The following is a 57,671-nucleotide window of genomic DNA, read 5'->3' as shown; positions in this document are numbered from 1 at the left end:
ATGATCATGGATACTTTTTTTGCATTCTTTTGTTCCATGACCTTAAGCGCCGCCTGCTCCGCATATTTTTGAATATTCACATCCAGGCTCAGGTAAAGGCTGCACCCGTCTACCGGCTCGATCCGGTTTTCAGCTGCCGTGTCGATTTCCACACCTCTGGCATCGGTCTGTGTCAGAATGGTCCCATTTTCCCCCTTCAGATAATCCTCATACATGACCTCCAGCCCGATGATTCCCTGATTATCTCCCCCGGTAAATCCAAGAACCTTGGAAGCCAGGCTTCCAAAGGGATAATAACGCTTGTAATCCTCGTCCACCTTGACCCCGTCGAGATCGCACGCCCGCACGGCGTCTCCAATGGATTTATCCACATTGGATTTGATGATCTCCCTGGAACTGTATTTTTCCACCTTTTCCCGCACCGTATCCGCGGAAACCTCCAGTTTTTCAGAAAGTACCGCTATCACTTCCTCAGCGTCTGTTATCTGGTTATGGATCACCGATACGGTACATACGGTCTTGTTGTCGGCGATGATGGTGCCGTTGGCATCATAGATCCGCCCTCTGGCCGCCTTGATGGAGCGTTCCCGTTCATGAAGTTCCTGAGCCAAAGCCGTATAATGAGCAGACTGAAATAGCATCAGATATCCCAGCCTGCCCATTAATATTCCAAAACCTGCCAAACATGTGACAAACATGATCAAGATTTTTCTGCGGTGAAAGGTATAGTTTGGAACCATGAGGTTCCCTCCCAGGCTTTTATTACAGCCTATTCGATTCCACCCTGAAACATTCCTGCCTCATATCCGTTCTCGTCTCCCCGCGGCTCCTCCTGGGGCGCCTCTCCTTCCGGATTCTCTCCTTGTGTTTCTGCTTCGTTCGGCTCCTGAAGAGGGGATTCCGTAGTCGTTTCTTCTTCCTCTCCTGTGCTCCGTGTGGGGAACAGATTCAGATAGGGGAGGATGTCCACCCACAGATCATGAGTCAGCGTCGTGGCATGACCGCCCGCCGACTGATTCTCCACATTCGGCTCATCGATCACCACCATCATAAAATATTCCGGATTGCTGGCCGGAACAAAGCTGCAGAAAGAAACCGCATACTTTTTTTCACTACGGGGCTGCTTTTCTGCCGTACCTGTTTTTCCGCCTATTTCGTATCCAGGCACTACCGTAGAATACGTGGTCTGTTCATCCACCATGGCCAGCATCGCTGTCTTCAGAAAATCGGAAGTGCTCTCGCTGACCGTCTCACGGACCAGCGTCTTTTCTTTACTTTCCACGACTGAGCCTTCCGGACTCAGTATCTCCCTGACTACATGAGGGGTATAATAGCTCCCTCCATTGATCACGGAACAATATGCAGCGGCCATCTGAATCACTGTCACGTTGAAGTTCTGACCGAAAGAGTTGGTCGCCAAGTCGATATCCGACATGTCTTCCTTGTTTTTCAGAATACCGTATTCTTCTCCCGGAAGATCGATTCCTGTCCGGTCGCCCAGTCCGAATATCGGCTGATATTTGCAGAAGGTATCCTTCCCAATCTGCCATCCGATATGCATCAGCGCATCATTGCAGGATTCCACAATAGCCCCTTTTACGTCGAGCTGACCATGACCGGATAATTTATGGCAGTTGATCCTGCCGCCTCCGGCGATATCCTCCCCGCCGTCACACATATAAGTATCCGTCGTCTTCAGGCTGCCCTCTTCCAGTCCCGCCGCGATCGTCAATGGCTTCGCTGTGGAGCCGGGCTCATAGGTGGTCTGAGTGATGAAATTCTTCCATATCTCATTTTGGGCGTCAGTCCGCTCGTCCTCACTCATGGCGTCGATCTGCTCCTGAGTATAATAGCCGCTCACGGTCATATCAGACGGATTGTTCAGATCAAAATACGGATAGGAAGCCATGGCCAGGACCTCACCGTTATTGGGATTCATCACGATCACCGCCGTATTTTTGGAACCGATTTTTTCATTAAACAGCTTGATCTGATTTTCTACGATGGACTGGAGATTCACATCGATGGTCGACACCACCGTATTGCCGTCCACCGCATCCCGCGTCACCTGTTCCGCGTCGGAGTCCTCGTTAATGGATCCATATCTCCTTCCGGGTACTCCCGCCAGCGTATCATTATAATACTGTTCCATACCATAGCTTCCAAGGGAACCGTCTTCTGACGCGAAGCCGATCAGATCGCAGGCCAGAGACGAATATGGATAGATCCGCTTGTATTCCGTTTCAAACCAGACACCGTCTATCTTATCCTTGATCTTTAGATTTTCATTGATCTCCGTTTCCTTCGCAAGGAATTTGTCCCGTTTTTCCTCGCTCATCCGCTTCTCATACCGGATATACCGCTTATTGGGATTTTCATTTATCAGCTTTTCCAATTCTGCCCTGTCATACCCATAACATTCTGCCAGGGCGTCAAGGGTAGGGCCGGTAATGTTCTCATCCGCCGTGATCACAGAGGGATCCAGGATCAAGTTGTATACCGCCTCATTGGCGGCCAGTACCGTACCGTTCCTGTCCGTGATCTCTCCTCTTTTGAACGGAATCGTATCCGCCGTATAGGTCTGCTGTGCCAAAACGGTCCTGCCGTAATCTCCGCCCTTCTGTTTGCCGATAATGCCGACGGCAATGGCCAGCCCAAATAAAACCAGCGCCACCAGGATAAAGGTGAGCGCCAGCTTTTGTTTCATATATTTTTGGAAAACCTTAGGAGTCCTTTTGGGACGGCCCGACCGGCCGCGTCTATTCTCTGGGGATGTCTTCATATTGCTGTACGTACTCACTTTCTGTTCTGTCGTAATAGATCACCTGGCTGTCATCCGGATATACCATACCCAGTTCTTCCGTAGCTGTTTTATATATCTGATGGATATCGGAAGCTACCGCTATCCTGGACTGTGTGGCCTCATTAATATCCCTAAGTTCCTCCAGGTTCGCCTCCATCTCCTCGATATTGGTGATCCTGGTTCTGATGGAAGCCTGCACTTTCAGATAATTCACACAAACTGCAAGTACCGCCACACAAGCCATGGTAAGAAACATGACATATGCAGGACTCATCTGCAGCGCTTTCTCCCTGTTTCTTCTGGATCTTCGGACTTCCTCCGCCCGTCTGTCATCGGGAACGTAAAATTCCTGCTCCTCCAGCTGTCTTGCTGTATTTCCGTCAATCTCCGTATACAAATACGGTTTTCTGTCATACTGTCTGCCCAAGCGTCCTCTGTATGAGTCCGCGTTCTTCCTTTTCTGTCTGCCATTTGCCGCCATTTTTTAATTCCTCCCCGGGGCATGTCCGCTCCATATGGAACCTATGCCCTCTCAAAAACCCGAAGCTTGGCGCTTTTCGCCCGCCTGTTATCTAAAAGCTCCTCCTCACAGGGAAGAACCGGTTTCTTCGTGATCACTTTTCCTTTGCTTTTGTTTCCACACACACATATGGGAAAATTCGGAGGACAGGTACAAGGATTTTCATTTTTCCGAAATCCGTTTTTTACAATCCTGTCTTCCAGGGAATGAAATGTGATGATACAAAATCTTCCGCCAGGCTTTAAAAGTGAAATCATCCGGTCGATGGACCGGCTCAATACATCCAGCTCATGATTGAGCTCGATCCGGATGGCCTGAAATGTCTTCTTGGCCGGATGGCCGCCTGCCATTCTCACCTTTGCCGGTATCGCTGCTTTGATGATCTCCACCAGCTGTCCGGTGGTGCGGATTTCTTCTTTTTGCCTCGCCGCCACGATATGCTTGGCAATATTCTGCGCGAATTTATCTTCTCCGTAATCCCGGATAATCCGGTACAGATCGGATTCACTGTAATCGTTCACGATATCCTTTGCCGTAACCGCCTGACGCTGGTCCATCCGCATGTCCAGCACGGTATCCTCTTTATAGGAAAATCCCCGTTCCAGAGTATCCAGCTGATAGGAAGAAACCCCCAAATCCAGCAAAATCCCGTCCACACATCCGGTTCCCAGCTCTTTGAGTACCGCATCCATATTCTCGTAATTGTTCCGTACGATGGTCACTTGTTCTTCAAAAGGCCTAAGCCGCTCTGAGGCCGCTTCTATGGCGGCCGCATCCTGATCGATTCCTATGTACCTGCCGGCAGGTCCCAGCCTCCTGCACACCTCGAAGGCATGTCCGCCTCCGCCCAGTGTGCCGTCCACATAGATTCCGTCCGGCCTGATGTTCAGATATTTTATCGTTTCGTCCAACAACACTGATCTGTGTTCAAATCCCATGGTTAAAACCTCAGTTCTTCCAAATCTTCCGCGATTTCCTCAATCTCATCGTATACGTTGGCCTCTTCCCATGTATCACGGTTCCAGATCTCTACCCGGCTTCCAACGCCCACTAAGACTACATCCTTTTCCAGATGTGCATAAGCTCTCAGGTTATTGGGAATCAATATCCTCCCCTGCTTATCCACCTCGCACTCACCGGCGCCGCCCATGAGGAACCTGGCGAATTTTCTGGCTTTTCCCTGGGTAACCGGCAGATTTTCCATGCTGGAGACAACAGAATCCCATTTTTCTTCTGTGAATACAAACAGGCACCCATCCAGACCTTTGGTCACGATGAACTTGTCCCCACCGGCTTCTCGAAACCTGGCGGGAACGATCAGACGCCCTTTTGCGTCCATCGTATGATTGTATTCACCCATAAACTGATTCATCATCTGTGCCACCTAATCCAAACAAATCTACCACTTTCCACCATTTTAACCCACTTTTTAACCACTTGATATTATTTTAAGCCATTTAAGGGGAAATAGCAAGAGGGATTATGATTTTTTTCAGGCGTATATTCCTATTGAAATAAAAAAAGACTTGTTTCCAAGTCTTCTTCCTCTTTCGTATATGTTTCACATAATACATTACTTTTTTGCAGAATACTCCAGGTACCGTTCGATAAGCAAATCAAGCTTCCTACTCAGGTGCAGAATTCTGTCAGGCGCATCCTTCCGCTCAATAGCCTCCCCCAGCTCACTTCTGATTCGCTCTATTTTTTCTTTTAAATCCATAACCCCTCTGATTCCTCTATTTCATTCCTGGCCTCCTTCGCTTCTATTAGCCATTTTAATCTTTTTTTCGCCAAAAATCAAATGGATTAAGACGCCTTTTTCTGCCTTTTTCGACAGCCTCCACCTGCTTTCCTTTTTTCTCAAAGTGTGATACACTTATACGAGTTTGACGTTAAAATTGCCGTATTATTAGGAGGTTTTCCATGAAATTAGGTATCGTAGGCTTGCCCAATGTCGGGAAAAGCACATTATTCAATTCACTGACGAAAGCAGGCGCCGAATCCGCCAACTATCCGTTCTGCACCATAGACCCCAATGTCGGCGTAGTAGCCGTTCCGGACTTCCGTCTCGGGCTTCTGGCCGATATGTACACCTCCAGGAAGATAACTCCCGCCGTCATTGAGTTTGTGGACATCGCCGGCCTGGTAAAGGGCGCGTCCAAAGGAGAGGGACTTGGCAACCAGTTTTTAGCCAACATCCGCGAGGTGGATGCCATCGTCCATGTGGTCCGCTGCTTTCAGAACGACAATATCGTCCATGTGGACGGAAGCATAGATCCCCTCAGGGACATTGAAACCATAAACCTGGAGCTCATCTTCTCTGACCTGGAGATTCTGGAACGCCGGATCGCCAAGACTTCCAAGGGAGCGTTTAACGACAAAACCCTGGCAAAGGAGCTGACCGCCCTTAAGTCCATGAAAGCTTACCTGGAAGACGGAAATCTGGCCATCACCTATGAAACAGATGATGAGGATGAGGAGGCTTTTTTACACTCCCTGAACCTTCTGACCGCAAAACCGGTCATCTTTGCCGCAAATGTAGCCGAGGACGATCTGGCAGATGACGGTGAGAACAATCCTTATGTAAGAGAAGTCCGCCAGTTCGCCGCAGGACAGGGCAGCGAGGTTTTTGTGATCTGCGCCCAGATAGAACAGGAGATTGCCGAACTGGAAGACGATGAAAAGAAGATGTTCCTGGAGGATTTAGGCTTAAAAGAGTCCGGTCTGGACAAGCTCATAAAGGCCAGCTATAAGCTGCTCGGCCTGATCAGCTATCTGACTGCCGGGGAACAGGAGACCAGAGCCTGGACTATTAAGAAAGGGACCAAGGCTCCTGCTGCCGCAGGAAAGATCCATACGGATTTCGAGCGCGGTTTCATACGTGCGGAGGTCGTCAACTATCAGGACCTTCTGGACGCAGGAAGCTACGCCGCTGCAAAAGAAAAGGGACTTGTGGGACTGGAAGGGAAAGAATACGTGGTAAAAGACGGCGACGTGATCTTGTTCCGTTTCAACGTCTGATCAGGCAAAAATCGAGACCAAAAAACCGGCGGAACACATTCCGCCGGTTTTATTTATGGGCAATGCACAATGATCATTCTTCTTCATCCATCTCGTCAAATTCAGCGGAATCCAGAATTTCATCAAATGCTTCAGCCACCGCTTCGTACTCTTCATCATCCTCAATATTCTGAAGATCGGGCTCGCCATTTTCTCCCGTTACAAAACGGTATAAATAAACTTCGCCCTCTTCTCCTTCCGGCGGATTCGTAGGAAGCAGCGCGATGTAATCCTTTCCGGCAGCCTCAAAGGTCGTCAAAACGATACATTCCAGCTGAGAATCGTCTTCCAGTGTCAGGGTGACGGTCATCTGTCCATCCTCACCCTCATGAATATGGTCATGACCGCAGTCACAGCCGCAGGTACCGCAATCCTCCGCACAGCCGCCTTCAAACTCTTTTGCCATAGTTAATAGTCCTCTCTTTTCTCAAAAATTGCAGGCCTCCGGGCCCAATAATAATTGCATACACACACTGTAACAAAAAACTCCTGAAAAAGCAAGGCCTAAGTCATGGTTTAAGGCGGGGCAGCGTGACAAAAAAAGTGGTGCCTTCCTCCTTCCCGCTCTGTACCGATATCCTTCCAGCGTGACTCTCCGCGATATTGCTGGCTATGGACAGACCGAGCCCATATCCTCCGGCGTCTCTCGACCTGGATTTTTCCCCCCGGTAAAAGCGTTCAAACACATGGGGCAGCTGTTCTTTTTCTATATAACTGCCGGTATTGTGAACTGACAGCTTCCCTTTGTCTTTGCTTCCCAAAAGAGATAAGGTAACCACTCCCTTTTCCTCCGCATACTTGCAGGCGTTATCCAGCAGAATCGCCAGCAGCTGTCTAAGCCGCCCTTCGTCTCCTGACACATAAATCTCCGGTTCAACGGCTGTATCAAGCTTTTTTCCCTGTTCAAACATCACGGATTCAAAAGGCAGCGCGGCACTCCATACAAGATCACTCAAATTTAATCTGGAAAGGACCGGTCTGTCCGTTCCCGCGTCTGCCTTTGCCAGCTCCAGCAGATCATTGACCAGATCCTTCATCCGGACTGCTTCGGTCCTGGTATTCTCCACCCATTTTACCTGATCTGCTATGGAATCCTCTTTGTGGCTCAGCAAGATCCCCGTATTGGCCAAAATGACTGTCAGCGGTGTTTTAAGTTCATGGGAAGCATCCGCCACAAACTGCCGTTCCCGGTCCCAGGAATCTTTGACCGGCCCCACTACCCAGCCGGCCAGGCAAACACTGATGACCAAAAAAACGGCCAGGCTTCCTATTCCAACCAGTAAAGATATGAAAATAAGACTCTTCATGGAAGACACCTCATCGCTCCTGTCCATAAAGACGATCTGTGTGCCGTTTATATCCGAATATTTCAGATAGCGCAGCCCCATTCCCTTCACAGTTCCCCGCTCTTTGTCCTGCGAAAGGCAAAGCGCCACGATATCCTCCAGGACTTCATCTTCGATCACCAGATTTTCACCGATTACTTCTTTCACTGAGCCATCCTGTTCCAGCTTCACCACAAAGGTCGCGCCTTCCTTTGCATCTGTCATCAGAAAAGGCCGGTCCGGCCCCGGCTGCATACTTTTCTTTCCATACCGGTCTTCCGCGTTTTCCGGAAGCCCGGGAAGCTCCCTCATCACCCTGCGCTCCATGACGTCATAGCTCTCTCTGCAAAGACGATTATAGGTCACAGCGCACACCACCGCAAAGGTAATGACCAGCACAATACTGATCAATATCATATTGATCAGTATGAATTTCCGCTTCAGCTTTTTTATCATGGCATGCGTTCCTCCATTCGGTATCCGATCTTGCGTACCGTCCCGATACTCGCCCTGGAGCCCAGGAAAGCGAACTTTTTTCTCAAGAAAGAAATATACACTTCTACATTATTGTCTTCTGCGTCCGTCTCACTCCCCCATATCTTCAAAAGGATGGTTTCCTTTGGAAGTACAGATTTGGGATTGGACAGAAGAAGCCTCAGCACCTCAAATTCTTTCATCCCTAAATGTACGCTCTTTTCTCCACATTCCAGCATATAAGTATCCAGGTTCAACGATATATCCCCATAGGAAAGATACTCCACCACAACCTCCCCCTTCCTCCTGGAAAGGGCCCGGACTCTGGCCAGGAGCTCCTCCGTCTCAAAAGGCTTCGTGAGATAGTCATCTGCCCCGCAGTCCAGCCCCTTTACTTTGTCGCTTGTCTCAAACCTGGCAGTCAGCATCAGGACAGGCGTCTGATTCTTTTCCTTCCGCATGGCCCGCACCACGTCAAAACCATTCATCTTCGGCAGCATCACATCCAGAATCACCACATCGTAGATGCCGCTCATCGCATAGTCCAGCCCGTCCTCTCCATTATATACCATGTCCGCCGTATATTTATGCTCTGACATGATCTGTCCCAGAGCTTCGGCCAGCCTGATCTCGTCTTCCACAATCAAAATCCGCATATCTTCCTCCCGTTTCTTATACCGGCTCTTCATACCTTCCGCTTTTATTTATACCACAGTTCTTACTCCTCTTTCCATCAGAATAAAAGCAAACACTTTAATTAGTCTGAAACCCCGAGTAAAATTCCGGTCTGGTTTCAGACAAATTTAAGGTTGCCTTTTTATAATGGCTCCAGAAAAGGAAGCTGCAGAAAGGATGAGATCCATGAGTATTAAAACGTTCAAACGAATGGAAAAAAAGTCCCTCCTGACGGACCGCCAGTACGAGGAACTTACGAAGAGGATGGAACCTTATATGGAATACGACCAGTATTGTCCGGACGGTTCCTCCTATTCCATCTATAATATTTACTATGACACAGACGATTACCGGCTCATCAGGACCTCTCTCACAAAGCCCTACTATAAAGAAAAGCTGAGGCTGAGAAGCTATGAACTCCCTGATTCTCCGGAATCCCCTGTATTTCTGGAAATGAAAAAAAAGGTGGGCGGAGTTGTGACAAAGCGGCGCGCATCCCTGTCCCTGGCAGAAGCAGACGTCTTTCTGAGTCATCATGAATCTCCCAAGGACACGGCATATCTGGACGGGCAGGTGCTTCATGAGATTTCATACTTCATGGAACGTCATCCCCTGTCGCCGGCGGCGTCCATTTCTTATGAAAGGGTCGCTTATTTTGGAAAAACCGATCCGGACCTTAGAATCACCTTTGATTTCCATATCCTTTCTCTGGACCTGAGAGCGGATTCCGACATTCCCCGGGAACTTCTTGCCCCCGGTACCTGCCTGATGGAAATCAAGCTAGTCGGCACTGCCCCCCTCTGGCTGGCGGAAGCTTTTTCTTCCCTTCATATTCGCTCCGCCAGCTTTTCCAAATATGGCGCCATGTACAAACAATCTCTTTTAGACAAAAGGCAGCCGATCACCGCATAAATGTAACAAAGGAAAGGAGTTCCTATGAATTACATATTTTCTTCTGTAGCCGGAGACAGTCTGACTCTGTCGTCCACGGCGGCCATCCTGGCCTGCGCCCTGCTGACCGGATTCTTCATCAGCTGTATTTATATCTTCACCCATAAAGAAAGCGGATATGTCCCGTCCTTCGCGATCACTCTGATCATGCTTCCCGCCATCATCGCTACCATAATCCTGCTGGTCGGCAGCAACGTGGCAAGGGCCTTTTCCCTGGCCGGCGCCTTTTCCCTGGTGCGTTTCCGGAGCGCTCCCGGCGACCCGAAGGACATCGCCTATGTATTTTTTACCGTAGCCGTAGGGCTGGCCTCCGGCATGGGGTTTCTCACTTACTCTCTGCTGTTCGCCTTCGTCCTGTGCCTGGCCATGGTGATCCTCGAAAAATCTCATTTCGGGATTCCGAAAAGCGAGGCCATGACGCTTAAAATCGCCATCCCCGAGGATCTGAACTACGAAGGGCTTTTTGACAAGATTTTAAAGGAATATACGGATTCCTGGAAAATACGCCGTATCCGCACCACAGAATTTGGAACCTTATTCGAGCTGGTCTACCGCATTCAAATGAAACAAAACATCAGCCAAAAGGCTTTTTTAGACAGCATCCGGTGCAGAAATGGGAATATGAACGTCACCCTGGTCCTGAACGAATATGAGGACCGAATCTATGAATAACGCTCTGTGTTCTATTCTGCTTCTCCCTGTACGTTTATAAAATCTTTCCTGCCGATCCCCAGGAAGATGGACACAAACATGACCGCCGTCATAACAAATGTGAAGAAACAGTACGGCGTGATCTGTATCCCGCTCAGCGGAGCGCTCGTATCCACCGTAAAGCTTAAAATATACATCATAGTGCAGGTCCACGGCAGGCTGTAACACCATGTACAGGACTGGGCGTCCATCAGGTTTGCCATCCGGTAGCGGCTGATTCCGTGCTTGTCGGCAAGGGGCCTCGCGAAGGACGGCCCGACTGTCAGGATAGCCGGGGCGTTTAATCCCATGATCGACGACAATGCGATGACCATGAAAGAGATCACGACCTCTGCGCCTACCGCACGCCTGGTCACATGGCTGAGAGCGTTCAGAATCTTCATATCTCCATGTCCGCACTTCATGATATGAATCGCGCTGAACAGCATCAGACATAGGACAACCATCTGAGTCATACTGGACAGACCGGTGAACACAGCGCCTCCGACCGCACGGTCAAGCCCCGAACCGCTGACGGAAAACAAGGCTTCTCTCACTGGATTCACCGCATCGATCTGAACAAAATCCATCAGTCCGAATATCACAGCCGCCGCTCCCGACAATACGGAGCCAATGATCGTGGCAATGATCAGGTCGCCGGATTTTATGGCAATGATCAGCGTAATGATCACCGGAACAATCATGATCAAAGTCATTTGATCATAGGAGACCGCTTCTTTTATGTTGGCAGACTGGCCCAGTATATTTCCCACGATGATCGTGATGATCAGAGTAATTGCAGCAGCCGTCAGAGAATACTTCAGACGGCTTCTCACACACTTGGGAACATCCACGTCCATGGCAGTTGCCGAGGCGATCGTGGAATCGGAAACCGGCGCCAGGTTGTCTCCGAACGCTGCTCCTCCCAATATCGCCCCTGCCAAAAAGGCGGGATTCACTCCCAGCTCCACTCCGGCCGGATACAATACTCCCATACAGGCTGCAATCGTTCCGAATCCGGTTCCGGTAGCCGTGGAAAACAAAGTAGCCGCCAAAAAGGAAATCACCGTAAAGAGCACGGGGCCCACGCCAAAGGATCCGGCCAGGCCCGCAAGACCCGTGGCAAAACCGGACATCCTCAGAATTCTGGAAAATACGCCGGCAAACAGCCACGTGGCAATGGGAAAAGCCGTATCCTTACTGGCCATTCCCATGATCAGCGTATTGCTGTAGTGCTTTTTATCCTTTGCCAGGAAAAACGGAATCACCAGCCCCAGGAAAATCGGCACCCAGAGAGCCCCGTCGGATATAGAGCCCCAGAAAAAAGTGGTGACAATGATCAGCACGATGAAAAGGAGCAGCGGCGCCAGGGAAACCCATTCCCCTCCGTAAAATTCTAATTTTCTATTTTCTTTTTCCATATCATCTTACCCCTTCAGTATAATTGAAATATGTTCTGCAGCTCATCTCTGCCGCTGGTCCTCAAAAGTGCCAGAGACAGCAGGATTCTGGCTTTCACGGGAATCAATGTCTGGCCAGGTATGGTCTTCAGCTCTTCATCGCAGTGATCCCAGCTGACCATACCGTTTCCAACCCGGGTTGTCCTCACGATGGGGATTCTTTCCGAAAGCTTCCGGATCTCCTGCTTCCAGCTTTTGCTCATGAGCCCGCTTCCTGCTCCCGCCAGGATAAGCCCCTGTGCCCGGGACGAAAGAAATTCCAGGATATCAGGATCAGCGTCGGCATAAAAATATGCAATTTCTACCTTTGGAAGCACGTCAACTCCTTCTACGGTAAATTCCGTATCCACCGTATGTTTTTTGGCCGGAAGCTGTAAAAAGCGCGGAACGGAATCCTGCATATACCCGATACATCCAAAGTCCTTTCCGTCAAATGCCGCCGGACGGAAACAGTTGACCTTCTGTACCCGGTCAGCGCTGAAAATCCCGTCGGCAAATACCACCAGTACTCCTTTTCCTTCCGCCTCTTTACTGGCCGCCAGAGAAACCGCCTCGTAGAGATTCTGCGGACCGTCCGCGCTGTTGGCCGTGGCCGGGCGCATCGATCCGGTCAGAACCACCGGTTTTCTCGTCTTGACTGTCAAGTTCAGGAAATATGCCGTTTCTTCCATGGTATTGGTTCCGTGTGTGATGACAACCCCATCTATGGAAGGGTCCTCCGCCAGCCGGTTGATCCGCTTCGCAAGAGCGATCCAATCCCCGCATGTGATATCATCACTGGAGATGTTTAATATCTGTTCTCCCTCCAGAGCCGCGATTTCTCCCACCCCTTTTATGCTCTCCAGAAGCTCATGGACGTCAAATTTCCCGTCATGGTAGCCGGAGGTCTTTCCTTCTTCTCCCGCGGCAGAGATCGTCCCTCCTGTTGCCAGAATGTATACCTTTTTCATCTGTACCTCCTCCCTCTTCGCAGTAAGCTTCCGGGTCTTGATAGAGAAAAAGGACCTGAGCCTTCTTTCTCAAATCCTTTTTATATCCGCTTCCGCTTTGTGTCTCCACTGAATCTCCCATCGCTTCCGCTCTTTATTCTATTTTCCCATCTATCCTGTGATATATCTATGAACTATTCTCCAGTTTTTTTCTACTTTTCCGCACAAACAGCCGAAAATGCCTCAGCTTGTCGTGTCGCTTCCCCTGTGGTCCTCCCATATCTGTGAATCCAGATATCTCCCTTCCAAGCTTCTGACCATTTCCACATAGCGCTTTTCACATGCTTCCGCCCTTCCGGCCGCAATATCCTGGAGACACGGCTCCAGATATGTGTTCCAGACAGATCTATAGACGCCGGCACGTTCCTCATCCATATCCATACAGGTGACAATGGCGGGCGCAATCTCATAGTATTCTTCTACCAGGGCACGGCCGTCTTCACTCTTCATCATGTATGTATCCCGGAATTTCCGAAGGCTCTGAAGCTCCTGACAGTCGTCAGGCTTCCCGAAGGATTCGCAGACTGCCGTAGTTATGAAGCACATCTTGCCCTTTCGGAAACCGGTCACCATATCACCGTAGGTGCCCTTCCTCAGAATGGACTTCGGATGCAGGCGCATCCATTCCTCCACCATGACATCCGTCAGCCTTTCACTGACGCCAAGCTTAAGCTCCAGAATCATCGGAATCGTATAGACTGCCAGAATCATCTTATACTGGTCGCATTTCAATGCCCTAGCATTCTTGGAGCGCAGAGACTGGTCCGACTCCACCTCTTTATCAATGGCTTTCATAAGATCAGAGGCCAAAAGACGCATAAACTCCTCTCCATGATCTTCTGACTCCAGCGCATAGCGGTCCACCGCTTCCACTGCCGGACGGCATTTTATCTTATAGGCGTCAAAGTAATCCGGGTATTCCGAACGCTTGAAATGTTCCATCGCATTCTTAAACCGGAACAAAATATCAGGAAAATGCATCCGCGCATATACCTGATTGGCTTTCATATTATATTCATCCAATTCCAGAATCCGGCCGGTCAGTTCCTCAGCTTTTGAATCTCCGTTTTCCCAGAGTTTTTGCAGCACCTCTTCCAGCGCCGCCGCCTGGTTCTTCTCCTCACCCTCATGGGGAACCACCAGCTCTTCCTGGCTGAGCACCGCGCCGCAGTACATACAAGAAAATGTTGCAAGCTCTTCCGGAATGCACAGAGCACCTCCGCATTTCGGGCATTTACCTTCTCTGTTCGCCATATTTCATCCCACTTTCTTTACTGATCCGTCTCTTTATCCCCGGTTCCAAAATTACCGCGGTCTTTCCCGGTCATCATACCATATTTTACAGCCGTTTACAATATTTCCGCGCTGCTTCCCATAAGACTAAGAAGCCCGGAAACCAGCAGTCTCCTGCCGATTTCCGGGCTTTTCTTATTTCATAGGAAAGTACATGGCCGATTATTCATCCCAATTGTGGTATACTTCCTGGACATCGTCATCCTCGTCCAAAAGATCCAGTATCCGGTTCATCATCTTAATATCCTGCTCGTCTTTGAGGCTCACCCAAGTCTGAGGAATCATCGTCACCTGAGCATCCGCCATGGGAATCCCCTCTTTTTCCAGGGCTTCGCGGACGGAACTGAAGTCCCCCGGATCCGTTGTGATCTCAAAGCTGTCCTCTTCCTCTGCAAAATCCTCAGCTCCCGCATCCAAAGCGAACATCATCAGATCGTCGGCTTCCATTTCACATTCTTCCTTATCCACGATAATCTGTCCTTTTTTATCAAACATGAAAGACACGCATCCGGGAGTTCCTACGTTGCCATTTCCTTTGGTAAACGCATTGCGGACATTGGAAGCCGTCCTGTTTTTGTTGTCCGTCAAGGTGTCTACGATAATGGCAATGCCATTCGGTCCATAGCCTTCATAGGTAATCGTCTCATAATTCACGGAATTGGCATCACCGGCAGCCTTTTTTATGCCTCTGTCAATGGTATCATTGGGCATATTATTGGCCTTCGCTTTAGCAATGACATCTCTCAGCTTACTGTTGTTGGCCGGATCGGCTCCGCCTTCTTTTACCGCCACAGCAATCTCCCGTCCGATCACCGTAAAAATCTTGCCTTTGACAGCATCATTTTTTTCTTTCTTATGCTTGATATTCGCAAATTTGGAATGTCCTGACATTTGAACCTCTCCTTTTTCTATCCTTTAGTTTCGCTTATTATCTTATCCGACTTTTTATTTTATCATCTTTTCCGTATCCTGACAAGGCTTAAGACACGCCTGCCGCAAGATTTTTCAGCCATCTCTTCTTCTTATAGCGCCGGTATCCAATGAAAAACTTCGCAAACTCCTCCGTGAGCGTCATGGCGAACACCAGATGTATCGGAAGCCGGAATACCAGCGCGCCCAAAAATGACATGGGAACGCCGATAAGCCAGACGCTTCCGCTGTCCAGCATCAGACAGAACCTGGTATCTCCTCCGCTTCGCAGGACCCCCACCACATTCACGATATTGAACATTTTAAATGGAAGGAACAGCCCATAAACCAGCATACAGTAGGCGGCTTCCTTCAGCACTGTTTCAGATACGTCATAAAAGCCTACCAGCAGATTCCGTGTAACAATGCAGAACACGGCCAGCAGTATCGACGCCGTAAATTGAAGCCATAATAGCTTAGACGCGTCTTTTTCCGCGTCCTTGATCCGTCCGGCCCCCAGTTCATTTCCGAGAATTACAGTGGAAGCGGCAGATATTCCCTGGAAAAATACCAGAATCATATCCTGAATGGTCTGAGCGATAGTCACCGCCGCCACAGAGGTATCTCCCATTCTTCCATAAGCCAGGGAATACATGGTCACTCCCAGCCCCCACATGAATTCGTTTCCGATTATGGGCAGCACCGTCCGTATGTACTCTTTTATCAGTGTCTTTGGATAGCCGATAAGGTCAGAAACCTTCGCCGCCAGCTCTGTTTTCCACCCGTAAACATATAGAAAAATACAGGTCACTTCCACCACTCTGGCTGTGAGCGTTGCGACAGCCGCGCCGCTGACTCCCATGGCCGGCGCACCGAAATGTCCGAAGATCAGAGCATAGTTTAACGTAATATTGACCATGATCGCGATCAGGCTTGTCACCACCGGCGTCCTGACTCTTCCAACAGACCGCATTGCCGCCACGTATATATTCGTGACCGCTGTAAACGGATAGCTGATGCAGGCCAGCCTCAGATAAGCGGCTCCCGTCTCCACAGAGGTGGGACTGTTGGTGAAGATCCCCATGACAGCCTCCGGGGCAAGAAAACTGGGCAGAGTAAAAAGAAGAGAACCGATGATCCCCAGGATCAGGGAAATGCCCAACACCTTTCGAATATTCTTCCCATCGTGATTTCCCCAGAAATGGGCGCTCAGCACGGAGGCGCCGCTGGCGATTCCGAATATCAGAAGATTAAACACAAAAAACACCTTGTTGGCCAGCCCCACTCCGGCAATAGCTGTTTCACCCAAGGTGCCGATCATCATAGTATCCACCATGTTCGTAACGGTATTGAGAAGTGCCTGTGCTGCCACAGGCACTGCGATCATGACCGTCTTTCTCAGAAACACCGCATCCGAAAATACAGCGCGAACCGATTTAATCATCTTCATGTATTTCTTCCTCAGCCGCTTCCTCCTCCGGAAGCTTTTCCACCCTCACCGTATCTATCATCTTATTTTCCACATTCAGTATGGAAAAACGATATCCTCCAAATCGAATCTCCGGCTTCTCGTCCTCGGACGGTATCCGGTCCAGCTTGGATATCAGGAACCCATTGACCGTGTCATAGTCCTCTTCGTCAAAATCCAGCCCCAAGAGCTCTCCCGCATCCGGAAGAGGCGTCATTCCCTTCATCACATATCCGCTTCCGGAAGGAATGATGAACTTTTCTTCCTCATCATATTCATCCAGGATATTTCCTACGATTTCCTCCAGGATGTCTTCCATTGTGATCAGCCCTTCCACCTGCCCATATTCATCTATCACGATGACCATGTGAATCTTCCTGGACTGCATGACCTTGAATAATTTATTGATGTTCCTGGTGACTGGGATAAAATGAGGCTTCCTCAGCAGTCCCTCGATATCCACAAGCTTTTTGCCCCGGAGAGACTCGTTTTTCTGCAGAAGCGCCGCATCCTTTAAATGCAGGATGCCGATGATATCATCCAGACTCTCCCGGTAGACTGGATATCTGGAATTGCTTCCGGACAGCATCACCTCCAGAGCCTCGTCCAGGGTCATATCGCTGTCCAGTGCGGTGATATTAGTCCTATGGGTCATAATATCTCCGGCCTCTTTATCATCAAACTCGAAGATATTTGTGATCATCTCCGCCTCACTCGCCTTAATGACCCCCTGTTCATGGCCCTCGTTGACCATGGACATGATTTCTTCTTCCGTAACGTTGTCGATGTCCTTTCCCGGTTTCACTCCGAATAACCGGGCCGCCAGACCGGACAAGCCGCTTACCAGCCAGGCAGCCGGATAAACCGGTATGGACAGTACCCGGACTGCCGGAAGCAAGGCATATGCCCACCGTTCCGGGTACCGTTTCGCGATCCGTTTTGGCGCTAATACTCCGATACAGAGAAGAACAATCACCAGGACGACTGCTGATACGGCCATCATAGGCAGATATCCCTTTCCAGACTCCGCACTGTTTCTAAAAAAACTATGTAACAGGAACCTCTGTCCCTGTTTCAATAGATAAGCTCCGCATATCAGGCCGTTCACTGTGGATATTACCTGAACCACATTGGCATACGCGAAAGAGCGGTTTGATATCTTTAAGATCCCGGCCGCTTTCCGGTCCCCGTCTTCCTTTCGCTTTAAAAGCTCTGCACTGTTCAGTTCCTGTATGGCGGCGCCAAATCCATAAAATATAACCTCGATCACTATAATTCCCAACAACAGCAGCAAACTCCAGGGCGAATACCCGTCGTCCATGATTATCTCCGGCTCCTTTTCCGTTTCCTGCCATCCGATTCAGCCTATGTATATAAATCCAGGCTGATCAGCAGCGCTGTGTTTACCTTTTGCAGCAGTCCATCATCTAAATGGCAGATTTTTTCCTTTAATCTCTGTTTATCTATTGTGCGGAGCTGCTCTAAGAGAATGACGGAATCTTTCACCATCTGGCAGTGTTCCGCCTTCAGCTCCACATGAGTGGGCAGCTTCGCCTTATTCATCCTTGAAGTGATAGCGGCACAGATGACCGTGGGACTGTGCCGGTTCCCGGTATCATTCTGGATGATCAGCACCGGTCTGACTCCGCCTTGCTCCGACCCGATCACTGGCCGTAAATCCGCATAATAAATGTCGCCTCTTTTAATCATTCTACATTTCACGCTCCGATATCTGCATTGGCTGTACTTCTTTCCTTCCTAGTATTTCCAATGTTTCTTCGGTTCATACGGGAAATGTCCTACAAAACGATTTCATAAGGATCCGTAAAGTAATCCTTTTTTCCCACTATCTTTCCGCCGTCCAGGTAGATCCTCGGGATCCTCTTGCCCAGATCGCACACAAATTCATAATTAAAGGTTCCGGCCAGCTCCGCCAGCTCCTCCACCGAAATCATCTGCTCTCCGTCCCTGCCCACCAAAACAGCCTCGTCTCCCTGCCTCACCTCCGGAACGTCCGTCACATCGACCATCAGCTGATCCATGCAGACACGGCCGGTTATCGGCGCTTTTTTTCCATCCAGGAGCACGTATCCCCGATTGGACAGATTCCTGGGATATCCGTCCCCGTATCCTATGGGGATCGTGGCGATCTTCATTCGTCTCTGGGCCGTGTAGGTCCCGCCGTAGCCCACCGTTTCGCCTGGCTCGATCTCCTTTATAAAAATCACGCGGGCAGTCAGCCGGAGGGCAGGCGTAAGCCCAACCCGTCTCCTGTCGACTTCATTCGAAGGATACATCCCGTACAGTGCGATGCCCGCACGCACCATATCCACATCAAACTGAGGGAGGTCTATGATCGCAGCGCTGTTTCCCATATGCTTCAGCGGAATCTCCACTCCCCTCTTTTTAAGAGCGCTCACAAATCCGTCAAAAATCCGGTACTGTCTTTCCGCATATGATTTATCCTTTTCATCCGCTCTTGCAAAGTGGCTGAATATCCCTTCCAGCATGATCCCCGGCAGCCTGCTCATGGCTTCCGCCTGTGAAAGGGCTTCTTCTCCCGGCCTAAATCCGATCCGATTCATTCCTGTTTCCAATTTTATATGGATAAATGCCTGTTTTCCGCACCTCTTAGCCGCTTCTGAAAGACGCTCCGCCATCTCATAAGTATACACCGTCAGACGTATCTCCTCCATGACTGCTCTTTCGTAAGCGTCTTCCGGAACGTATCCCAGGACCAGAATGGGTTCCTCAATCTGGTGATATCGCAGATTGAACGCCTCCTCGGCCGTCGCCACCGCAAAATAATCTGCCAGGCCCTTAAGCTTTCTCGCAATGGGGACCGCCCCATGTCCATAGCCGTCTGCCTTGATGACCGCACAGATTCTGGTCCCTTTCCGCGTGTTTTCCTTCAGAGCTTTTACGTTGCCATATATGGCATCCAGATCTATCCAAGCCGCTGTGCGGCTATATTCCTTCATCTTTATCCTCCGCTTGTTCTTCCATCCGTTTTATGTCCATTCCTTAAGCACAGCCCCGAGACATGAGATGATATCTGTCGCCATCATCGCATGCATTCCGCATCTCTCTGCCGCCGCATCTCCGGCCAGCCCATGGAGACAGACTCCCATCTCCGCCGCGTCTCCCACATTCATGCCTGCTGCCAATAGTCCTCCCAGAATGCCGCTTAAGACATCCCCGGAACCGCCCGTGGCCATACCGCTGTTCCCTGAGCTGCTGATATAAATGCCGTTTTCCGAAACCACTGCCGTTCTCGCGTCCTTCAGTACACAGACCGCCCCATGCTGTTCCCGGAATTCCAGGGCAGCCGCTATCGGAGCTTTTTTAATCTCATCCACTGTTTTGCCTGTGAGTCTGGACATCTCTCCGATGTGGGGAGTGATGACCGCGCTGCCGTCCAGATATCCGGCCAATTCACAGTGGCGGGCGATCAGATTTAAAGCATCCGCATCCAGTACCTTGGGCAAAGTTACATTTTTTAACAGCCAGTGAAGAATCTGCTCTGCATAGGATTCTGTGGAGAACCCTGGTCCGGCCACCAGCGCATCGGCCCATCTGCAAAGGTCCGCAAGCTCCTCCATATCCGGATGTTCCCGGTCGAAGCCAGTCACGATCGCTTCCGGAAGCATAGTCTTCAGTACCTGCACATTTTCTTTTACCGTATAGATCTGCACGAGTCCCGCTCCTGACCGGTATGACGCCAATGCGCTCATATATGCGGCTCCGCTCATGCGCTTGCTTCCCGCCGCCAGCAGCACCTTTCCAAAGGTACCTTTATTTCCGTCAGCCGGACGCTTCGGCAGCCGCCTCAGATCCTCCGGGCCAAACGTATAAGCCATTCGGCTTTCCATTCCGTTCGGCAGGGAAAATCCAATGTCCGCCACCTTCTTTTTTCCACAGTAAAAAGCGCCCGGATAAAGCACCAATCCAAGCTTCTCAAATCCAAATGTCACCGTCGCGTCCGCCTTCACGGCTGCTCCGAGGATCTGGCCGTCTGATGCGCTGACTCCAGAGGGGATATCCACTGCCAGCACTTTGGCTCCGGATATCCTAGCTCTTTCTATGGCATCCGTCAGTTCTATAAAGGTTTTATTGAGCGGACGGCTTAAGCCTACGCCGAAAAGAGCGTCGATGATCAGTTCAAACCCATTTTCTATACTGTATTCTTGCCTGCTGTCCGCTGTTACTGCCGGAATTCCCAGCTTCTCTGTTATGGCAAGCTGGATGGAATGCTCTTTTGTCGAATGAGATGCCTTTCCGCACAGAAGCACCTTCACCTTCCTTCCATGCAGCTTGAGCATCCTGGCCGCAGCCAGACCGTCGGCCCCGTTGTTCCCCATGCCGCAGATCACCAAAACAGATCCATTCTGACTGCTCATCTGCTCCGCCTCGGCGGACACTGCATACGCCGCCCTTTCCATTAGGACCAGAGAAGGTATGCCCAATTCCTCAATATTATAGCTGTCGATCGCTTTCATTTGACTGCTGTCCGTCAAATACCGCATATCCCACTCCTTTATTGCTTCTGCGAAATAGCAAAATTCCCCGTCAATATGACAGGGGAATCCGCTTCCTTTTTTCTCTTCCACATGGACGCATTTTTAAGAATTCTGGCCGCTTCCTTCCTTATCTCTCTTCTCCGAGATCCGATAAGACAGCTGCATCAGGCTCTCCGACAAATGTACGTTTTCCACCACCACGTCATCCGGAACCTTAAGATCCAGGTGGGCAAAATTCCAGATAGCCTTAATGCCGCATGCGATCAGCCTGTCCGCCACCTCCTGCGCTGTGCTTTTGGGGACTGTGAGCACCGCAATATCAATGTGATGCCCGGATAAAAACTCCTCCAGATTCTTCATATCCAAAGTCTTGATCCCGCGAACACTCTTTCCGATCCGGTCGGGGCTCACATCAAACAAGGCCTGGATCATGAATCCCCGCCGTTCAAAGTTTGAATAATTGGTCAGCGCCTGTCCAAAATTGCCGCCGCCTATGATGATCATGTTATTCTGTCTGTCAATCCCCAGGATCTTCGCAATTTCATTGTAGAGATATTCCACATTGTAACCGTATCCCTGCTGGCCAAAACCGCCGAAATTGTTCAGGTCCTGCCGGATCTGGGATGCTGTCACATTCATTTTTTCGCTGAGGTCATTGGAGGAGATGCGCTCAACTCCACTTTCCATCAGTTCCCCCAAATATCTGTGGTACCGGGGCAGCCGCTTAATGACCGCATTGGAAATTTCCTTTCGTTCCACTCTTACCACCCAATTTCTTATAAGATTATGCTTCCTTTTTATATGCTTATACTTCTTTTTTATTATAGTATCCCTATAGTTGCTTGTCAAATAACTTTGATAATTATTTTACAAAACTGGAAAATGCCTCCCCCCGTCTTATTTTCTCCGCTCCCTTTGTTGACGCTCTCCTCAAAAACAGTTACAATATACCCCAGAAGAAAAAATAGGGGGAATCCGCCATGATACTTTCCTGCCATCAGGTAAGCAAGTCCTTTGGGGACGCCGTTATCATCCAGAACGGCTCCTTTCATATAGAAGACAGAGAGAAAGCAGCCATCGTCGGCATCAACGGCGCCGGCAAATCCACTCTTTTAAAAATCATCACCGGAGAACTTCCGCCCGACAGCGGAACCGTCGTTCTCGGCAAGGACAAGACTCTGGGATATCTGGCCCAGCATCAGGACTGTTCTTCGGATCAAACGGTCTATGATACGCTTCTGGAAGTAAAAAAAGAAGTACTCGCCCTGGAAGAACGCCTGCGGGAATTGGAAATCTCCATGAAACTGACAGAGGGCGAAGAATTGTCACGGCTCATGGACAGTTACGCCAGAACCAGCCACGAATTTGAGCTCCGGAATGGATATGCTTACAAAAGTGAGATCACCGGTGTTCTGAAGGGCCTTGGTTTTACTGAGGAAGATTTCGCAAAACAAGTCCGTGCCTTGTCGGGAGGCCAGAAAACCCGTGTGTTTCTCGGCCGTCTTCTCCTTTCAAAACCTGATATCATCCTCTTGGATGAGCCGACCAATCATCTGGATATGGAATCCATCGCATGGCTGGAAACATATCTGCTCAATTATCCCGGAAGTGTCCTGATCGTCGCCCACGACCGCTATTTTCTGGACCGGGTGGTGACAAAAATCATAGAGATCGACCAGGGGCAGGTATCGGTGTTTTCCGGGAACTATTCTTCCTATGCAGAAAAGCGGTCCATGCTCCGGGATGCAAAGATGAAAGAATATCTGAACCAACAGGCAGAGATCAAGCACCAGGAAGCCGTCATTCAGAAGCTCCGTTCTTTCAACCGGGAAAAATCCATCCGCCGGGCAGAAAGCAGAGAAAAGCTTCTTTCTAAGATCGAGCGGGTGGACAAACCGACGGAAGCTTCTTCTGCCATGCACATCCGGCTGGAGCCCAGGATAATGAGCGGAAATGATGTGCTGACTGTCCGGGAGCTGTCAAAATCCTTTGGGGACAACTGTCTGTTTTCCAATGTTTCCTTTGAAATCAAGCGGGGAGAACGAGTGGCCGTGATCGGCAGCAACGGCACCGGGAAGACCACACTTTTGAAGATCATAAACGGCCTTCTTCCCGCTGATTCCGGAGACATACGCCTTGGCTCCCGAGTCAGAATCGGTTATTATGACCAGGAGCAGCAGGTGCTCCACATGGAAAAAACGCTGTTCGACGAACTTCAGGACGCTTATCCGGATATGGACAACACCCAGGTCCGCAGCGTTTTGGCCGCTTTTCTGTTTACCGGAGACGATGTATTTAAGCTGGTGGGGGATTTGAGCGGCGGTGAGCGGGGGAGAGTCTCCCTGGCTAAGCTCATGCTCTCGGAAAGCAATCTGCTGATTTTGGATGAACCGACGAACCATCTGGACATCGTCTCCAAGGAGATCCTGGAAAACGCGCTGAACGGGTATACCGGTACTGTGCTGTATGTTTCCCACGACCGGTATTTCATCAATAAGACCGCCACCAGGATTCTTGACTTGACCAGCCAGACCTTTGTCAACTACATCGGAAACTACGACTACTATCTGGAAAAACGGGATCAGCTGACAGCCGCTTATACCGCTTCCGCCGAGGCTTCTTCCGACGGTTCCCCTTCCGGCTCGGCCTCTGCGGAAGGAGCCGATACCAAAGCAGACTGGAAAGCGCAAAAGGAAGCTCAGGCCAGAGAGAGAAAACGTCTGAATGACCTGGCCAGAACAGAAGAAGAGATCACCCTACTGGAAAACCGCAATGATGAAATCGATGTTCTGTCCGCCAGACCGGATATCTGTACGAATATGAGCGAGCTTCTAAAGCTCACAGAAGAAAAAAACCAGAATGATTCCCGCCTCTCCGAACTGTATGAACTATGGGAGAGCCTCGCGGAATAAACATCTTATAAAAATCAAAAATCCCCCGCGCCATTTCCGGCATATACCGAAAAAGGCGCGGGGCGTTTACATACTCCTAACTTATAACTACATCTATATTCTTCACAAGTTCATCTCTGTCTCCGCGGCATCCATATCGACTGCCCCGGATTTCACATCGTCCGGCACGAGAATCTCGCTCACAGTATTCAAGGTATAATCCGTCATCGTCACCTTGAAGGCTGTCACCGTCACTTCATCAAAGCCCTGCGCTTCCTTTTGTGACTGCATCGCTGCATTATAGCTGTCCGTAAGGTCAATGGCCAACTCCAGCAACGCTCCGTTCTCACTGTCTATCCTGGCGGTGATCTTCGTATCCAGATCCGCATTGGCATCTGTATCCTTTTCCAGAAGATTTCCTACAGAAGCCATTATCTCCGCTGCCAGCCCCTCGCCATGGACTACGGCGTCCACCTGATAGACTTGTTTTTTATCGGAGTTCTCAGGTCCGGTGAACTTCAGAGTTTCCGTATCCTTTTTCATAAGCTCCAAGGTTTTCGATACATCGGCTGGGGCAGGCATGGCCTCAGATGCCTGCTTAACCCATTGGCCCCCTGCCTTCGTATACATCATATATTTATCACCGTCTTTTACCGCATAGACTTCCGTATCCATCGTGATTCCGGAAAGATCGATATCCAGGGTGCCGGTAATATGGACAGCCTCCGGATCCTTTGTCAGTTCCATATCCTGATTCATTATCAATTCCAGAGTCGCATCCACTCCTCCGGCACTGTAATCCATAGATATCTCCACGGCCATCTTTCCGGTCATGGAAGCGGCTCCCTTAATCGCCTCTTCCGCCTTTTCAATCAGCCTCTCCGCTGTCACTGTCTCCGCCTGGGTCTTCTTGTTTCCGCAACCCGTATACATTCCTAAAATCGTGGAAAATATTAAGATCAATGCCAGATATATTCTGCCTTTTTTCATTTAGAGTCCTCTTTTTCTTTGTCGCGTCATAATTCAGCGAACACATGCTGCATCAGTTTGCAAGCTCTTGTTCGTTTTTATCATATCATTCATCCAGCAATCTGGCAATATGAATCATTCCCCAGCCCTGCTGGTTTCTGGGAAGCCCCAGATCTATGGTACTCTTCATCAGTTTAAGTTTCACGTCTTGAGGCGTCATCTCCGGGTGCTTCTCCAAAAGAAGCGCAATAGCGCCTGACACTACCGGCGTCGCCATGGACGTACCGCTTTTCACTCCATACGGCTTGTTGTTTTTTCGACCCACGGCGTTGCAGGATACAATGGATGCCCCCGGCGCTACCACATCCGGTTTACAGATACACCGGGACGTGGGGCCTCTGCCGGAATAGTCTACCATCGGCGCCCCGCAGACCTCCACCGCATGATGATCATCGGATGATCCGACCGTTATCACTTTCCTGCTGATACCCGGTGTCGTCACCGACATGGCAGAAGGACCTTCATTTCCCGCCGCCACCACCACGACCAGTCCATCCGCCCAGGCTTCTTCTACCCCGCGGATCAGCGCGGACTCCTCTCCCGTCTCCCTTTTGGGAATGGAGCCCACCGATATATTGACAATGCGGATGCCATACTCTTCTTTGTACTCCCGCAGCCATTTAAGGCCCCGCAGCAGATTTGCCACAGAGCCGTTTCCCTTGTAGTCAAGTACTTTAATGCCTATCAGACTGCATCCGGGAGCCATACCTTCATAGAGGCCTCCGGACGCTTCTCCGCTGCCTCCCAGCACCCCCATCACATGGGTCCCGTGGGAATTATCATCATATGGAAACCTTCTTCCATTTAACATATCCTGAAAGCCATACAGCCGATGAGCGAAATCCTGGTGAGGATATACCCCCGTATCCAGGACGGCTATGCCGACGCCCTTTCCTGTCAGCCCTTGTTTTCTGGCCCATTCGGTGCCAATCATTTTGTGTACGTGATTCATCTGACCCTCCCCGCCCTGGTTTCATACCTTTATCATATTCCTGAAAATCCGGAAGGGTCCGTAATAATATCCTTTTGAATACTTTTAATGAAACTCATCCTAATTAATCAGAAGGAGCAGGAGGAAATCCGCTTCCATCCAAGCGGCTCGCTGGCAGCCGTAACCAGAATCTTTACGGCCTCCAGTCGGTCCTTTCCAACTGACATGGATAAATCGATATTTTTCCATGTCAGATTCCAATAAAAACCTGCATGAGATTCGGTTTTTACCTCCCTGCGGCCGGGAAAATCCTGCTAACGCCTTTGCGGCGCTCGCCTTACGATGGAATCGGATCCTTCCTCTTGCTCTTCTTCCCGCACCGAAATAAGCTCTCATTCGTTTTAAAAGCCATGGGCGGTCCACCGCGGCCCGCTGCCGTAAGGCGCGCGGGCCGTGTGGATATCCGATTCTTTTCTGGAATCAAGGGAACGGAAGTCGTCTGAAATGGTGCGACAGAAAGAATACCGGCAGAAAGATTCCGGGCCGGCCTAAAGGTGAGCGCCGCAGGGCAGCGGCCGGTGTTTCCCAGGCGGAGGGAGGCAGAAACGAAAAATACCGATTCCGTTTCTGAGCGAACCGGAGGCGGGAAATCATAAAGATTTCCCGCTGACATGTGAGCAGTACTCCTGGAGCGGGGATAAAGCGGCCCCTGAATCGCCAGCGAACCGAAATCGTGACGGTCTGGAACTTCTGCCGGTGTCTTGGTATAGACTTTACAGGAATGATTGCAAAAAATATTTGGTTGTATTAAAACAAAAACAGAGGGTCCGGAATCACCAGACCCTCTGCTCCTTTTGTCTCAATCAGATTTAACAGCCAAGTTTTCTTTCCAGGCGTTCCCGGATGGCTTTAATGAACTCACTGCTCTCCGCCACATGAGGATCCGGAATCGTCGTCATAAGCGCCAGATCCTTTGTCATGATACCGTCCTCAATGGTCTGAATGGTCGCGCTCTCCAGGAAATCAGCAAATTCCTGCAGTCTCTTGCTGCCGTCCAGTTCCCCTCTCTTTCTCAGGGCCCCGCTCCAGGCAAAAATCGTTGCGACGGAATTCGTCGACGTACTCTCGCCTTTCAGATACTTATAATAATGCCGCTGCACCGTCCCATGGGCCGCTTCATATTCATAATTTCCGTCTGGTGACACCAGGACAGAAGTCATCATGGCAAGAGAACCGAATGCAGTAGCGACCATATCGCTCATCACATCTCCGTCATAGTTTTTGCACGCCCAGATATATCCGCCTTCTGATTTGATGACACGGGCCACTGCGTCATCAATCAAGGTATAGAAATAAGTGATGCCTGCCTTTGAAAATTTTCCGGCATATTCTTTATCGTAAATCTCCTGGAAAATATCCTTAAATGTATGATCATATTTTTTAGATATGGTATCCTTTGTGGCAAACCACAAATCCTGCCTGGTATCCAACGCATAGCTGAAGCAGCAGCGGGCAAAGCTTTCAATGGATCGGTTCAGATTATGCATGCCCTGCAGTACACCGGGGCCCTTGAACTCGTGGATTGGTTCCCGTGTTTCCACACCATTTGCATCCGTATACACCAATTCACAGATACCCGGGCCGGGAATTTTCATTTCTGCAGCTTTATACACATCTCCATACGCGTGTCTCGCGATGGTTATGGGCTTGGTCCAGGTCTTTACGTATGGCTCGATTCCTTTTACAATGATCGGCGCCCGGAAAACAGTTCCGTCCAGGATTGCACGGATCGTGCCGTTGGGGCTCTTCCACATTTCTTTCAGGCCATATTCCTTAACCCTGGCCGCATTGGGAGTAATGGTAGCACATTTCACAGCCACGCCATATTTTTTAGTCGCCTCCGCCGCCTCTGTGGTCACCTTGTCATTTGTAGCGTCTCTGTGCTCCAGTCCCAGGTCATAGTATTCCGTATTGAGATCAATAAACGGAAGCAACAGCTCTTCCTTTATGATTTTCCACAATATACGAGTCATCTCGTCCCCATCCATCTCTACGATGGGAGCCTGCATTTTGATCTTATCCATGCTTGTCCTCCTTCAGCCTGCCGCCTGCCGTCTCTCCCCGGCATTTTCTCCCTTATTATAGGCATATTTCATATAACTGTCAACAAAGGCTCCGCGTGTTTTTTGTGTTTTCCCCCGCAAGCCCTTGTCAAAATTGTCTTTTTGTTATAGAATTATGCTAATTTGGCTAATATATCGGCCATATTCGCAGCATTTACGCTGCGGAAGACCCAACAGAAAAAAAGGAGAGATCACACATGAGCAAAAAAAATGTCATTGTCGGACAGTCCGGCGGCCCTACTTCCGTAATCAACAGCAGCCTTTACGGCGTGGTTACCGGATTCCTGGGCTCTGAGAAGATTGACAAGATTTACGGTATGGTAAATGGCATCGAGGGTTTCCTGGCTGGAAAGACTACGGTCCTTTCCGACCTTTCAAAGGACGAGCTGGAGATTTTACAGACGACTCCCGCTTCTTATCTGAAATCCTGCCGTTTTAAGCTGCCGGAAGATTTAAACGACCCGGTATATCCTACTCTTCTGAAAAAATTTGAAGAAATGAACATTGGTTACTTTTTCTATATCGGCGGCAACGATTCCATGGACACCGTGTCCAAACTCTCCCGTTATGGCGAGAAGGCCGGCACTGATATCATCTTCATGGGTGTTCCCAAGACCATTGACAACGACCTGATCGTGACGGACCATACGCCCGGATACGGCAGCGCCGCAAAATATGTGGCAACCACAGTCCGTGAATGTGCATTGGATGCCGGCGTTTATGCCGCTCCCTGTGTAACTGTCGTTGAAATCATGGGCAGGCATGCCGGCTGGCTGACCGCCGCATCTGTCCTGGCAAGGAAATTTGAGGGAGACGCCCCTCATCTGATCTATCTGCCGGAAACCGCATTTGATATGGACCAGTGCCTGGCTGACGTGAAAAAGTGCCTGGAGAAAACAAGCAATGTTGTCGTCTGCATTTCAGAAGGCATTGCCGACAAAGACGGCAAATTCATCTGTGAATACGCCGGCGCCGACGGCGCTGTAGACAGCTTCGGTCATAAGAAGCTGACCGGCAGCGGCAAATATTTATCCGAAGTCATCAATGAAAAGCTCGGCGTAAAGGTTCGTTCCCTGGAATTTGGCATCATCCAAAGATGCGGCGCTTCTTTGGCTTCTGCCACAGATATCGAAGAAGCCGCCATGGCCGGTTCCGTAGCCGCAAAGGCCGCACTGGAAGGAAAGACCGGTATGATGGTCGCTTTCATCAGAGAACCTGGGGAAGAATATAAGATCACTTATCAGCTGACAGACGTCAACGAAGTGTGCAACAAAGAAAAGCCCTTCCCGGCTGAATGGATCACCGACAACGGCACCAACATCGGAGAAGGCTATGTAAAATATGCACTTCCCCTGATTCAGGGCGCATCTCCTGTGAAGCTGGTAAATGGCCTTCCTGCATTTTTAGATCTTGCCACCACCCTGAAATAATCAAGACTAATCAAAACACATCGTTTTACCATAAAAGCCCTGAAGGCGGCCGTTTCCGGTCCTCCTTTCAGGGCCTTTTCATTTTCTCCGCCTATCTACTGCTGTGGAAGGCTGCTTTTTCCCGGTACATGTTCTCATCCGCTTTTTTCCACAGTCCGTCTATACCGCAATCCGGATATTCTTTTTCGGATGCTGTCCCCCGCGCGATGGACAAACAGAATGGATCCTCCGAGTGCCGTCTGTTATACTCGGCAATCCTTTCGTCCATATAGCTCAGCCGTTCTTCCACATTTACATCCTCTCGGGTGACCGCCACAAAAAACTCGTCGCCTCCAATACGATATATGGTCCCCGCTTCTCCAAAGGCTGATTTTATGCAATCCGCCGCGCTCTGAAGGAGCCGGTCTCCCGCCTTATGCCCATATTTGTCATTGGTCTGCTTCAATCCGTTCAGATCCAGCATGATAAAGGTCAGGTTCTTCTCTGATCTCACTTCCGCATTTAACCCGTCTATAAATTCTTCAAAAGAGCTGCGGTTATTCACCTGAGTCATCAGATCAGTATACGCCAGTTTTTGATATACGGCCGCCTGCGTCCTGACCTCCTGATAAGACAGCAGCATTTTTACCGACATGTAGCCTAGTATCAAGATGAACAACAGAAAACCCATTCGGAAAAACAGACTGTTATCCAGTCGTCTGCTGATATAAAAGTTCAACAAAGCAGCAAAGGAGAATAAGGTCAGCGCCCCAATGGCCACGAGCATACCCTTGGCATAATAAGAAGCGTGATTCCGAACATCATAGATCAGATAACAGATTATAAAAATAATCACCGCTGCCAATAACAGATGCGTCACCGGAAGCATTTGAGGATAATCCGCTATTCCTGCCGCGTAAAAAATACTCTGCACGGCACAATTGAGCAGGCACATCAGCTGGAAGCTTCTGAACATACGCGTCTTTCCCGCGCAGATTTTCTCCACAAAGCCTATCATCGGCACAGGAAGAAGCATAAAGCTGAAAAACGAAGTCACGCACAAAGCGATGCCGCTCTTAAACACAAGCTGAGGCAGAGACGAATCCGTCCAGATCCAAACGGCAGACAAGAACACAAACAAGCCAAGATTCAAAAAAACCCCGCTCTCTTCCGTAATCTTCTTATATCTTGCCCAGACAAAGCAGGCGAACAGCGCTACACAAAATAGGAGCATCAGGATAAGACACAGCACGAGACCGGCCTGGGATTTCAGCATTTGGAAGATCAGATCGCTGGTATTATCAAGGTATACGGACTTAATTGCGGCTTTCTCTTCCCAATAATTCATTTTCAGATGGATGGAAATCTCTTCTCCGCTGTATTCTTCTTTCATGGGTACAAAACATTTGATATTGCCGAGCAGATTACCCAGAGGAGGAAGATTTTCATAGCCGTAGTCATAAATACACGTCTCTCCCACATACACCTGAACGCTCTGATAATCATTGGAAAACATCAGGCTCTGTCCCTCTCCCGTCTCTGGAAGCACATTATAAAACACTCCCTCTCCGCCTTCATAAGAAACCTGTGCCGGGAACGCTTCTACCGCATGTTTTTCTCCTCCGCTCAGATAATACCATCCCTGCTGAAATTGATTCGCCGAAACCTCCGGCGAAACCGACGGAAGTCCTGATGTCTGGCTGATCACGGCTGTCAGCCATATGAATATCACAATTACAGCTATGATCAAAACGAAATATATCTGTTTTATGCCATTCCGGCGCTGGTCACTGGGGGCTGTTTTTCCCATATCGTCATACCCTTCCCGAAAAAAGTCTTTCCATACCTTCTCCCTATTATATCTTTCAGGAACAGCAGATACAAGCGTTTTCTCATCTCTTCCTTAATACTCCTGAAATATTTCAGTTCCAGGATAAAAATACTGAAGAATCTCCACGCAGGATTTTCCCTGGCCTGCAAGTGTACTGGCCGCGGTTTGGCTCATTCCCACTCCATGTCCGTATCCCCCTCCTCTGAGCTTCCAGCCGCTCAAGGCTTCTCCGTCTTTGATTTCTTCCATCCATACGCTGGCGCTTGGAAGGATGGTCTTGCCGGTGGAGGTGCTGCCGTCCAGTCTTGTATAGACATGCTCCGTGTCTCCCAGAAGAGCTCTGACTGTTCCCGGCCGTTCGATCCGGACAGCTCCTTCCGTCCCTTCGATCAGCAGCCGGTTGACAAATCCGCTCTGATTTCTTTCCTCCACTTTCATTCCGGTGACATTCCCTATACTGTCCGGCCCATTTCCTCCGTCCGCCGCCGCAAAGCTTCCGTCTCCCTGCCGGAAAAGCACAAGCTCCTCGTGGCTTTTCGCATAGTCTTTCAGAAACTTATCCATTCGCGCCGTCATTTTCTCAGTGGATATCGTCGTTTCCCACCGGTACCACGGCGCGCCGCTCTCCAGGTTTCCCCCTTCTCTGTTCTCCAGATAAGCCCGGAAAGCTTCTTCCGATGATAAGTCCGGCGCTGCTCCATCCGCCATATAAATACTCTTCAAATATGGATATTTCGTCTGGTCGCTGCCCCACACCTGCATGTCATTTCCAAAGCCGCAGGACGTGGCATAATAATAAGTGGTCACCAGGCTTCCCCCATAGGTGAGGACTTCTCCATAGGTCTCCTCCACCGCCTGTCTCGTAAGATCGTCGGTCTCGGTGTTGTTATACACCTGAAAGGTCGTACTGTCGTCCACATGGGCGCCGTAAGTACTGTACGCGCTGCCTTCAATCTGTCTGCAGGCATAGCTCCTGGCACAGACAGCCTGTGCTTTCAGAGCCTCCAGCCCATAGCTCTCCGGCATTTCGCTGGGTACCACGTAGCAGAGATACGTTTCCAGATCCACTTCATTGATGATGAGTATCCCTTCCTCGGATACGGCCAGTTCTATGGTCCCTTCATACCAAGGCGCGCCATATTTTCTGGAAAAAGAGGTAAATCCAATCTTTCCGCCATCATCCGGAGTAATATGGACTCTTCCCTTGGAAAAATATGGGCTGTCCTTGTTTATTTCCACACTTTCCCCCGCTTCATGGCGTTCCGAAGCTTCTCCTTCATTGTAAGTTACTGTAAATGCTTTATCAGAAGTGAACGCCGCTGTCTCATGAAATATGGATCCAATCTTAGCGTCGGTCAGGAGTACCCGTATGTTCTCCGCCGTAACGCTCTTTCCTATCAGAGCCGCGCATATCTTTCCTTCCGCCACCACGAATTCCGCCTGGTCATATCCGATCATCAGATCCCCTGCCGACAGCTCCGCAAATCCCCCATAAGTCCGATAAGCATGAAAGGTATCTGCCAAAGGAACCTTGCCGTATCCCTCGATTTCCATCTCACCGTCTCCTGCCGCTAAAAGCTTGCCTCTTATGGTTTCCTTTTTCAGGGCCACTTCTGTTACTTTTCCTTTTTTCAGCATGATGTCCCCCGTCATCCCGCTGCATTCCTTCTCTATGCTTCCCACCTGGAACTTTCTCCAGGTCCCGTACAAATAGACTTTAAGTTCTCCGGATCCGTAGGAGTCCAGCCATACGTTTTCATATGTAATCTCTTCCGATACCACTTCCTCCACCTGCAGCAGTTCTGCTCCTTTCGTCCTCACTTTTAGGCGCATATCCACCATCGAGTCCAAAGACAGCCCCTGAAAATTTAATACCCCTTTATCGGTTCGGGCTTCCCAGGAACCGGCGTCCTCCAGATTATTCGGCGTCCCGATCAATAATATCTCCTGTTCGATTACAGCCCCTGCCGTATCGTATTTTCCCAGTAGAAGCTCATAGAAATGTGACCAGTCCTCTTTCGATACCGGATCTTTTCCGGAAGCGCCGTTAGAAAATGTAATTTTTTCTGGAAGCTGCAGCCATTCTGCCATATAAAGAAGCTCCTGGCAGTTTAAAGCTCCTCCCATGGCTTTTCTGTCCGCCGGAATCTGTTCGGCATCCCATATCCCCTGTCCGTACAGATATTCTGCGTAAGGCACATACCAGTTTTCAGCGTCATCCTGAGAAAAATTCTGAATCCCGGCCGCATTTATTTCCTCTCCGTCTGCGATCGCCAGCGCAGTCTGTCTGGCAGCCAATGCCCGCGTGACACAGTCTGTCCCATTTCTTCCCTTAAAAAAAAGCCAGGCTGCCAATCCTCCCAGACAAATCAGCATCAGGGCAGTCAGCCATAACAGCCCTCTTTTTCCTTTTTTTCGATCGGTCATATTTCTCCTCCCTCATCCGCTTTTTTTGATGCCGGCTAACGCTCTTTTTTAACGGCATAACAAAAGACAGCATATTATCATAAGATAATATGCTGTCTGCATCTTTCGTATTCCCCCGAAATGCCGGTTCCTGCATTTTTGATTCCTAGCCCTCGCTAGGTGGGCAACCGCAAATGAGCTTCTGCCATCCACTCAAAGGAGGCCCGACATCCACTCACTGATATTGGAATCCCGTTTTACACTCTGTAGGTTCAAAACATACAGGATGGTCGAACATTCCAGGTGGTTCTTCTCTTCAATTCTATTAGCTATTATATACCAGAAGGTGCTATCTGACAAGGGCAATTTCTGCCAAAATACACAGTTTTAGAGGGTGTCGGGACCGAAGCTTTCCGGCAGAAGTTCCTCCAGCAAAAACACCTTATAATCCTCCAAAGATCTGGCCAGGACCACTTGGAATTTGGAAGGATCACAGAATTCCCGCATCACCTGACGGCAGACTCCGCAGGGAGGGCAGTACTCCACTGTCTTACCATCCCGGCCTCCTGCTATGACAATACAGGAAAACGATCTTCTTCCTTCGCTCACCGCTTTAAAGAAGGCCGTCCTCTCCGCGCAGTTTGTCGCGGAATAGGAAGCATTCTCAATATTGCAGCCGGTAAATACCGCCCCGTCTTCACACAGAAGAGCCGCCGCCACATGAAAGTGGGAATACGGTGCATAAGATAAGGCCAGCTGCTCCATCGCTCGTCCAATCAAACTCCGGAGCTTCTCTGGTTTGATCCCCTTCTGTTCCATACCCTTCATTTTTCCTTTCCCATGATTCTTCTGCAAAAGGAATCATTCCCTCTCGCTCTTCATTATCTTTACCAGGCGGCTGGTGCCCAGACGGCTCGCCCCCAGCATGATAAAACGTTCCGCGTCGTCAAAAGAACCGATTCCTCCCGCCGCTTTGATCTTCACACCGTCTCCCACATGACGGGAAAACAGTTCCACATCAGCGAAGGTGGCTCCTGCCGCAGAAAATCCTGTGGACGTCTTAATGTAGTCGGCCCCTGCCTCTGTTACGATTTCGCAGAGTGAAGATTTCTCTTCCTCAGATAAAAGGCAGGTCTCCACGATCACTTTAAGGATCTTATCTCCGCAGGCATCCTTGACCGCCCGTATCTCGTCCCTTATATCGTCCAGTCTTCCATCCTTCACATCGCCCAGGTTTATGACCATATCAATCTCATCGGCGCCTTCCTTCAAGGCTTCCTTTGTTTCAAATACCTTCACCGCCGTTGTATTATACCCATTCGGAAATCCGATCACCGTACAGACTCTCATGCGATCTCCCACATATTCCTTAACACGCTTTACATAAGAAGGAGGTATACAGACAGATGCCGTATCAAATGTGACGGCATCGTCACAAATGGTCTTTATCTCCTCCCAGGTCGCTGTCTGAGACAGCAGAGTATGATCCACACATTTTAAAATTTCTTCTCTGTTCATATATTCCTCTCCCGCAGGCTGACATTTTACGAAACCGCATATTCGGCCGCCGGTTTCGCGCTACGCCTTATTATATCATATCCCCTGGATTCTTACTATAATCATCGGAAAATTTTATCCCCTCACAAAAATTCTGTCATATGCTTCCGATACCACAGCGGCATCATCGTCCTCTGGCAGCGGTAATTTTTCCTGTCCTCGATTCCAATGGTATTGAAAAACACCTTCCACAAATCCGTGTATCCGTCGTTTTCCTTATTCCTGTCCAAAAAAATACCCGCCTGTTCCTCTGTAAGGCGGGCAAGCACATAAGGCTTCAAAGCTTCATGGACAGCAGCCAGCGCTCTCGTCTCATCGTATATGATCCAATTCTCTCCTGAAAACCGGTCCTCAAAATGAGGAGCAACCAGAGTCAGCACATTGCTCTTCGGTGCGATGGCCGCAAACAGAACGCCGTTTTTCAGTTGTTCAAACCGAATGAATTCCAGAAAAAGGTGCGCTTCATTTGCCACCTTCCGGGCCAGTTCAAACACGCGGCCGACTGCCGGAAGCTGCAGCATCCGAAGGGTATCCTCCTTATAGCGGAACCCTTCCATCAGAAAACGGTAGATGGCATCAGCCCGGTCCGGCTGAGAGGACATAGCGGTCCGGTAAACTCTGCGGAACGCTTCACCGGATATTTTCTTACGGATGGCGCGTGCTACTTTCTCCGCTTTATCCGCATCAGGAAATACTTCTTCATATTCAAAAAACAGCTCCGGCTCATACTGCCTTATGAGAAACAGCCTGACGTTCTCGTGCCCTGTCTCCATTCCTGAAGCCCAAGCGTCATATATCCCTGTGAATATGCCTTCAATCGTGTCCTCACATAAGAACCCTTTCATACCCATCGCTTCCTTTCTGTTTTCCATCGCCGGCTCCTACAGCTGCCCAGCCGCCGCTTTCCGAAAATCCTCCACCGTGGGCGGAATCTCCAGCTTCATATCATCGAACAGGCTCAGCTGCCGAAAGCTCTCCTGGTGCTCGATCTGCCAGTTCTTTTTCTGACTGTCGCTGATCAGCCCGGCTGTGATCCGGTTTTCCTCCAGTTTCACCGGATACATCTGCCGGCCGCCGCAGGTGATAAAATAGTGAGCGCGCTTAAGGACCACTCCCAGCTTCTTCAAATCCGGAAAATCGAGCTTTCCCATTCTTCTCGCCTGTATAATGCGGCGCGCTGATTTCGCTCCAATTCCCGGCACACGCAGCAGCAGCTCATAAGCTGCCAGATTGATTTCCACCGGAAAGTATTCCAGATGGCGGACTGCCCAGTCACATTTAGGATCCAGGAAAACATTGAAATTGGGCTTGTCCTCCGACAGAAGCTCTTCTGCCCGAAAACCATAAAACCGGAGCAGCCAGTCGGCCTGGTAGAGCCGATGCTCACGCAGGAGCGGCGGCTTTTCCCCCGGCGCGGGCAGAGCGCTGTCTTCGTTGATTCCCACATAGGCAGAAAAAAACACTCGCTTCAGATCATATTTCTGATACAAGGCCTGCGTCACCATCATCATGTGATAATCGCTCTCCGGGGTGGCGCCCACAATGATCTGTGTGCTCTGTCCCGCCGGGACATACGTACGTATCTCGTTTCTCTCCCGCCTAGCCAGTCCTCTTCTTCCGTCATATCCTTCCAAAACAGGAGCGGCACCCAAATCTCTCCCATCTATGGCATGGCCCGCTCTTTTGCCCAGTCCGTCTCTCTCTCCCTCCTCCAACCGGAAAATGCCGTTGGAAAAGCTCTTTGCTCCATAAGCCCTTTCAAGCCTGGCCGTCTGGCCCATGGACAATCTGGAATCTGCGATTCCCGCCTGAATCTGCCGCATGGGCCCCAGTATCGTCTGCCTGCTCTTATGAGGAGCGAGGGAACGGAGACTCTCCGCCGTCGGAAGCTCCAGATTGATGCTCATCCGATCCGCCAAAAGGCCTATCTGGTCTATCAAGGCCGCATCCGCGCCTGGAATGGCTTTCACATGGATATATCCCCGAAACTGGTACACCTCCCGCAGCTTATATAAAACTTCATAGACCTGTGCCATGGTATGATCAGGAGATTTCATGACACCTGAGCTCAGAAAAAGCCCTTCAATATAATTTCTCCGGTAAAACTCTATCGTCAGCGCACAAACTTCATCCGGCGTGAACGCTGTGCGCTCCACGTCGTTGGACCGCCGGTTGATGCAGTATTTACAGTCATAAATACAATGGTTGGTCAGAAGAATCTTAAGGAGCGAAATACAGCGCCCGTCCGATGCAAAGCTGTGGCATATGCCGGCTGCCGATGCATTTCCCAGCGCCCCCGGTTTTCCGGGCCGATCTACACCGCTGGAAGTACAGGCCGCGTCATACTTCGCCGCGTCTGATAAAATCCTCAGTTTTTCCTTTAGCTCCATCGTCCCCTGTCCGATTTCCATAACAAGCGCCTCCCAAATCCGAATGTATGTTCTGATTTAGTATAGCATCTAATTCCCGGGAAGGCAAGCTGTTTTCGAACATTAGTTCTTGTCCAGATTTATCCAACCCCATCGGTTTTTATGTATGCGGAAAGGAAACGAAACATCCGGCGTTTTATAAAAAACGCGGCCTGTATCGTTGATATATATAAAAAGACAAGAGCACAGAAAGTGTGTCTGCCGTCACCTGGGACCATACGATTCCGAACATGCCGAACACAGCATTTAAGAAAAAAAGCATGGGAATATTAAAAACCACCCATCGCATCATCCCCAAAAATAAGGCCTTATTTCCCATACCGAATGCCTGAAAAAGATACACGGTATAAAAACATAAAAACATGAGCGGTGTGGCCAGCACTCTTATCCTGAGAAACTGCGCGGCCATTTCAATCGTCCGGGCATCCGATATAAAGAACCTCACCAGATAAACAGCGAATAGCTCGTATAAGACAATACACATCCCCGCTATCAAAAGCCCCATTTTTCGGGAAATACGGATGACATCATCCATGCGCTTCTGGTTCTTCGCCGCAAAGTTGTATGCCACAAGAGGCATCATACCCTGACAGATCCCGATTCCAACATTCAAGGGCAGTCTTTCCACTTTAAGGACGATTCCTATGGATGCCAGAGCCAGGTCGCTGTAGGAGACCATCAAACGGTCTACCACAACATAATCCAGATCAAATAACAATGACGCGACGGCAGAAGGAATCCCCACGGCAAAGACCGCGACGACATTCTCCTTTTTTGGCATCCCGGATTTCAGGCTGAATGTAACGACAGAGTGTTCCCTGATCCGAAACAGCACCACCAAGAAGTAAATGCAGGCAATGCTGTTGGAAAGACAGGTCGCAATGCCGACTCCAAGCACTTCATATCCATTTGGCAAGAAGACAAACATAAAGAGAGGATCTAACACAATGTTTAAAAGCCCCCCTAAGGCGATTCCTATACCGGCTTCCTTTGACCGGCCGGTGCTGCGTATTAAGTTGGACATCACATTTGACAAAACCGTCGGAATACCGCCTAGAACAATAACACAGACAGCGTACTGTCTGGCATACTGAAACGTATTTTCTCCTGCGCCGAGTATATTCAGTAACGGCCTCATAAATATTGCCGTCATCACTGAGAATAATGCCGCCACAAATATGGAGAGATAAAGGGAAAAGGCGCTGACCTTTTTCGCTTCAGCATCCATGCCCTTCCCGAGCAGTCTTGAAATCAGTGCCCCTCCGCCAACTCCCGCAAGGCTTGCAAGGCACAGCGTAATATTAAAAATGGGGAGGATCAAAGAGGTCCCCGCTACCATATAGGGGTTGTTTGTTCTTCCCACATAAAATGTGTCTGCCATATTATATATCAGCACAATAATCTGGCTTATGATCGTAGGAACAACCATTACTCTCAGCGCTGATGGGACAGGCAGCTTTTCAAATACGTCTTCATTTGTTTCTGTCCGTTTCAACTTACCTCACCTCTTTCAATATACTTATCCGCCCGGCGAATACACCTGTCTTTCTTCATACATTTTATCATATGGTATTAAGAAGTTCTACGAAAAAAAGTCCTGCAAGTCATTGGACAACTTGCAGGACAAACCGATATGATTTCATTCCATCAGGAAAATAATTCCCGGAAGCTTTTTCTCTTTTCCACAGCCTCCGTAAGCGCTGCCATTTTAGAGGTATCTCCAATCAGGATCACGCCGCAGAGCTTGTTATTAAGGAAATAATACTTCTCATACTGCTTTCTTCCCATATCTTTAAATTCCACGGTCCTATATACCAGATTCGGGTTCTTGCCGTTGTCACCGATGGCGTAAAGAGAAGTATTCATACCGTTAAAGGTCAGCGCGGCAGGAACTGTCGTATAAGTCAGTTTTTCTCCTACAGCATTTGCACCCGCCACCTTTCCCTGCTCTGACGCCTGAGGCCAGATGGCGTAATTAACGCCTTGATACTGAGCGCAGTCTCCGCATGCAAAAATGTCGGGAATGCTGGTCTCCATCCGCTCATTTACCACAACGGCCTGTTCTGTCTCCATACCAATGGATTTGGCGAGCTGCGTATTAGCGCGGACTCCGCAGGAAATGATGACCAGCTCCGCCGGGATCACCGTACCGTCGCCCACCTTTACGCCTGTGACCGTACCGTCGCCCTCGATCGCACTTATCTGTACCCCAGTATGAATCGATATCCCGCAGCTTTCACTGACCGCTTTCAGCAGATCACCGGCGGCCTCGTCCAGCTGGCGGCCCATCAGCTGAGGGGCCAGCTCCAATACAGTCACCGTACATTTTGACTTTTTGAGCTCCCACGCAGCTTCAAGGCCCAGTACGCCGCCTCCGATCACCACCGCATGCTTTACATCCGGAAGCAGAGCCGCCACTTTCTTCGTATCTTCCAGGCGGCGTATGGCCACCACTTCCCTTTTATCGGAGCCGGGTATGGGCGGAATGAAGCTTTCAGAACCCAGCGCATAGATCAGCTTGGTATATTTGAATTTCGCCCCATCCGATAAAGTAACTTCCTTCTGGCCCGGTTCAATCTTCACCACTTCTCTGCCCAAAATCTGAGCCACATTGTTTTCCTCGTACCAGCTTTCATTTTCAATGGCCAGCTGGTCGGCCTGAAGCTCAGACATGATGGATTTTGTGAGCATGGGCCGGTTATATGCGCTATAAGGCTCATTGGAAATAAGGATTACGGAGCCGGTCTTGTCTCTTTCCCGAATCGCCTTTGCCGCATGGAATCCCGCGGCTCCATTTCCCAAGATCACATAAAAATCCCTGGTATTCCTGCTGAATTCCGTAACTGTTTCTTCCACAAATACGAAATTCTCTTTTCCCACTCCGCAAACCGGACATATTTCAAGGGAAGAGTCGAAAATTGCGCCGCAGACCAGGCATTTCACCAATTTCCTGGCCCCCGTCTTCTTGGGATTTTCTTTGTCCAAAAGCAGGCATCCGAAATTATATCCATATTCATACGCGTCGATCCGATCCACCTCGCCGGGTTTAAATCTTACCCGGAAGCCGTCGTCGGGAACGCGCATCCGCAGCTGCTTCAAACGCTCGATGATGTGAGGAACACCCTCTCCGCTCCAGCCATAGCTTCCGAAGGCACTGGCCAGCTTTCCGCCATGGGTTCCCGCAAATATGGAGGTGGTCAGATCCCAGATTGGTTTAAGCGCTTCTCCTACGATGGTCGGCGTACCGAACAGAATCCCGTCGGCAAATCCCAGCTCCTCCAGTACCTTCCCCTGATCCGCTGTGACCATATCATAGCTCCGGACCTCGATATCACCGCTGTCTTTAATACCTTTTGTAATGATCTCCGCCAAAGCTTCGGTATAACCGTATGCACTCACATATGGAATGATGACCGTCTTTTTTTTGTTCGGATTGACTACCGTACACCACTCTTCATAAGTGTTCAGCATAAAATCGATATTGGTGTCGAGAACCGGGCCGTGACCGGTACAGATCATCGAGATATCCAGCTCCCGAATCCGCTCCAGCGCTTTCAGCATGAACGGCTTGAACGGGCCGATGATGCAGTCAAAATAATATTTGGTAGCCCGCATATAGCCTTCCTGATCCGTCACTTTGCTGGCGAGGACATCCTGGAAGCCATAATGGGAGCCAAAGGAATCACAGGTCACGAGAATCTGCTCTTCTTCAATATAAGTGTACATCGTATCCGGCCAATGAAGATTGGGGACAACCAGAAAGCGAAGAGTCCTGTCACCAATCTTTATTTTTTCATTGTCCTTAACCGCGATGGCACAGAAATCCCGATTGACGATTTCCTTAAGGAAGCTGAGAGCGCACCCCGTGGCAATGATCTTAAGGCCCGGATTCAGATCCAGAAGCCGTTCCACACTGCCAGCGTGATCCGGTTCCGTATGATTCACCACCAGATAATCTATTTTGTCTATATCCGTAAGCTCTCTGAGCTTTTCCAGATAATCCTCATAAAACTTCTCTTTTGCCGTCTCAAATAAGATGGTATGCCCGCCCGTCTTCATAATGTACGAATTATAGGTGGTCCCAAACTCCGTCTCCATGATGATATCGAATACCCGGAGCTTGTCATCCACAATACCGGTCCAGTAAAAGTCTTTCCTCAGTTCCATTGTTTTCATCGCGCTATTTCCTTTTTATTTATTGACGTATTGTGCCACTTTTTTGTCCCATACCTGAATGTGATTCACGAACCATTCCGAAATGTTTTTATTCACAGCCGCCACAAACGCATCGGTGGGGCCTTCTTCTTCCTCCAGCATTTCTCTCAGTTCTTCGATTGCCTTCGCAAATTGAGCATGCTGTTCTTTATGGCTCTTGACATCCGGATATCCCGACTCCTCCTGCAGCTTTTCCTCCGCGGAAAAATGAAATACTGTGTAATCCATCAGGAAATCCAGTGTCTGTACCGCCACATTTTTCTCTTTTCCTTTCGCGCAGCTGTCCACCAGTTTATTGATTCGGTCGATCAGCTCCTGATGCTGTGTATCTATCATTTCACTGCCTGTGACCAGGCTTTTGTCAAATACGATGCTCATATCCTATATCCTCCCTTTTTCATTCGCTCAAAGCAGCGTTATTTTATTCTTCCACTACAAAGGAATCTTTTCCTACTCCGCAGACAGGGCATACCCAATCATCCGGCAGATCTTCAAAAGCAGTTCCAGGCTGAATCCCGCTGTCAGGATCTCCTACCTCGGGGTCATAAACATATCCGCAGGGTTCGCATACATATTTTTTCATTTTACTTCACCTTAACCTTTCTTTGATATATAATATTGTTAGATTTCTTTTTGTTATTCATAGTATATCCCATTTGAAAAATAAATCTGTTGCATATGCAACTTTATAAAAAAAAATTGAAAGGAACCGCTATGCCCGCTAAAGTTTCTATTTTGGATCATATCAGCCAGGAAGAATATAAACGCATGATGGTCTGTTTCCGTGCCATCGAACGAAATTATATGCCCGGAGAGATCATAACCACCTTTGGACAAGGCAGCGCTTTAGTCGGCATTCTTCTGGACGGTGAGGCAGTCGTCATGCGCACCCATTCCGACGGCCGTCAGACCATTCTGGAGCAGCTTGAGGAAGGGGATATTTTTGGAGAAACTCTGTCCGCTGCAGCCAGTGAAACTTCCCTTATCCAAATCATCAGCTATAAAAGGACCAGGATTCAGTTCATCGATTACGGCCACCTGGTGAAGCGGTGCTCCAATGCCTGTTCCTTTCACAGCCAGCTGGTCAGCAATGCCCTGATGCTGATTTCCCAAAAAGCCGTTCAGCTCAGTGAACGCCTGGACATTTTAAGTCAGCGCACCATACGGGACAAGCTTCTGTCTTATTTCAGCCTGCTCTCCAGAAAGAACCAGTCTGAATCCTTCGATCTTCCCTTTACCATGAGTGATCTGGCCGACTATTTGTCTGTGGACCGAAGTGCCATGATGAGAGAGCTTAAGAAAATGAAAGAAGAAGGACTGGTAAATGTAAATAAAAAAGCGGTTACCTTTCCTGTGAATTGATATGCTTCCGTGAATATGCTGTTATCTTCTCATTGAATGAGAAGAGCTTCGCTGTATGAATCCAATAGCAGAAATAAAAACGCGGGCATCCGTCTCTCTGGACTTCTCACCCGCGTTTTGTTTCGCACTCTGTATCGCCGCTGCCCTTTTGCAGCTGTCCTTCTCGATTTGCCTTCGTTACTGCCGTTTATTTCCGTCGATAGACGGTAAACGCAAACTCGATTCCTTCCTGCTCCTGTCTTCCTCCCTCTTCTTTAAGTTCCCATTCCGGCGATTTATCCAAGTCAGGAAAATACGTATCTGCCTCATAGCTTTTATAAACCTTCGTCACAAACGCCGTATCACAATATGGAAGAAACTCCCTGTAAATATGGCCCCCTCCGGCAATAAACACATCACTTGCATCATACCGATTCAGATATTCAAGAGCCTCTCCCACACTGTGAAGGACTATAGTACCTGTCCTGGAAAAATCCGGATTCCCCGACAGCACCACGTTAGTCCGGTTTTTAAGGGGCTTTCCGCCGGGAAAGCTGTCCAGAGTTTTGCGTCCCATTACCACGACATTTCCGGTGGTCATCTTCCGGAAAAACTTCATATCCTCCGGCAGATGCCATAGAAGAGCCCCACCTCTGCCGATCGCCCAGTTCTCATCTGCTGCTACAATTATCTGCATACGCCCTCCTGCCGTCTGTCAAACCGCCACTGGTATCCGTTCTTTAAACGGATGATATTTATAATCCTTCAGCGAAAAGCTGTCCACGGTGAACTGATAAAAATCCGTAATGGATTTATCCATGGCAAACTCCGGCGCCTCGTAAGGCTCCCTTTTTATGAGTTCTTCCACCATCGGAACATGCCGGTCGTAGATATGGGCATCCGCGATCACATGCACCAGCTCTCCCGGTTCAAGGCCTGATACCTGGGCAAACATGCACAAAAGAACCGCATACTGACAAGTATTCCAGTTATTGGCCGTCAGCATGTCCTGAGAACGCTGATTCAAGATACCGTTTAAGCGGTTTCCTGATACATTGAACGTCATACTGTAGGCGCACGGATACAGCATCATTTCATGGAGGTCCTGATGGTTGAATATGTTCGTCAGCATCCTGCGGCTGCTGGGATTATGCTTCAGATCATACAGCACCCGGTCTACCTGATCGAACATTCCTTCTTTATACTGATGCTTCACACCCAGCTGATATCCATAGGCTTTCCCTATGGTCCCACTCTCGTCGGTCCAGGAATCCCAGACATGGCTTCCAAGCTCCGCCACGCGGTTGGATTTCTTCTGCCAAATCCAGAGAATCTCATCGATAGCGCCTTTGAACGCACTCTTTCTGATGGTGATGATGGGAAACTCCTTTGACAGATCATACCTGTTTACCACGCCGAATTTCTTAATGGTATGGGCGGGAGTTCCGTCTTCCCATCTGGGCCTGACATCATAATCCGTGTCCCACACGCCGTTTTCCAGAATATCCTTACAAGTTTCGATAAAAACCTTATCCGCATAGCTCATAGTCTGCTCCTTGTCCCCGTTCCTCAGCGTGCTTCCACATACCTCCTGATATTGGACGCATTTACATACTTCTCTGTTTCGCTGCCCTGCACCACGACCAGCGTCGGAGCCTGCATCACGCCGTACTGCGCCGCCAGATCCACATGTTCTTCAGCGTCAATAACCTCATATTCCTCATCCTTCAGGAATTCCTTAGCCAGCTTGCAGTTGGGGCAGGTCTTCGTGGTGAACAAATATTTAAGGGCTGCTTTTACCTGTCCTTCCGCTTCTTTTTTTTCACAATTTTCCTGGCTGTAGGTCACATTGCTTCCTGCTCCCTTTTTCAAGCAGGAATTTACCGGGTCGTATACTTGACGGTTCTTATATTCCTGCGTCTTGCCTTCGTTCCAGTTCTGCACCGGCCGGTAATATCCGGTGATCCGGCTGTATACCTCAGCCCGCTTACCGCAGGTCGGACAGGTAAAATGTTCGCCGGCGATATAGCCATGCTCACTGCAGACAGAATAGGTAGGCGACATGGTGTAATAAGGAAGTCGATAATTGTCGGCGATCACATGCACCAGCTTTGCCGCCGCTTTCCAGTCCGGAAGCTTTTCGCCTAGGAACGCGTGGAATACCGTGCCGGACGTGTAAAGAGTCTGAAGCTCATCCTGGATATCCAAAGCGTCAAAAATATCCGCCGTATATTCCACCGGAAGGTGGGAGCTGTTGGTATAATAAGGGGTATCTCCCTCTTTCCCCGCGGTCTTGATATCCGGATACCGTTCTCTGTCATGCTTTGCAAGCCGGAATGTGGTGGATTCCGCAGGCGTCGCCTCCAGATTATACAGATCTCCGTACATCTCCTGATAATCGGATAGCCTCTCCCTCATGTGGTTCAGCACATCCTTGGTGAACTTCTGAGTCTTTTCATCAGTCATATCTCCGCCCAGCCACTTCGCATTCAGACCCACTTCATTCATGCCGATCAGACCGATCGTGGAGAAATGATTGTCAAATGACCCGAGATAGCGTTTGGTATAAGGATAAAGGCCTTCCTCCAAAAGCTTTGTAATAACGCTCCTCTTGGTCTTAAGGGAACGGGCCGAAATATCCATCATCCGGTCAAGTCTGGCATAAAAGTCTGCCTCGTCCTCCGCCAGATAAGCAATCCTCGGCATATTGATCGTGACTACTCCAATGCTGCCTGTACTCTCTCCGGATCCAAAGAATCCGCCTGTCTTTTTCCTGAGTTCCCTCAGATCCAGTCTCAGCCGGCAGCACATGCTGCGGACATCGCTGGGTTCCATGTCACTGTTTATATAATTGGAAAAATATGGCGTCCCATACTTGGAAGTCATCTCAAACAGAAGACGGTTGTTTTCCGTATCCGACCAGTCAAAATCATTGGTTATGGAATAAGTGGGAATCGGATACTGGAATCCTCGTCCATTGGCATCCCCTTCGATCATAGTCTCGATGAAAGCCTTATTCACCATATCCATTTCTTTTTTGCAGTCTTTGTATTTGAAGTCCATTTCCCTGCCGCCGACAAGCGCCGGAAGCTCCGCCAGATCAGAAGGTACCGTCCAGTCCAATGTGATATTGGAAAAAGGAGCCTGGGTTCCCCATCTGCTCGGCGTATTGACTCCATAGATAAACGACTCAATACATTTTTTCACTTCCCGGTAAGATAAATTGTCTGCCTTCACAAAAGGAGCCAGATATGTATCAAAGGAAGAAAACGCCTGGGCTCCTGCCCATTCATTCTGCATTATGCCCAGAAAATTCACCATCTGGTTGCAGAGCACGGACAGATGCTTGGCAGGAGACGATGTGATCTTTCCGTCAATTCCGCCCAGTCCTTCCATGATCAGCTGCTTCAAGGACCATCCGGCACAATATCCGGTCAGCATGGAAAGATCGTGCAGATGGATATCTGCTCCTCTGTGAGCGTTTGCGACTTCTTCATCGTATATTTCAGACAGCCAGTAATTCGCTGTGACAGCGCCTGAATTGCTGAGGATCAGTCCGCCTACGGAATATGTGACCGTAGAGTTTTCCTTCACCCTCCAGTCCTCGACCTTCACATAGCTGTTTACCACATCGCTGTAATCCAGAATCGTGGACTTCATATTGCGGATCTTTTCCCGCTGCTTCCTGTACAAAATATAAGCTTTCGCCACATCCGTATAGCCGGCCTGCTCCAGGACATGCTCTACACTGTCCTGAATCTGCTCCACGGTCACACGGCCGTCTTCAATTTTATTCTGAAAATCCGCAGTCACACGCAGGGACAGAAGCTCCAGAATCTCTTCCGTATACATTTTATTTGTTGCCACAAATGCTTTGAGAACTGCGTCTTTTATTTTGTTCAGATTGAACTCCGCTATTTCTCCGTCTCGTTTAATTACGTTAAACATATAAATCCCCTTTCCGGCAAAACAAGGCTGGCCGCCTCAAGCCACACGATAGATTATAGCAAAGGCTATTTGTTACGTCAATAGGAAAACACAAGATATATGAGTTTTATTTTATCCTAATACCATATCTAGATTTCCAATAATTGGAAAAACCAGAGTTTCCGGTAAATCCGGGCTCTGGTCATCCAGAATACAGTCTTATATTTTTCCGATCAGCTCTGCCGGCATATATGCCGTCACCGCAATTCCATCTTCCTTATACTCCTCGGAAAGCAGCTGTCCATATTTTCGTATGAGCTGTATTTTCCCAGCCTCACTGTAGGGATAAAGCCGTTCCAGATATATCTTTCTCTCCCGAAGGATCCTGGAAAGAAGCACCTTGAGCTCCGGAAGGCCTGTACCGGCCTTTGCAGATATACAAAGAGTCTCATCTGCCTGAAAATCCCGCAGGATAGGCAGCTCTTCCATCCGGTCAATTTTGTTAAACAGAGTGATGACTGTCTTTCCCATGACCTCAAGGCTCTTTAAAGTTTCATACACCGTATGCATCTGAATATCCATGGACGGGTTGGACGCATCCACCACATGAAGAATCATATCCGCATATTTGGCTTCCTCCAGAGTACTTTTAAACGCTTCCACCAGATGATGGGGCAGCTTACGGATAAACCCCACGGTGTCCGTCAAAAGAACGGTCTCACCGTCCGGCAGCGGAAGCTCCCTCGTCGTAGGATCCAGGGTAGCAAACAGCTTGTCCTCAGACACCACGTCCGCGTCAGTGAGCGTATTGAGGAGCGTCGACTTTCCGGCATTGGTATAGCCTACGATCGCCGCCACTGACATATGGTTCCGTTCCCTCTGCTTCCTGGTCGTCTCCCTGTGCCGTTTCACATCCTCAAGCTCTGCCTTCAGTACAGATATTCTCTGATGGATCAGGCGGCGGTCAACCTCCAGCTTTTTTTCTCCCGGCCCTCTGGTTCCAATTCCGCCGCCCAGACGGGACAGCGAATTGCGGAGCCCTACCAGCCTGGCGGCCCGGTAGCGGAGCTGCGCCAGTTCCACCTGAATCTTCCCTTCTCTGGTGGACGCCCTGGAAGCAAAAATATCCAGGATGACCAGAGTGCGGTCCATCACCTTTACATCCAGGAGACTTTCAAGGTTCCGAAGCTGCGCCGGAGAAAGCTCGTCATCGCAGACGATCCCGGTGGCACCTTCCGCTTCCAGATATTCTTTCAGTTCGGAAATCTTCCCGGTGCCCAGATAAGTGCCGGGATGCACCGCTTCCCGGTTTTGAATTAAGGTCCCCACCGAAACGGCTCCCGCCGTCTTCACCAGCTCGGAGAGCTCTTTAAGAGAAGCCTCGGTATCGTCGCCGTCGCTGGTGCTGACTCCGACTAATATCACACGTTCTTCTATTTCTTTAATATCGATCATATTCCCTCATATACGACATGCCAGATTCCCCGTCCTGTCATTTAGGGGCCGGGCCGGCGTCACTGCTGCCTCGTTTCCAAAAAGGCAATCTCATGGTCTATCTTCTCATTGCTGCCATAGGTGTCCCGATAAGCGGTGAATTTCTGCAGGGCAGTCTGGAAGTCACCCAAGTATTCATAACAGGCAGCCTCTACATATGACAGCTCCTGTATAAGCGAACCGTCATTTTCAGAAATGCCCGACTGTGCATCTGACAGTGCCTGCTGGTAATTCTCAAGACGCATCTGACAAAGCGCCATCTGATAGTACACAGATGACTTGCTCGACGCGCCTGCCAAAGCCTGTTCAAACGCATGGTTAGCCGCCTCGCCGTCTCCCAGCGCCTCGCAGGCCAGTCCCAAGTAAATCCAGGTATTTCCGTCCCGCTCTTCTTCCTTAACCTGCTCCAGTTCAGTCCTTGCCTCTTCATAATTCCCAAGAAGATACTGGATCGCTCCCCTGTTTCTCTGCTCCTCTGAGGATTTTGCCTTTAAGCCCAGCGCTGTCTCCAGATAAGGAATCCCATCCTCCGCACGCCCGTTCTCCTCCAGCGTCAGATACATGTCTACATAATAATCCATATCCGCAGGAGCCAGATCCTTCACTTTATCAAAATCTGATTTCGCATTGTCCAAATCTCCGGACGCAGCATAAGCCTTTCCTCTCAGAAAGTAATACTCCGGATTTTTCTCATCCCCGGAGATCAGCGTACCATAATCCTCGACTGCGGCTTCATGGTTTCCATTCCGGCTTTCCGCCTCTGCCTTATAAAGACAGATATCGGTACGGAGCTCCTCCTGCTTTTTCTCCGTCCCCAGAACATTTAACGCTGCCTCAAAATAATGAACCGCTTCTTCATAGTTTTCTTCCTGATAGTAGACGATTCCCATGGCTCGGTACACTCCAGGGTCTTCGGGAGCCAGACTGATGCCATGGGTCAGAGAAACTCTCGCTCCGTCGTAATCTCCATGAGCCAGCTGAGCCATGCCTTTATTGGTATAATATTCCGCACGCTCCCCATCTTTCTGGATGGCTTTGTCAAAGGATGCTATGGCTTCTTCATACTTTCCGTCTCCATAAAGGGAAAGCCCTTTTTTATTCTCATCACTGCCTTTTCCGCCGGCACAGGAGGCCAGCAGAAGGACACACAGGCAGGCCAGCAGGCCCGCCCGGATCTTTTTCCATCGTTCTTTCATAATTTCCTCTTACCGTTTATTTCCCATATAGAAAAGCGCCATGGTGCCGGGACCGGAATGTGCGCCGATAACGGCGCTGACATAGCTGATATAAAATTTCTTGGGGCCAAACTTTTCCTCGATCAGCTCCGCCACATATTTTGCGTCCTCCAGACAGTCTCCGTGGCTGATGAAGATATCTTCGTTCTCGTCCTCAAACCCTTCGATCGTTTTTTCCATATTGGATACCAGCGCCTGAAGAGACTTCTTCCGTCCCCTTACATTACATAAGGAAACGAGCTTGCCTTCATTATCCACATGAAGCACCGGCTTTACATTGATCAAAGTCCCCAGGACCGCCGTGGTCTTGGATACCCGGCCGCCTCTATGAAGGTGGTGGAGGTCATCCACGGTAAACTGGTGGCACACATTCAGCTTATGGTCCTCCAGCCACTTTGCCGCTTCCTCAAGGGATTTCCCCGCATCTCTGAGCTTGAGCGCCTTATGTACGAAAAGGCCCTCTCCCATGGAAGCGCACAGAGAATCGATTACGATGATCTTCCTGTCCGGAAACTCTTCCTTCAGATCGTTGGCTGCAATCACAGCATTCTGATAGCTGGCGCTGAGCCCGGATGAGAAAGCAAGATACAGAATATCTTTTCCTGCTTCCAGATGCCTGCGCATGGCATTTCCCGCGTCTTCCGGATTTACAGCCATGGTGGTGGGCATGCTTCCCGCCCGCATCTTCTGATAAAAATCCTGAATGCTCAGCAGATGCTCTCCTCCATAAATGGTACCTTCCAGATTATAAAATAAATTCAGCACATCCAGATCGTGCTCCTTGATATACTCCTCCGGCAGATCAGATGCCGAATCCGTCATAATTACATATTCACTCATAGTCCTCTCCTTATCCTATTTCTATTTTAATCATCATCCCGCAGTCATACTCCGGTGCTTCCGAAACCGCCGTTCCTCACGGCTGCCGCATCGTCATCCTCCGTGATCCCAAATTCCATAAAAATCCCCTGGGCAAAACCGCTACCCGCTTCCAGGCGAAGTTCTTTTCCCTCTCTGCTGTCGTTGGTGATCTTAATGAATATATGACCTTCATTCTCAGAATGATAATAATCGCTGTCCACTATGCCGACTGTGTTGTTCATCTGAAGCCTATATTTGAAGCCAAGGCCGCTTCTCGGATAAATCTGAAGCACCCAGCCTTCTTCCATCGAAACGCGGATCCCCGTCGGAATCTTGACAGAATCTCCCGGCTTCAGGCAGATGGGAACCGGAGTGATGAAATCATAGCCCGCCGATCCGGATGTGGCCCTTTTCGGCACCTCGGCCATTTCATATGCCGCTTCACATGCCGCTTTCTCTTCTCGCCCGAAGGTATCCAGAAAATCCCTGCTGAACTGGGATTTGCTGACCTTTTCAAACCGTGCAATCCGTTTCATATTATTTCCCCGCTTTAGTTTTTTACTCTTCCATTGTACCATGGATTGTATCTGATGCAACCCCATTTTTCAATTTATAGAATCCGAATCTGGATTAAACGCTTTGTATTCGGCATCATATAGCTTTCCTCATCACATATTGGAGTATCGAAAACCCTATTCTGCCTGATCATCACCATTCTAACGCTGAGACCAGCTTTTTTGCCTTGGCAAGCCGTTCCTCAAACTGGATATAAAAGTCTGCCTCCATATCGTATGGTTCTGCATAAAACAGGTTCAGCACAAACGTGTTTACGTCCTTTTGAAGCGCTTCGTCCCTGCTTCCGGCAAAACGCTCTTTCAGTTCCTTGAGAAAGTCATGCCACTCCAGGATAAAATGCTCATTCTGTCCGGCATCCGGAATATCGATCCACTTCTTTACCTTTATTTTCGTCCGGCCGGATTTCGGACACTGGCTGCTCTGTAAATAATACCGGAACGAATGTCCCTCGTAATATCTCCCCAGAGGGAAAATACGGCAGAGACCCGGACGATAAGCATGGACGGAGCATCTCCCTGTATCATCCAAAAAAACACAGCTCTCCTCCCGGCCCGTCATTTTAAGATTCGGCAGGATGATTCCTTCCTCCACATGGAGCTCTGCGCTTTCCTCGAGCAGTTCTTTAAAGGTTGCAGAAAGGCCTTTTAAAAGGCGATATGCGTCCAGCGGATCCAAGATCACAGAGTTTCCCATACCGTGACAGCAGACGGAGCACCCCGCGCATCCTCCGCAGTCAGCCTTTACCATATCATTCAATCCATATAACCGTTCTATTTCATCAAGATGTACTTCTCTCTTCATATTTCCCCACTGGCTTCCTATGAAATAACAAAGCAGATATAAAAAACGGCCCAGCGGCCGTTCACGGGACATTCCCTTGTTTTCAATATGAGCAGGACTATAAGCCGGGTTCTGTCGCGAATGGTCATCTATCTAGGCCTGCCGTCACCGGAAGGCTCAAGCAACCTACCCGAAAGCAGACGGGCCGTCTTATGCTTTCTGTTCGGTCTTGCTTCGGATGGGGTTTACATATGCCTCCCCTGTTACCAGGAGAGCGGTAGTCTCTTACACTGCCCTTCCAACCTTACCGGCTAAAAGCCGGCGGTATATTTCTGTTGCACTATCCTTGGAGTCGCCTCCACCGGACGTTATCCGGCATCCTGCCCTATGAAGCCCGGACTTTCCTCGTCTGCCGCTTTTCAGCGCTGCAGCCGCGACCATTCATCCTGCTCTGTGGTATCATAACACAAGCTATCCGGAAATTCAAGAAAAAACAAACGCGGACTTTGTCGAAAAAGATACCTTTGAATACTTTTTGGAATCATTTTTAATTACTTCTGATTAAGCTTAAGTTTAACACCGGCAGAAGTTCCGGACCGTCACGATTTCGGTTCGCTGGCGATTCAGAGGCCGCCTTATCCCCGCTCCGGGAGTACCGCTCACATGTCGGCAGGAAATCTTTATGATTTCCTGTCTCCGGTTCGCTCAGAAACGGAATCGGTATTTTTCGTTTCTGCCTCCCTCCGCCTGGGGAACACCGGCCTCTGCTCTGCAGCGCTCACCTTTAGGCCGGCCCGGAATCCTTCTGCCGGTGCCTTGCCCGCCGCACTGTACTGGACAAGTTTCATTTCTTAGATACCAGAAAAGGATTGGATATCCACACGGCCCGCGCGCGTACCGCAGCGGGCCACAGTGTCCGCTCCAATGCTTTTCAAAACATGCGGAAGTTTATCCCGGTAAGGCAAGAGGAGCGGGAGGAACAATCCGCTTCCATCGTAAGGCGAGCGCCGCAAGGCGTTAGCAGAATTTTCCCGGCCGCAGGGAGGTAAAAACCGAATCTCATGCAGGTTTTTATTGGAATCTGACATGGAAAAATATCGATTTATCCATGGCAGTTGGAAAGGACCGACTGGAGGCCGTAAAAATTCTGGTTACGGCTGCCAGCGAGCCGCCTGGATGGAATCGGATTTTCTCCTGTCTTGTAAACCAGATTAAGAAAGCTTGTTTGAAAGGTATTTAAAGGTATACCCAAGGGCACCTCTTCATACATGCCCTAAAGGCGGGTACACTTCGTGCGTCAAGGTATAAACTTTAACGGTATCTTGACATCCATCCTGCTTCGATTGTGATATAGTATTAGTAGGAAGGAAGGTGATTATATGATGTGCGCAATACTTGTAGGACTTGTTTTTATCACGGTTACTGTGAAGATGGGGCTTCCATTATTCTTGTACCTGAAAGATATGAATAAGGACGGCACACCTTTATGATCTCGCCGACATAGTATTTTTATATATTACTTTCCAAAATTGAATACGAGAAAAGAAGGCCTGCCGAGAGCTGCTCCGGCGGGCCTTTTATTTATCATGAGAGGGAAAAACATTTAAAGTTATGCTCAAACGTGGAAGCAGCTTCCCCCGATGAATTCTCTCAAAAGGGAGTTTTTCGGTATGTCTTCGCTTACCACAGTCAGGAAATAATCAAAGAATTTGAGCAGCCGTTTTGCCTCCATATATTCTGGCGCATCCTTGGGTATCCCGAAAAGAAGCGGCTCCGCATAAGGCTTTAAGACTGCCAGTTCATAGATAAGCGCAGAATTGAATACCACGTCTGCCGACTCCTGGTACGGAAATATATTTTCCTCCTCACCTCTGCGGACAGAAGGCCACATGGCGATGGTATCCTTCGCCGCCGTGCCTCTGGTGCGCGCGTCTCTCACCATACGCCTTATCAGACGTCCGTCCGTGCTTGGTATCCGGTTGTGCTCATCGATATTCAGCTGAGTGAGGGCGCTGATATAAATCTTGAACTTATTTGCCGGAGGAAGGCTGTATGACAGCTTGTCGTTGAGCCCGTGGATACCTTCCACAACCAGGATATCATCCGGCCCCATCGTCAGAGTGTCTCCTTTGTATTCCCGCCTGCCTTTTTTGAAATTAAATGTGGGCATTGCTACTGTCTTTCCCTCCAGCAGAGCGCACATATCCTGATTGAACTGCTTTACATCTATAGCTTCCAGGCATTCATAGTTATATTCCCCAAATTCATCCCTGGGAGTATCTTCCCTGTTTACAAAGTAATTGTCCACGGCGATGGGATGCGGCTCAAGGCCCAATGTTCGCAGCTGAATAGACAGACGGTGAGAAAAGGTTGTCTTTCCAGAGGAAGAAGGTCCCGCGATCATCACAAATTTCCGGTTCCGGTCTCTCGCGATTTCTGTAGCGATCTCTCCCAGCCGCTTTTCCATCAGAGCTTCCTGCACTAGGATCAATTCGTTGATCCCTCCGCTCACAATCCGGTCATTCAGATCGCCCACAGTGTCTACGCCAAGAGCCTCGCCCCATTTAGAGGACTCCTTCTGGCACTGGTATACCTTCTCACCGGGTACAAACTCCGGCACCTCTTCCGGATTTTTCTGCGTGGGCATCTGGATGACAATGCCTCCGTCATAGTAATAAAGCTTAAAATATTTCAGATATCCAGTATTGCATACCATATATCCATAATAATAATCCTCAAATTCCCGGATGCTGTATATATTCACCTTGGACACTCTTCGGTAATGGAACAGCTTCTCTTTATCATACATTTTATATTTCCCGAACAAATCCACCGCTTCATCGGTGGAAACGCTCCGTTTCATCAAAGGCAGCTTTTCTTCCACCAGCTCTTTCATCTTCTGAGAGACGGACTCCACAAATGCCTCATCCACCTGAATATCGCCCCGGATATCCACATACACGCCTTTACTGATCGCAAAATCCACCAGCACCTTATCCAGGACATCTCTTCCTGCAGCCGCGTAGATTGCTTTCACCAAAAGGAAAATCATACTGCGCCTGTATGTCTGAAATCCCGGCTTATCCGCCGCAGTGAAAAATTCAATCCTGCTCCCGTCTTTTACCTTTTTATGTAGCTCCGACAGTTTTCCGTCCACAGACGCCAGAAGAATGTCATGGGAATAATCCTGTCTCACGCGTTCTGACAATTCCAGAAGCGTGGCTCCCTCTTCCACCTTCATTTCTTTTCCGCCGCATATTACTGTCCACATAATATCAACCCCTTTCCGCCTGCATCATATTATCTCATAAGGATATGAAACAGGAGCTTTCTTTATCACTAGACCAAACCCGGCCATTTCCAGCTCTTTTGCAACTGCATCCACAAAAATATGCTCCAGGCCGTAATGCCCCGCATCTATAAGAGAGAGTCCGTCCGCCATCAGATCAAGCCCCTCATGATGGCCCATATCGCCAGTGATCAGTACCTCCGCGGCCGCTTCCACAGCAGGAACCAGCATGCTTTTTCCCGATCCTGGTGAAATGGCGATATGCCTTACCATCCGTTTTTTATCTGCACTGTAGACGGTAACAGCCGGTATGCAGAAACGTTCCTTCACAAGCTCTGACAGTTCTTCCAGGGTCATGGCTTCTGCCAAAGAGCCCGCCCTGCCGATTCCCACAGGGACTCCCTGTTGCTCTCCCATGGCCTCAAGGGGCGCCGTACATCCCCTTATCCCCAGGCGTTCTGCCGCCAGATCTGCCATGCCTCCTGCCGCTATATCAAAATTGGTATGGCCCGCATAATACGAAATATCCGCCTGTAAAATCTTCATGACCCGACTTCCCACCGACGTCTCATCACTGACCTTTTTTATGGCTCCAAAAATAAGCGGATGATGAGTGATCAGCATATCCGCTTCCTCCCGTACAGCCGCTTCTATTACTTCATCTGTAGCATCCAGAGCCACATATACGCACCGTACTTCTTTGTCCGCCCTCCCGGCCAGCAGGCCCACATTATCCCAGCCGCATGCCATTGATTCCGGCCATTTTCTGTCAAACCACTCTTTTATCTCCCGGCACTTTTTCACTCGGTCTCCTCCTTTGTCATTTCTTCCGGCTCTCTTCCCCAGTTTTTTCCGCTCCTGCCTGAAAAAGCGCTTCCTTCACAGCCAGAATCTCTCTGTCTATCTGCAGAAGGCGTTCATCGGCCTTTTTTGTCCTCACTTCCATTAACGTCTCCCGAATCTTTATAAGAGTGTCCTCTTCTTTCTTCAGGTATTCCAAAAAAACTGGTTTTCCCGTCCGAAGCAGATACCTGCCGTATTTCTCTTCTATGTAAGACCAAGGCTCTTCATCCGGCCCAAGACCTTCTTTTCCATCCGCTGTTTCCTGCAAATATCCTGCTTTTATAACAACATAGTACTTCCCTTCCTCTTCTGCCATGTCCTCCGCAAAAATCTGATACCCATTCCGCAGAAGATAGCGCCGGACCTCTTTAATCTCCGACTGAGGTGACAATACCAGTCTCCGCAGTCCGGCCGCAATCCTTTTTCCTCTTTCTAAAATCCGGATAATCAGCATTCCTCCCATACCAGCGATCACAGCCGTGTCGGCCTCTCCAGGCTCCAGCCCTTCCAGACCGTCGCTTTTCCGGAGAGAAATCCGTGCGTCCAGCCCGTGCTCCTCAATGTGCGCTCTCGCACGAAGAAGAGGTCCTTCATTGATATCCATGGCGATCGCAGAAGGTATCACCCCTTGTTCCACCAGCCAGATCGGCAGATATCCATGATCCGTGCCAATATCGGCCAGACGGCTCCCCGGATCCACCATGGCCCCAATGGCCGTCAGCCTCTTTGATAACTCCATCTGTCTTTCGTTCTCCTTATATCCTGTGTCTATTCCAGATAATCCTTAAGCTTTTTGCTCCTGCTTGGATGTCTCAGCTTCCGGAGAGCCTTTGCTTCAATCTGCCGGATCCGCTCTCTTGTCACATTAAATTCTTTTCCCACTTCTTCCAGGGTCCGCCCCTCACCATCGATCAGTCCGAAACGCATACACAGAACTTGCCGCTCTCTGTCTGTCAATGTATGGAGGACCTCCCCCAGCTGTTCTCTCAGCATGCTGAACGCGGCCGCCTCGGCGGGAACCTGGATGCTCTCATCCTGTATGAAATCCGCCAGATGGCTGTCTTCTTCTTCCCCCACCGGAGTTTCCAGAGAGACCGGCTCCATGGAAAACTTCATGATCTCCCTTACCCGCTCCTCGGGTAGGTTCATCCGTTCTGCAATCTCATCGGGCTTAGGATCCCTTCCGTATTCCTGTAAAAGCTGTCTGGATGTGCGGATCACCCGGTTGATCGTCTCGACCATATGGACCGGTATGCGGATCGTCCTGCCCTGGTCGGCTATGGCCCTTGTAATCGCCTGCCTGATCCACCAGGTTGCGTAAGTGCTGAACTTATATCCCTTTTTATAGTCAAACTTTTCCACGGCTT

The 57,671-nt window shown here is 49.4% G+C and carries 51 protein-coding genes and 2 other RNA genes (2 of these 53 running past the window's edge); 6 read left to right on the top strand and 47 right to left on the bottom strand.

Features of this window, described 5'->3' with window-relative positions:
- The 6 genes from H9Q78_RS14325 to H9Q78_RS14300 all read right to left on the bottom strand — a co-directional run.
- Nucleotides 1-740, bottom strand: the start of a protein-coding gene (locus H9Q78_RS14325) for a peptidoglycan D,D-transpeptidase FtsI family protein (RefSeq protein WP_249302699.1). The gene continues 1,015 nt to the left of window position 1, outside the view; only the first 740 of its 1,755 coding nucleotides appear in the window; it begins with the start codon at nucleotides 738-740; its stop codon lies beyond the left edge, outside the window.
- 29 nt (nucleotides 741-769) lie between these two features.
- Nucleotides 770-2,707: a peptidoglycan D,D-transpeptidase FtsI family protein gene (locus H9Q78_RS14320; RefSeq protein WP_249302698.1), complete on the bottom strand. Its 1,938-nt coding sequence runs from the start codon at nucleotides 2,705-2,707 to the stop codon at nucleotides 770-772.
- Nucleotides 2,708-2,759: 52 nt separating this feature from the next.
- Nucleotides 2,760-3,284, bottom strand: coding sequence for an FtsB/FtsL family cell division protein (locus tag H9Q78_RS14315; protein WP_249302696.1), 525 nt, complete (start codon nucleotides 3,282-3,284; stop codon nucleotides 2,760-2,762).
- 41 nt (nucleotides 3,285-3,325) lie between these two features.
- Nucleotides 3,326-4,261, bottom strand: coding sequence for a 16S rRNA (cytosine(1402)-N(4))-methyltransferase RsmH (gene rsmH / locus H9Q78_RS14310; RefSeq protein WP_249302694.1), 936 nt, complete (start codon nucleotides 4,259-4,261; stop codon nucleotides 3,326-3,328).
- A gap of 2 nt (nucleotides 4,262-4,263) precedes the next feature.
- Nucleotides 4,264-4,695, bottom strand: a complete 432-nt coding sequence (gene mraZ, locus H9Q78_RS14305) for a division/cell wall cluster transcriptional repressor MraZ (RefSeq protein WP_334298682.1) — start codon at nucleotides 4,693-4,695, stop codon at nucleotides 4,264-4,266.
- 201 nt (nucleotides 4,696-4,896) lie between these two features.
- Nucleotides 4,897-5,043 (bottom strand): Spo0E family sporulation regulatory protein-aspartic acid phosphatase, encoded by a 147-nt coding sequence (locus H9Q78_RS14300; RefSeq protein WP_249302692.1) that lies wholly within the window; start codon nucleotides 5,041-5,043, stop codon nucleotides 4,897-4,899.
- Between the two features lie 203 nt (nucleotides 5,044-5,246).
- On the opposite strand from H9Q78_RS14300, the gene ychF reads away from it, so the two are divergent.
- A complete protein-coding gene (gene ychF, locus H9Q78_RS14295) occupies nucleotides 5,247-6,344 on the top strand; it encodes a redox-regulated ATPase YchF (RefSeq protein ID WP_249302691.1) in 1,098 nt (365 codons plus the stop codon).
- 73 nt (nucleotides 6,345-6,417) lie between these two features.
- Here the strand turns inward: ychF and H9Q78_RS14290 are convergent, their stop codons facing one another.
- From H9Q78_RS14290 to H9Q78_RS14280, 3 genes are all read right to left on the bottom strand, one after another.
- Nucleotides 6,418-6,693 (bottom strand): DUF1292 domain-containing protein, encoded by a 276-nt coding sequence (locus H9Q78_RS14290; RefSeq protein ID WP_231061855.1) that lies wholly within the window; start codon nucleotides 6,691-6,693, stop codon nucleotides 6,418-6,420.
- Nucleotides 6,694-6,892: 199 nt separating this feature from the next.
- Complete coding sequence (locus H9Q78_RS14285) at nucleotides 6,893-8,164, bottom strand: sensor histidine kinase (RefSeq protein ID WP_249302684.1); 1,272 nt, start codon at nucleotides 8,162-8,164, stop codon at nucleotides 6,893-6,895.
- A complete protein-coding gene (locus H9Q78_RS14280) occupies nucleotides 8,161-8,838 on the bottom strand; it encodes a response regulator transcription factor (RefSeq protein WP_249302682.1) in 678 nt (225 codons plus the stop codon). The genes H9Q78_RS14285 and H9Q78_RS14280 overlap by 4 nt, the downstream gene beginning before the upstream one ends.
- Before the next feature lie 205 nt (nucleotides 8,839-9,043).
- On the opposite strand from H9Q78_RS14280, the gene H9Q78_RS14275 reads away from it, so the two are divergent.
- Nucleotides 9,044-9,769, top strand: coding sequence for a polyphosphate polymerase domain-containing protein (locus H9Q78_RS14275; protein WP_249302680.1), 726 nt, complete (start codon nucleotides 9,044-9,046; stop codon nucleotides 9,767-9,769).
- Nucleotides 9,770-9,793: 24 nt separating this feature from the next.
- Entirely contained in the window at nucleotides 9,794-10,480 is a 687-nt protein-coding gene (locus H9Q78_RS14270) for a DUF4956 domain-containing protein (RefSeq protein WP_249302678.1), read from the top strand.
- An 11-nt stretch (nucleotides 10,481-10,491) separates the two neighbouring features.
- Here H9Q78_RS14270 and H9Q78_RS14265 read toward each other — a convergent pair whose 3' ends face one another.
- The 10 genes from H9Q78_RS14265 to H9Q78_RS14220 all read right to left on the bottom strand — a co-directional run bounded on the left by H9Q78_RS14265 (nucleotide 10,492) and on the right by H9Q78_RS14220 (nucleotide 21,896).
- Entirely contained in the window at nucleotides 10,492-11,919 is a 1,428-nt protein-coding gene (locus H9Q78_RS14265) for a Na+/H+ antiporter NhaC family protein (RefSeq protein WP_249302672.1), read from the bottom strand.
- A gap of 14 nt (nucleotides 11,920-11,933) precedes the next feature.
- Complete coding sequence (locus H9Q78_RS14260; protein WP_283245074.1) at nucleotides 11,934-12,950, bottom strand: asparaginase; 1,017 nt, start codon at nucleotides 12,948-12,950, stop codon at nucleotides 11,934-11,936.
- A gap of 180 nt (nucleotides 12,951-13,130) precedes the next feature.
- Nucleotides 13,131-14,201: a CFI-box-CTERM domain-containing protein gene (locus H9Q78_RS14255; RefSeq protein WP_249302668.1), complete on the bottom strand. Its 1,071-nt coding sequence runs from the start codon at nucleotides 14,199-14,201 to the stop codon at nucleotides 13,131-13,133.
- Nucleotides 14,202-14,402: 201 nt separating this feature from the next.
- Nucleotides 14,403-15,131, bottom strand: a complete 729-nt coding sequence (locus tag H9Q78_RS14250; protein WP_249302667.1) for a YebC/PmpR family DNA-binding transcriptional regulator — start codon at nucleotides 15,129-15,131, stop codon at nucleotides 14,403-14,405.
- A gap of 88 nt (nucleotides 15,132-15,219) precedes the next feature.
- Nucleotides 15,220-16,599: an MATE family efflux transporter gene (locus H9Q78_RS14245; RefSeq protein ID WP_249302665.1), complete on the bottom strand. Its 1,380-nt coding sequence runs from the start codon at nucleotides 16,597-16,599 to the stop codon at nucleotides 15,220-15,222.
- Entirely contained in the window at nucleotides 16,586-17,938 is a 1,353-nt protein-coding gene (locus H9Q78_RS14240) for a hemolysin family protein (RefSeq protein ID WP_249302663.1), read from the bottom strand. The genes H9Q78_RS14245 and H9Q78_RS14240 overlap by 14 nt, the downstream gene beginning before the upstream one ends.
- A 44-nt stretch (nucleotides 17,939-17,982) precedes the next feature.
- Nucleotides 17,983-18,327, bottom strand: a complete 345-nt coding sequence (locus tag H9Q78_RS14235; RefSeq protein WP_147595623.1) for a type II toxin-antitoxin system PemK/MazF family toxin — start codon at nucleotides 18,325-18,327, stop codon at nucleotides 17,983-17,985.
- 89 nt (nucleotides 18,328-18,416) lie between these two features.
- Nucleotides 18,417-19,598 carry an alanine racemase gene (alr, locus tag H9Q78_RS14230; protein ID WP_249302661.1) on the bottom strand — a complete coding sequence of 394 codons (1,182 nt, stop codon included), beginning with the start codon at nucleotides 19,596-19,598 and terminating at the stop codon, nucleotides 18,417-18,419.
- 30 nt (nucleotides 19,599-19,628) lie between these two features.
- Nucleotides 19,629-21,143, bottom strand: coding sequence for an NAD(P)H-hydrate dehydratase (locus H9Q78_RS14225; protein ID WP_249302659.1), 1,515 nt, complete (start codon nucleotides 21,141-21,143; stop codon nucleotides 19,629-19,631).
- A gap of 96 nt (nucleotides 21,144-21,239) precedes the next feature.
- Complete coding sequence (locus H9Q78_RS14220; protein ID WP_249302658.1) at nucleotides 21,240-21,896, bottom strand: redox-sensing transcriptional repressor Rex; 657 nt, start codon at nucleotides 21,894-21,896, stop codon at nucleotides 21,240-21,242.
- A gap of 221 nt (nucleotides 21,897-22,117) precedes the next feature.
- Here H9Q78_RS14220 and abc-f point away from each other — a divergent pair, with 221 nt between their 5' ends.
- Nucleotides 22,118-24,049, top strand: coding sequence for a ribosomal protection-like ABC-F family protein (gene abc-f, locus H9Q78_RS14215; RefSeq protein WP_249302656.1), 1,932 nt, complete (start codon nucleotides 22,118-22,120; stop codon nucleotides 24,047-24,049).
- 102 nt (nucleotides 24,050-24,151) lie between these two features.
- Here abc-f and H9Q78_RS14210 read toward each other — a convergent pair whose 3' ends face one another.
- From H9Q78_RS14210 to H9Q78_RS14200, 3 genes are all read right to left on the bottom strand, one after another.
- A complete protein-coding gene (locus H9Q78_RS14210; RefSeq protein WP_249302654.1) occupies nucleotides 24,152-25,018 on the bottom strand; it encodes a DUF6612 family protein in 867 nt (288 codons plus the stop codon).
- 85 nt (nucleotides 25,019-25,103) lie between these two features.
- Nucleotides 25,104-26,009 carry a S8 family peptidase gene (locus H9Q78_RS14205; RefSeq protein WP_249302651.1) on the bottom strand — a complete coding sequence of 302 codons (906 nt, stop codon included), beginning with the start codon at nucleotides 26,007-26,009 and terminating at the stop codon, nucleotides 25,104-25,106.
- 848 nt (nucleotides 26,010-26,857) lie between these two features.
- Nucleotides 26,858-28,072 (bottom strand): NADP-dependent isocitrate dehydrogenase, encoded by a 1,215-nt coding sequence (locus tag H9Q78_RS14200; protein WP_249302650.1) that lies wholly within the window; start codon nucleotides 28,070-28,072, stop codon nucleotides 26,858-26,860.
- Nucleotides 28,073-28,308: 236 nt separating this feature from the next.
- Here H9Q78_RS14200 and H9Q78_RS14195 point away from each other — a divergent pair, with 236 nt between their 5' ends.
- The gene (locus H9Q78_RS14195) at nucleotides 28,309-29,541 is read left to right on the top strand and encodes a 6-phosphofructokinase (RefSeq protein ID WP_249302648.1); all 1,233 of its coding nucleotides are present in this window, start codon (nucleotides 28,309-28,311) and stop codon (nucleotides 29,539-29,541) included.
- A 91-nt stretch (nucleotides 29,542-29,632) separates the two neighbouring features.
- On the opposite strand, the gene H9Q78_RS14190 is transcribed toward H9Q78_RS14195, so the two are convergent.
- The 11 genes from H9Q78_RS14190 to rd form a co-directional block, all read right to left on the bottom strand.
- The gene (locus tag H9Q78_RS14190) at nucleotides 29,633-31,330 is read right to left on the bottom strand and encodes a sensor domain-containing diguanylate cyclase (RefSeq protein WP_249302646.1); all 1,698 of its coding nucleotides are present in this window, start codon (nucleotides 31,328-31,330) and stop codon (nucleotides 29,633-29,635) included.
- 93 nt (nucleotides 31,331-31,423) lie between these two features.
- Nucleotides 31,424-33,778, bottom strand: a complete 2,355-nt coding sequence (locus H9Q78_RS14185; RefSeq protein ID WP_249302644.1) for a SpoIID/LytB domain-containing protein — start codon at nucleotides 33,776-33,778, stop codon at nucleotides 31,424-31,426.
- A gap of 108 nt (nucleotides 33,779-33,886) precedes the next feature.
- A non-coding RNA gene (gene ssrS / locus H9Q78_RS14180) (6S RNA) lies at nucleotides 33,887-34,066 on the bottom strand.
- A gap of 78 nt (nucleotides 34,067-34,144) precedes the next feature.
- The gene (cdd, locus tag H9Q78_RS14175) at nucleotides 34,145-34,612 is read right to left on the bottom strand and encodes a cytidine deaminase (RefSeq protein WP_408635180.1); all 468 of its coding nucleotides are present in this window, start codon (nucleotides 34,610-34,612) and stop codon (nucleotides 34,145-34,147) included.
- A 6-nt stretch (nucleotides 34,613-34,618) separates the two neighbouring features.
- On the bottom strand, nucleotides 34,619-35,275 hold the full coding sequence (gene deoC, locus H9Q78_RS14170) for a deoxyribose-phosphate aldolase (RefSeq protein ID WP_249302640.1): 657 nt from the start codon (nucleotides 35,273-35,275) through the stop codon (nucleotides 34,619-34,621).
- A 122-nt stretch (nucleotides 35,276-35,397) separates the two neighbouring features.
- Nucleotides 35,398-36,186 (bottom strand): TIGR03915 family putative DNA repair protein, encoded by a 789-nt coding sequence (locus tag H9Q78_RS14165; RefSeq protein ID WP_249302639.1) that lies wholly within the window; start codon nucleotides 36,184-36,186, stop codon nucleotides 35,398-35,400.
- 9 nt (nucleotides 36,187-36,195) lie between these two features.
- Nucleotides 36,196-37,725 carry a putative DNA modification/repair radical SAM protein gene (locus H9Q78_RS14160; protein WP_249302638.1) on the bottom strand — a complete coding sequence of 510 codons (1,530 nt, stop codon included), beginning with the start codon at nucleotides 37,723-37,725 and terminating at the stop codon, nucleotides 36,196-36,198.
- A 154-nt stretch (nucleotides 37,726-37,879) separates the two neighbouring features.
- On the bottom strand, nucleotides 37,880-39,238 hold the full coding sequence (locus tag H9Q78_RS14155; protein ID WP_249302637.1) for an MATE family efflux transporter: 1,359 nt from the start codon (nucleotides 39,236-39,238) through the stop codon (nucleotides 37,880-37,882).
- Between the two features lie 152 nt (nucleotides 39,239-39,390).
- Nucleotides 39,391-41,919, bottom strand: coding sequence for an FAD-dependent oxidoreductase (locus tag H9Q78_RS14150; RefSeq protein WP_249302636.1), 2,529 nt, complete (start codon nucleotides 41,917-41,919; stop codon nucleotides 39,391-39,393).
- 15 nt (nucleotides 41,920-41,934) lie between these two features.
- On the bottom strand, nucleotides 41,935-42,336 hold the full coding sequence (locus H9Q78_RS14145; protein WP_249302635.1) for a bacteriohemerythrin: 402 nt from the start codon (nucleotides 42,334-42,336) through the stop codon (nucleotides 41,935-41,937).
- 43 nt (nucleotides 42,337-42,379) lie between these two features.
- Nucleotides 42,380-42,541 carry a rubredoxin gene (gene rd, locus H9Q78_RS14140; protein ID WP_147595607.1) on the bottom strand — a complete coding sequence of 54 codons (162 nt, stop codon included), beginning with the start codon at nucleotides 42,539-42,541 and terminating at the stop codon, nucleotides 42,380-42,382.
- Between the two features lie 131 nt (nucleotides 42,542-42,672).
- On the opposite strand from rd, the gene H9Q78_RS14135 reads away from it, so the two are divergent.
- A complete protein-coding gene (locus tag H9Q78_RS14135) occupies nucleotides 42,673-43,320 on the top strand; it encodes a Crp/Fnr family transcriptional regulator (protein ID WP_249302633.1) in 648 nt (215 codons plus the stop codon).
- A gap of 187 nt (nucleotides 43,321-43,507) precedes the next feature.
- On the opposite strand, the gene H9Q78_RS14130 is transcribed toward H9Q78_RS14135, so the two are convergent.
- From H9Q78_RS14130 to rpoD, 14 genes are all read right to left on the bottom strand, one after another.
- A complete protein-coding gene (locus H9Q78_RS14130) occupies nucleotides 43,508-43,996 on the bottom strand; it encodes a dihydrofolate reductase (protein ID WP_249302631.1) in 489 nt (162 codons plus the stop codon).
- An 18-nt stretch (nucleotides 43,997-44,014) separates the two neighbouring features.
- Entirely contained in the window at nucleotides 44,015-44,845 is an 831-nt protein-coding gene (gene thyA, locus H9Q78_RS14125; protein WP_249302629.1) for a thymidylate synthase, read from the bottom strand.
- A gap of 23 nt (nucleotides 44,846-44,868) precedes the next feature.
- Nucleotides 44,869-47,247: a ribonucleoside triphosphate reductase gene (locus tag H9Q78_RS14120; protein ID WP_249302627.1), complete on the bottom strand. Its 2,379-nt coding sequence runs from the start codon at nucleotides 47,245-47,247 to the stop codon at nucleotides 44,869-44,871.
- Between the two features lie 198 nt (nucleotides 47,248-47,445).
- On the bottom strand, nucleotides 47,446-48,681 hold the full coding sequence (hflX, locus tag H9Q78_RS14115; protein WP_249302625.1) for a GTPase HflX: 1,236 nt from the start codon (nucleotides 48,679-48,681) through the stop codon (nucleotides 47,446-47,448).
- Between the two features lie 59 nt (nucleotides 48,682-48,740).
- Complete coding sequence (locus tag H9Q78_RS14110) at nucleotides 48,741-49,916, bottom strand: tetratricopeptide repeat protein (protein WP_249302623.1); 1,176 nt, start codon at nucleotides 49,914-49,916, stop codon at nucleotides 48,741-48,743.
- 9 nt (nucleotides 49,917-49,925) lie between these two features.
- Nucleotides 49,926-50,795, bottom strand: coding sequence for a DegV family protein (locus H9Q78_RS14105; protein WP_249302615.1), 870 nt, complete (start codon nucleotides 50,793-50,795; stop codon nucleotides 49,926-49,928).
- A 44-nt stretch (nucleotides 50,796-50,839) separates the two neighbouring features.
- Nucleotides 50,840-51,352 carry a dCTP deaminase/dUTPase family protein gene (locus H9Q78_RS14100; RefSeq protein WP_249302614.1) on the bottom strand — a complete coding sequence of 171 codons (513 nt, stop codon included), beginning with the start codon at nucleotides 51,350-51,352 and terminating at the stop codon, nucleotides 50,840-50,842.
- A gap of 172 nt (nucleotides 51,353-51,524) precedes the next feature.
- Nucleotides 51,525-52,193, bottom strand: coding sequence for a YkgJ family cysteine cluster protein (locus tag H9Q78_RS14095; RefSeq protein WP_249302612.1), 669 nt, complete (start codon nucleotides 52,191-52,193; stop codon nucleotides 51,525-51,527).
- Between the two features lie 84 nt (nucleotides 52,194-52,277).
- Nucleotides 52,278-52,625, bottom strand: an RNA gene (gene rnpB / locus H9Q78_RS14090) — RNase P RNA component class A.
- A gap of 227 nt (nucleotides 52,626-52,852) precedes the next feature.
- Nucleotides 52,853-53,020, bottom strand: coding sequence for a hypothetical protein (locus H9Q78_RS14085; protein WP_249302610.1), 168 nt, complete (start codon nucleotides 53,018-53,020; stop codon nucleotides 52,853-52,855).
- Nucleotides 53,021-53,787: 767 nt separating this feature from the next.
- Nucleotides 53,788-55,443: a nucleoside kinase gene (locus H9Q78_RS14080; RefSeq protein WP_249302609.1), complete on the bottom strand. Its 1,656-nt coding sequence runs from the start codon at nucleotides 55,441-55,443 to the stop codon at nucleotides 53,788-53,790.
- Between the two features lie 24 nt (nucleotides 55,444-55,467).
- Nucleotides 55,468-56,265, bottom strand: coding sequence for a Nif3-like dinuclear metal center hexameric protein (locus H9Q78_RS14075; RefSeq protein ID WP_283245053.1), 798 nt, complete (start codon nucleotides 56,263-56,265; stop codon nucleotides 55,468-55,470).
- Nucleotides 56,266-56,281: 16 nt separating this feature from the next.
- Nucleotides 56,282-57,043 (bottom strand): tRNA (adenine(22)-N(1))-methyltransferase, encoded by a 762-nt coding sequence (locus H9Q78_RS14070; RefSeq protein ID WP_249302607.1) that lies wholly within the window; start codon nucleotides 57,041-57,043, stop codon nucleotides 56,282-56,284.
- Nucleotides 57,044-57,072: 29 nt separating this feature from the next.
- Nucleotides 57,073-57,671: the 3' portion of an RNA polymerase sigma factor RpoD gene (gene rpoD, locus H9Q78_RS14065; RefSeq protein ID WP_249302604.1), read on the bottom strand. It continues 505 nt past the right edge of the window; only the last 599 of its 1,104 coding nucleotides appear in the window; its start codon lies beyond the right edge, outside the window — the gene reads right to left on this strand; the stop codon is at nucleotides 57,073-57,075.

This window comes from Qiania dongpingensis (assembly GCF_014337195.1).
GTDB classification, from domain to species: Bacteria; Bacillota; Clostridia; order Lachnospirales; family Lachnospiraceae; genus Lientehia; species Lientehia dongpingensis.
This window is presented reverse-complemented; position numbering and strand designations above follow the sequence as displayed.

What these genes read in the sequence shown, in the direction of transcription:
- H9Q78_RS14320 (WP_249302698.1), bottom strand. Translation starts at nt 2,707, where the DNA reads ATGAAACAAAAGCTGGCGCTCACCTTTATCCTGGTGGCGCTGGTTTTA.
- H9Q78_RS14315 (WP_249302696.1), bottom strand. Translation starts at nt 3,284, where the DNA reads ATGGCGGCAAATGGCAGACAGAAAAGGAAGAACGCGGACTCATACAGA.
- rsmH (WP_249302694.1), bottom strand. Translation starts at nt 4,261, where the DNA reads ATGGGATTTGAACACAGATCAGTGTTGTTGGACGAAACGATAAAATAT.
- mraZ (WP_334298682.1), bottom strand. Translation starts at nt 4,695, where the DNA reads ATGAATCAGTTTATGGGTGAATACAATCATACGATGGACGCAAAAGGG.
- H9Q78_RS14300 (WP_249302692.1), bottom strand. Translation starts at nt 5,043, where the DNA reads ATGGATTTAAAAGAAAAAATAGAGCGAATCAGAAGTGAGCTGGGGGAG.
- ychF (WP_249302691.1), top strand. Translation starts at nt 5,247, where the DNA reads ATGAAATTAGGTATCGTAGGCTTGCCCAATGTCGGGAAAAGCACATTA.
- H9Q78_RS14290 (WP_231061855.1), bottom strand. Translation starts at nt 6,693, where the DNA reads ATGACCGTCACCCTGACACTGGAAGACGATTCTCAGCTGGAATGTATC.
- H9Q78_RS14285 (WP_249302684.1), bottom strand. Translation starts at nt 8,164, where the DNA reads ATGATAAAAAAGCTGAAGCGGAAATTCATACTGATCAATATGATATTG.
- H9Q78_RS14280 (WP_249302682.1), bottom strand. Translation starts at nt 8,838, where the DNA reads ATGCGGATTTTGATTGTGGAAGACGAGATCAGGCTGGCCGAAGCTCTG.
- H9Q78_RS14275 (WP_249302680.1), top strand. Translation starts at nt 9,044, where the DNA reads ATGAGTATTAAAACGTTCAAACGAATGGAAAAAAAGTCCCTCCTGACG.
- H9Q78_RS14270 (WP_249302678.1), top strand. Translation starts at nt 9,794, where the DNA reads ATGAATTACATATTTTCTTCTGTAGCCGGAGACAGTCTGACTCTGTCG.
- H9Q78_RS14265 (WP_249302672.1), bottom strand. Translation starts at nt 11,919, where the DNA reads ATGGAAAAAGAAAATAGAAAATTAGAATTTTACGGAGGGGAATGGGTT.
- H9Q78_RS14255 (WP_249302668.1), bottom strand. Translation starts at nt 14,201, where the DNA reads ATGGCGAACAGAGAAGGTAAATGCCCGAAATGCGGAGGTGCTCTGTGC.
- H9Q78_RS14250 (WP_249302667.1), bottom strand. Translation starts at nt 15,131, where the DNA reads ATGTCAGGACATTCCAAATTTGCGAATATCAAGCATAAGAAAGAAAAA.
- H9Q78_RS14245 (WP_249302665.1), bottom strand. Translation starts at nt 16,599, where the DNA reads ATGAAGATGATTAAATCGGTTCGCGCTGTATTTTCGGATGCGGTGTTT.
- H9Q78_RS14240 (WP_249302663.1), bottom strand. Translation starts at nt 17,938, where the DNA reads ATGGACGACGGGTATTCGCCCTGGAGTTTGCTGCTGTTGTTGGGAATT.
- H9Q78_RS14235 (WP_147595623.1), bottom strand. Translation starts at nt 18,327, where the DNA reads ATGATTAAAAGAGGCGACATTTATTATGCGGATTTACGGCCAGTGATC.
- alr (WP_249302661.1), bottom strand. Translation starts at nt 19,598, where the DNA reads ATGAAGGAATATAGCCGCACAGCGGCTTGGATAGATCTGGATGCCATA.
- H9Q78_RS14225 (WP_249302659.1), bottom strand. Translation starts at nt 21,143, where the DNA reads ATGCGGTATTTGACGGACAGCAGTCAAATGAAAGCGATCGACAGCTAT.
- abc-f (WP_249302656.1), top strand. Translation starts at nt 22,118, where the DNA reads ATGATACTTTCCTGCCATCAGGTAAGCAAGTCCTTTGGGGACGCCGTT.
- H9Q78_RS14210 (WP_249302654.1), bottom strand. Translation starts at nt 25,018, where the DNA reads ATGAAAAAAGGCAGAATATATCTGGCATTGATCTTAATATTTTCCACG.
- H9Q78_RS14205 (WP_249302651.1), bottom strand. Translation starts at nt 26,009, where the DNA reads ATGAATCACGTACACAAAATGATTGGCACCGAATGGGCCAGAAAACAA.
- H9Q78_RS14200 (WP_249302650.1), bottom strand. Translation starts at nt 28,072, where the DNA reads ATGGATAAGATCAAAATGCAGGCTCCCATCGTAGAGATGGATGGGGAC.
- H9Q78_RS14195 (WP_249302648.1), top strand. Translation starts at nt 28,309, where the DNA reads ATGAGCAAAAAAAATGTCATTGTCGGACAGTCCGGCGGCCCTACTTCC.
- H9Q78_RS14190 (WP_249302646.1), bottom strand. Translation starts at nt 31,330, where the DNA reads ATGGGAAAAACAGCCCCCAGTGACCAGCGCCGGAATGGCATAAAACAG.
- H9Q78_RS14185 (WP_249302644.1), bottom strand. Translation starts at nt 33,778, where the DNA reads ATGACCGATCGAAAAAAAGGAAAAAGAGGGCTGTTATGGCTGACTGCC.
- deoC (WP_249302640.1), bottom strand. Translation starts at nt 35,275, where the DNA reads ATGAACAGAGAAGAAATTTTAAAATGTGTGGATCATACTCTGCTGTCT.
- H9Q78_RS14165 (WP_249302639.1), bottom strand. Translation starts at nt 36,186, where the DNA reads ATGGAAAACAGAAAGGAAGCGATGGGTATGAAAGGGTTCTTATGTGAG.
- H9Q78_RS14160 (WP_249302638.1), bottom strand. Translation starts at nt 37,725, where the DNA reads ATGGAAATCGGACAGGGGACGATGGAGCTAAAGGAAAAACTGAGGATT.
- H9Q78_RS14150 (WP_249302636.1), bottom strand. Translation starts at nt 41,919, where the DNA reads ATGAAAACAATGGAACTGAGGAAAGACTTTTACTGGACCGGTATTGTG.
- H9Q78_RS14145 (WP_249302635.1), bottom strand. Translation starts at nt 42,336, where the DNA reads ATGAGCATCGTATTTGACAAAAGCCTGGTCACAGGCAGTGAAATGATA.
- rd (WP_147595607.1), bottom strand. Translation starts at nt 42,541, where the DNA reads ATGAAAAAATATGTATGCGAACCCTGCGGATATGTTTATGACCCCGAG.
- H9Q78_RS14135 (WP_249302633.1), top strand. Translation starts at nt 42,673, where the DNA reads ATGCCCGCTAAAGTTTCTATTTTGGATCATATCAGCCAGGAAGAATAT.
- H9Q78_RS14130 (WP_249302631.1), bottom strand. Translation starts at nt 43,996, where the DNA reads ATGCAGATAATTGTAGCAGCAGATGAGAACTGGGCGATCGGCAGAGGT.
- thyA (WP_249302629.1), bottom strand. Translation starts at nt 44,845, where the DNA reads ATGAGCTATGCGGATAAGGTTTTTATCGAAACTTGTAAGGATATTCTG.
- H9Q78_RS14120 (WP_249302627.1), bottom strand. Translation starts at nt 47,247, where the DNA reads ATGTTTAACGTAATTAAACGAGACGGAGAAATAGCGGAGTTCAATCTG.
- hflX (WP_249302625.1), bottom strand. Translation starts at nt 48,681, where the DNA reads ATGATCGATATTAAAGAAATAGAAGAACGTGTGATATTAGTCGGAGTC.
- H9Q78_RS14110 (WP_249302623.1), bottom strand. Translation starts at nt 49,916, where the DNA reads ATGAAAGAACGATGGAAAAAGATCCGGGCGGGCCTGCTGGCCTGCCTG.
- H9Q78_RS14105 (WP_249302615.1), bottom strand. Translation starts at nt 50,795, where the DNA reads ATGAGTGAATATGTAATTATGACGGATTCGGCATCTGATCTGCCGGAG.
- H9Q78_RS14100 (WP_249302614.1), bottom strand. Translation starts at nt 51,352, where the DNA reads ATGAAACGGATTGCACGGTTTGAAAAGGTCAGCAAATCCCAGTTCAGC.
- H9Q78_RS14095 (WP_249302612.1), bottom strand. Translation starts at nt 52,193, where the DNA reads ATGAAGAGAGAAGTACATCTTGATGAAATAGAACGGTTATATGGATTG.
- H9Q78_RS14085 (WP_249302610.1), bottom strand. Translation starts at nt 53,020, where the DNA reads ATGAAACTTGTCCAGTACAGTGCGGCGGGCAAGGCACCGGCAGAAGGA.
- H9Q78_RS14080 (WP_249302609.1), bottom strand. Translation starts at nt 55,443, where the DNA reads ATGTGGACAGTAATATGCGGCGGAAAAGAAATGAAGGTGGAAGAGGGA.
- H9Q78_RS14070 (WP_249302607.1), bottom strand. Translation starts at nt 57,043, where the DNA reads ATGGAGTTATCAAAGAGGCTGACGGCCATTGGGGCCATGGTGGATCCG.